Raw genomic sequence first — 57,671 nt, 5'->3', positions numbered from 1 at the left:
GATTTTCTTTTGTTTTTTTACTAGTCGACTAAACGAAAAGAAGAGCGTTCGCCGCGAAGATATTTTTTAGTTATTTTAATCAAACTTAGGAGGTCATATATGAAAAAGAAAATGTTAGTGAAATTTATTGCTGGTCTATCGATAGTATCAATTGCTCTCACAGGGTTTCCTTTAAATCTTTTAATCGATAATTTAGATGGTAGTCAAGTATTAGCAGCAGAAAATACATTAGAATTATCTGATATTTCTGATGATATTGTTATTCCTGAAGTAGATAATGAACGTTTAAATAAACTTGAGGAAACTATCGAAGAAGGTGATTATGATAATATTCAAGATTTAAATCAGGAAGAACTAACCAATTTTTTAGAAGCTGTTGATGTAGAAGTGGCATTAGCAGATTTGCCTACAGAAGAAGATGCAGAAGCATATAAACAGGGATTGTTAGATTTATTTGATCCAAAATCTGATGTTTATAATAATGTAGAAGGTGCTACTGAACAAATTATTGAAGAAATAGATAGTAACCATTCTAGTGTTTTTGATAAAATTGATGGAGAAGATGCTTTAGCTGCTAGAGCTAGATATAGGATAAGAATATCTACTAAAGTTGTTGCTGCTGGTATTAATCTATTAGTTAGTTTAATTTGTGGAGGCATAGGTAGTGGTGCTGTTAGAGCGGTTATAAGGAAGTTTGGTACTAAAAGAGCTATAGATCTTATTAACAGAAGAATAGTTGGTAAATTAACAGTTTGGGGAATAAAACAATTTGTAGGTATTAATTTTATAACACAATTAGTATCTACAACTATAAGAAACGTACTTGATCCAGGGAGCTATATTGCTAGAAGAATTGATGCGATTGATAGATGTGGAACTACAGGCTATATAGAATATTGAATATTTTTCGAACAGGATAGGTGATTTAATGGAATTATATTTTTGGCTTCTAGTTATTGTTATCTTAGCTATTTTAGGGCTAGGGTTATATTTTAGAGAATGGTTTTACATTTACCCTAAAGAACGAGAAAAACACACTGGTAAAAAAACTACATTTCTAGAATATATTGTACTGATTTTGGTTAGTTTAATTATTTTAGTTATCATGTTTTGGTGGCAGTATATTCATCAAAATTGATGAAGAAAACAAATTTTAGTGTTATTAAAAAAATCAGTAACAATGAGTCTTGCTTGTACAAATGTAGATAATAATATTACTGTTTTATTGGAAGAAAAAGAAATTCCTGATGTTTGAAGTTGTATATACCTGCCTTAAGCTACTCTCTTTTTATAACTATTAATTTTTTTGAAAGTAGAAACAAGAGTAAGCATTGGATGATTGTCACGTTACTATAGTAATTTGTGTTAGTTACTTTATATTCCGAAACGGTTTTAGCTAAATGATCAGACTTAATAAATAAAAAAAACTAGGAAGAATTGGATTGAGTTGTGGTGAAAACAAAGTCAAAAAAGAAATGGATATTCTTATTGATATTTTGGATACTAGTAGATATTGCTATTAATTATTTTTTTAGTGATTATTTTAAAATACATCGTGGTATTTCGTTTGTTGTCTTTCTTCTTAGAGTGTCACTATGTTTTTATATTTTGTGCAAATTGTTTATTGAAGATCTCATTAAAAATAAGCAAGGGGTAAATAAAGATGAAAAATAAAAGAAGGGTCAAGCGATTTTTTATTAGCGGAATAACTCTTGTAACTACGTACTTTTTGATGAAATTTTGTATAGAAACAAGATCAATAGCATGGCTGATTTTAGGATTTTTGTTGTGTGATGGTGTTTTTTATCTGAAAGATGTCGTGATTTGTCTGTTAGACTTGGATTAATTTTGTTTAAGAAACAATAGATAATAATTATGCACAATAAATGTTTTATTTTAAGTTGAAACAAGTTATTTTAAGAATTAAATGATAAAAAAGACTAGAAAAAAAGAACTCCTTTGTGTATAGTTTGAATCACCATAAACCAAACTAAACCACAGAAAGGAGTTCTCTTTTTGAACTATAAACAGTTTAACATAGATGAACGGGCGTGTATAGCGTCTTTTTTAAGGGAAGGTAAAAGTTATTCAGCGATTGCAGAGCTTTTGGGACGCTCTGTTTCTTCAGTTTCTCGTGAGATAAAAAGAAACGCGAATGAACAAGGTGTATATAACCCTTCGTTAGCACAAATCAAAGCCGATACGAGAAAAACACAAAAGAAAAATCGTTCGAAATATTCACTAACGTTGAAACAAAAAATTGAAGCTGATTTATTAAAGGGTTGGTCACCTGAACAAATTGTTGGAACTTATCGAACTCCCGAGGATTCCTTCGTTTGTCATAAAACTATTTATCGTTGGCTTAGAAAAGGTGATTTAGTCAACGGAAATGTGATAGTGTTACGCAGAAAAGGGGAAAAGTATAAGCGCCGGACCGATGTTAATAGAATGAGGGGCGGGAAAAACATTCGTGATCGCCCTAAAGAAGCGCGGGATAGAAAACGTATTGGAGACTTTGAATTAGATACCGTTGTGGGTTGTAAAGGAACCAAGAGTTGCTTGCTTACCATAGTTGATCGAAAAAGTCGCTTTTTATTTGCAAGATTAATTCCTGATAGAACCGCTGCTCGTGTGGCAAACGAAATTTCACGTGTACTATCTGATGAAGTCGTTCATACGCTTACGGCAGATAACGGTAAAGAATTTAGCAATTTTTCTGAGATCGAACAAAACTTGCAGACAGAAGTTTATTTTGCTGATCCTTACGCTTCCTGGCAACGAGGAACAAACGAAAACACGAATGGTTTATTACGTGAGTATGTTCCTAAAGGTGTAGATATTGGTACGTATACACAAGAACAAATTCAAGAATATGTGTATATGCTTAATACTCGACCACGAAAAGTTTTGAATTATCAAACACCAGAACAAGTTTATTATTCTGATGCTTGAGTTACATAATTGAATAGTTTCATAAATTGGGGGTGAAAAAAATTATCAAACAGGCACCCTCTATTTTGTCATGTTTAAAAAGTGTAAAAATCCCTAAGATCTTGTCATTTAACAAGAAAAACTCTGTAACATATTTGTAATAAAAAAGTTTAGCATTTCTATTGACAATCTGCGATGCTTTTTTGATGAAAGCGTTTTATACTATGTATGTAAACAAAATATAGGAGGCTATCAACATGAGAAAAGCATTGATTTTACCAACGAAATATGTTCAAGGGGAAGATGAATTACTAAACTTAGGTTACTTCGTTTCAACTTTTGGAAAAAAAGCGTTACTAATTGCAAATCCTGCTGACGTTGATCGTGTACGTCCACAATTGGAAGAAACAGCGAAAAAGTTTGACATTACCTTCGTAGAGGGTGGCTTTAGTGGAGAAGTAACGCGTGAAGAAACAAAGCGCTTGCAAAACGTTGGACAAAAAGAACAAGCAGACTGTATCATTGGTTTAGGTGGCGGTAAAGCAATCGATGCTTCAAAAGTCGTAGCAGAAGGTGAAAACTTAATTATTGTACCAACGATTGCGGCTCAAGATGCACCAACTTCGCATTCAGCTGTACTATATCATGAAGATGGCTCATTTGATGATTATGCTTACTTTAAACAAAGTCCAAGCGTCGTTATGGTTGATACAAAAGTGGTTGCCAAAGCGCCAACTAGATTTTTAGTTGCTGGAATGGGGGATGCCTTATCCACATATTTTGAAGCACGCGCAACACACAATTCATATTCTCGGGTTAATGCTAGTTTGCCAATGGGTTCAAGAGAAGGCTTAACGCCTGCTGCTAGCGGCACATATGCAGCTTTGGCCATGGCAAAACTTTGCTGGGAAAACCTCCAGGAAGATGGGTTAAAAGCGAAATTAGCTTGTGATGCAAATGTGGTTACTGAATCATTGAATAAGATTATCGAAACAAATATCTTACTTTCAGGCTTAGGTTTTGAAAGTGGCGGTTTAGCTGCAGCGCATGCGATTCATAACGGTATGACAGTCTTACCTGGTGCGCACAGTTATTTACATGGTGAAAAAGTAGCTTTTGCAACGATTGCACAACTTGTATTAGAAGATGCAGCAAAAGACGAATTAGAAGCTGTTTTAGACTTTAGCGCTTCTGTAGGTTTACCATTAACGCTTTCAGACATTGGTGTCGATGAAATCACTTATGAAGAAGCATTGGAAGTAGCCAAAATTGCTTGCATTCCAGAAGAATCAATTCATTCAATGCCATTCCCAATTGTCGTTGAAGAAGTAGCGAATGCAATCATTGTTGCAGATAAAGTCGGACAAGAATATAAAACAAGACATAAATTAGATTAAGGAAGTGTCCACATGAAAGCAGATATTTTACTCGTTTCACATAGCAAAATGATTACAGATGGTATTAAAGAGATGATTGAACAGATGAACGCCAGTGAAGAAATTACAATTCATTCACTTGGTGGTACATCAGATGGTTCATTAGGTTCAGATCCAATGAAAATCATTGACACGATTAACGAAGCGGACTCTGACCGAGAATTTTTAATTTTTGCCGATTTAGGCAGTGCCGTTTTAAGTTCAGAATTAGCTTTTGATATGCTAGAAGAAGACCAACAGAAACATTATCATTTAGTCGATGCACCATTGGTTGAAGGTGCCTTTGCGGCAGCAATTACTGCAGGTGTCTCAGATGATTTGACGCAAATTTTAGCAGAAGCTCAAAATGCTGGTAAGAAAGGGTGGAACTAAATGAAAAAAATTATTAATGAACCTGGTAAAATTGTCGAAGAAATGCTCCAAGGAATTGTGAAAAGCTATGGAGACCTTGTTCATCAAGTCGAAGATTCTCGCGTGATTGCTCGCAACGACTCAAACAAACAAGTTGGGTTAGTATCTGGTGGTGGAAGTGGTCATGAGCCTGCACATGCTGGGTTTGTTGGTGATGGAATGTTAAATGCCGCAGTTTTAGGTGATGTCTTTACTTCACCAACACCAGATCAAATTTTAACAGGGATCCAAGCGGCAGACCAAGGGGCCGGTGTTCTGTTAATCGTAAAAAATTATACAGGCGATATTTTGAACTTTGAAATGGCCAAAGATATGGCTGATATGGAAGACATTCATGTAGAAATGGTCGTTGTCGATGACGATATTGCTGTCGAAGATAGCACCTATACCGCTGGAAAACGCGGCGTTGCCGGGACTGTTCTTGTCCATAAAATTTTAGGACATCATGCCCGCCAAGGTGCTTCTTTAGAAGAGCTCGTTTCTTTAGGAGAAAAGATTGTAGCAGCCACGAAAACAATTGGAGTGGCTTTAAAAGCAGCCACTGTGCCTGAAGTTGGCAAACCAGGTTTTACTTTACCAGAAGATGAAATTGAATTTGGCGTAGGGATTCACGGAGAACCAGGCTATCGTCGTGAAAAAATCCAACCATCGAAAGAGTTAGCGAAAGAATTAGTTGAAAAAACATTAAGTAGCTATGAGCAACAACCACAAACTGTGGGAGTACTTGTCAATGGTATGGGCGGCACGCCATTAATGGAACAATTTGTATTTATGAACGACGTGCTAACATTATTAGAAGATAAAGGTGTTCAAGTGACCTTCCATAAAGTGGGTAACTATATGACGTCTATTGACATGCAAGGATTATCTTTAACGATGATTGACTTGGCGACAAAAGACTGGCAAACAGCGCTAGAAAGCAATGTAACAACAATTTCTTGGTAAGGGTGATAAAAGATGGAATTAACAGTAAAAGACATTCAAACATGGTTAGACAATTATTCAAAAGTTATTGAAGAAAAAAAAGACTATCTAAGTGAATTAGACACGCCGATTGGTGATGGGGATCACGGTAACAACATGGCTCGTGGTATGGCTGAATACAAAATTGCGTTTGACAAAAAAGTACCAACAACAATCACGGAGACATTTAAAGTCCTATCCATGGCTTTGATTTCAAAAGTTGGCGGAGCTTCTGGTCCTTTATATGGTACTGCGTTTATGAATATGACTAAAGCGACAAAAGATTTGGAAACCATCAGTTCGCCAGAGCAATTAAAAGAAATTGTTCAGCAAGGTCTAGCTGGGATTCAGATGCGTGGCAAAGCTGAACCAGGAGATAAAACGATGGTTGATGTCTGGGCACCTGTTGCTGAAGTAATTGGAACGGAACAATTTAATGAAGAAAAAATTGAACAATTTGCTGAAGCAACAAAAGATTGGGTGGCGAAAAAAGGACGTGCCTCTTATTTAGGGGAACGAGCAATTGGTCATATTGATCCAGGAGCAGCATCTAGTGCATTATTATTTGAAGAACTAGTCAAAGTAATCAATCAATAACAGTGAGAAAAAAGTTTAGCAAGTGCCTCTCTTGAAGCGCTTGCTAAACTTTTTTATAAATAATGGTTTCTTTTGTTCATCTATGGGATAATTTAAGTAACAAAAAATAACAAAGATAGACAAATGGGGGATTTAAAGATGAAAAAGCATGTGATTGTGGGATGTTTATTAATCGTTAGCTCAATGTTTGTAAGTGCTTGTGGAAATTCGTCAGACGTGACCACGGAAAAAACCAGTGTCACAAAACAAGTCGAAGCTACGGGACAAAGCACATCCTCTTCTGTAGACCAAACCAAGTATGATGCCATTATTACAGAAGCTAAAAAGTTAACGGCAGAGGGGCAATATAAAGAATCAGAAGAAAAATTAGCTACGATCCCTGTTAGCGATTTAGGGAAACCACACTATTCGATCGTTAAAGAAACGGTTGAGAAACTAAATAATCAAAATAATGAAGGCTTAAAAAGACAAGAAGAAGTCGCGGTTGAAAAGCAAACGAAGTCGAGTCCGGCACCAACGGAATCACTTAAACCAATTCCAGATGAATTTGCTAAATGGGCAACCACGTATCTTTTTTATTATCCACGAGGAGATCAAAAGCAAGCGGGTTTAATCATTGAAGCGAATGGAGCGGTCACGCAGACGAATACGAATGGCGAAATTTACACAGGAAAAGCCGAAATAAGTGGAGCTTCGGGCACTATTTTAAGTTATGATACGACTAGTTATCGCCCGACGACCCAACCAGCTACAAAATCGATTACTCCAAATGTTAAAATCACTGTTACTTGGAACAATGGCGGCGGTGTTGATGTTTATTATGGCTACGTTTCTTATTCACAACGTTTAGCTTTGACAGATGGTATCGCCGTGACAGACGGGGTCAAAGAAGTTTGGCTTTCATAAAAAGAGCTAGACATTCAAGTTTTTGCTTGAATGTCTAGCTCTTTTGTTGATTGAATCGGGGGATTTAAATACTTAGTTTCGATAAGAACGAACGGTATTATTAATAGCAGAAATACTATATTTTAATTCATCTTCTAACGTTTGATCAATGTCTGTGTCTAAAGTTTCTGCAAACATGGCTTCATATTCAGCGATAGAAAGTTCTGTCCGATTATCCAGCAGTGCTAAATGAGTTTCTTTTTGTAAATGATTTTGATAACCAGCTACTAATTCGCCAGTGAAAAATTCAGCGACAGCACCAGAACCATAACTGAATAAACCAATTTGATTGCCTGCGGTTAAAGTCGTTGCATTTTCTAAAAGGGAAATGAGTCCCAGATAAAGTGAACCCGTATACAAGTTTCCTACGCGACGACTATAGACGATGCTTTCTTCATAACGGGCTAAAATTCGTTCCTGTTCTGCTTCAGTTTGGTCGGAGATTTTTGCTAATAAGGCTTTTTTGCCCATTTTTGTGTAAGGAATATGGAACGCTAAAGCATCATAATCTGCAAAATCAAGACCGGTTCGTTTTTTATGTTCATCCCAGACTTGGGCAAAAGATTGGATGTAGGTTTCGTTTGACAAAGGACCATCGACCATAGGATACGGGTGGCCTGTTGGACGCCAAAAGTCATAGATATCTTGTGTCAGCATCACATTATCCTCTTTTAAAGCCAAGATGCGCGGTTCACTAGCAACTAACATTGCAACCGCCCCAGCTCCTTGTGTAGGCTCACCGCCAGAATTTAAGCCATATTTTGCAATATCTGCTGCTACAACCAAGACTTTTTTATCTGGATGTAAGGCTACGTGATTCTTAGCTAACTGTAAGCCTGCTGTTGCTCCGTAACAAGCTTCCTTGATTTCGAAAGAGCGAGCGAAAGGTTGAATCCCCATTAAACGATGTAAGACAACTGCGGCCGCTTTTGACTCATCGATACTGGACTCAGTCCCGACAATCACCATATCAATGGCCTCTTTATCTTCTTTGGTCAAGATCGCTTCTGCGGCATTGGCTGCAAATGTCACAATATCTTGGCTGATTGGGTTCACCGCCATTTGGTCTTGCCCAATACCAATATGAAATTTTCCAGGGTCTACATTTCTGGCTTCAGCCAGTGCCGTCATATCAATATAATAAGGGGGCACAAAAAAACTAATTTTATCAATCCCAATTGTCATTTCTTTAACTCCTTTACGATAAATAGATTCATTATATAAAATAGCACGAAATGAACCAAAATGGGGAATTTTTGTATTAACTTCATAGATTATTAAAAAATATCTTATAAGTCTGTTAACATTCAGTAATTGGCACTTGTGATTCTGGGATTTTATGATATATTTCAAGATGGAGGTGCATTTAGTTGAAAACAGTAGTTATTATTGATGCATTACGAACACCAATTGGAAAATATAAAGGCAGCTTAAGTCAAGTAAGTGCCGTAGACTTAGGAACACATGTTACAACACAACTTTTAAAAAGACATTCCACTATTTCTGAAGAAATTGATCAAGTAATCTTTGGAAATGTTTTACAAGCTGGAAATGGCCAAAATCCCGCACGACAAATAGCAATAAACAGCGGTTTGTCTCATGAAATTCCCGCAATGACGGTTAATGAGGTCTGCGGATCAGGAATGAAGGCCGTTATTTTGGCGAAACAATTGATTCAATTAGGAGAAGCGGAAGTTTTAATTGCTGGCGGGATTGAGAATATGTCCCAAGCACCTAAATTACAACGATTTAATTACGAAACAGAAAGCTATGATGCGCCTTTTTCTAGTATGATGTACGATGGGTTAACGGATGCCTTTAGTGGTCAGGCAATGGGCTTAACTGCTGAAAATGTGGCCGAAAAGTATCATGTAACTAGAGAAGAGCAAGATCAATTTTCTGTACATTCACAATTAAAAGCAGCTCAAGCACAAGCAGAAGGGATATTCGCTGACGAAATAGCCCCATTAGAAGTATCAGGAACGCTTGTGGAGAAAGATGAAGGGATTCGCCCTAATTCGAGCGTTGAGAAGCTAGGAACGCTTAAAACAGTTTTTAAAGAAGACGGTACTGTAACAGCAGGGAATGCATCAACCATTAATGATGGGGCTTCTGCTTTGATTATTGCTTCACAAGAATATGCCGAAGCACACGGTCTTCCTTATTTAGCTATTATTCGAGACAGTGTGGAAGTCGGTATTGATCCAGCCTATATGGGAATTTCGCCGATTAAAGCCATTCAAAAACTGTTAGCGCGCAATCAACTTACTACGGAAGAAATTGATCTGTATGAAATCAACGAAGCATTTGCAGCAACTTCAATCGTGGTCCAAAGAGAACTGGCTTTACCAGAGGAAAAGGTCAACATTTATGGTGGCGGTATTTCATTAGGTCATGCGATTGGTGCCACAGGTGCTCGTTTATTAACGAGTTTAAGTTATCAATTAAATCAAAAAGAAAAGAAATATGGAGTGGCTTCTTTATGTATCGGCGGTGGCTTAGGACTCGCTATGCTACTAGAGAGACCTCAGCAAAAAAAAAACAGCCGATTTTATCAAATGAGTCCTGAGGAACGCCTGGCTTCTCTTCTTAATGAAGGCCAGATTTCTGCTGATACAAAAAAAGAATTTGAAAATACGGCTTTATCTTCGCAGATTGCCAATCATATGATTGAAAATCAAATCAGTGAAACAGAAGTGCCGATGGGCGTTGGCTTACATTTAACAGTGGACGAAACTGATTATTTGGTACCAATGGCGACAGAAGAGCCCTCAGTTATTGCGGCTTTGAGTAATGGTGCAAAAATAGCACAAGGATTTAAAACAGTGAATCAACAACGCTTAATGCGTGGACAAATCGTTTTTTACGATGTTGCAGATCCCGAGTCATTGATTGATAAACTACAAGTAAGAGAAGCGGAAGTTTTTCAACAAGCAGAGTTAAGTTATCCATCTATCGTTAAACGGGGCGGCGGCTTAAGAGATTTGCAATATCGTGCTTTTGATGAATCATTTGTATCTGTCGACTTTTTAGTAGATGTTAAGGATGCAATGGGGGCAAATATCGTTAACGCTATGTTGGAAGGTGTGGCCGAGTTGTTCCGTGAATGGTTTGCGGAGCAAAAGATTTTATTCAGTATTTTAAGTAATTATGCCACGGAGTCGGTTGTTACGATGAAAACGGCTATTCCAGTTTCACGTTTAAGTAAGGGGAGCAATGGCCGGGAAATTGCTGAAAAAATTGTTTTAGCTTCACGCTATGCTTCATTAGATCCTTATCGGGCAGTCACGCATAACAAAGGGATCATGAATGGCATTGAAGCTGTAGTTTTAGCTACAGGAAATGATACACGCGCTGTTAGCGCTTCTTGTCATGCTTTTGCGGTGAAGGAAGGTCGCTACCAAGGCTTGACTAGTTGGACGCTGGATGGCGAACAACTAATTGGTGAAATTTCAGTTCCGCTTGCTTTAGCCACGGTTGGCGGTGCCACAAAAGTCTTACCTAAATCTCAAGCAGCTGCTGATTTGTTAGCAGTGACGGATGCAAAAGAACTAAGTCGAGTAGTAGCGGCTGTTGGTTTGGCACAAAATTTAGCGGCGTTACGGGCCTTAGTCTCTGAAGGAATTCAAAAAGGACACATGGCTCTACAAGCACGTTCTTTAGCGATGACGGTCGGAGCTACTGGTAAAGAAGTTGAGGCAGTCGCTCAACAATTAAAACGTCAAAAAACGATGAACCAAGACCGAGCCATGGCTATTTTAAATGATTTAAGAAAACAATAAAAAAACAGTTCAGCAGAAATTATTCTGCTGAACTATTTTTTTTCACATTAGGTAGCCGTTTCAGGCCACGAATTGGTTTTACTTTTAAGACATCTAAGAAGAAAGTGAAAACAGGGATTCCTACAATAAGTCCCCATACACCAAAAAGACGCTCACTAACTAATAAAATGACAAACGTATAAAAGATTGGTAACTCTGTTTTACTAGACATGAATTTAGGATTTAGCACGTAAGATTCAAATAAATGGACGATTGTAATTAAAGCTAAGATATAAATCACATCGTTCAAGCCACCTTGGGAATAAGCGATGAAACTTAGCGGAATGCAGGAAATAATCACACCAGCAACTGGGACTAAGCTCAAAATGAAGATCATAATGGCTAAACTAGGTAGCTGAGTAAAGCCGATTATCGCCAAGGCCAAGGTAGTAATGACTGTATTCACCACAGCAATGAAAAACTGAGCTTCCATTACGACACCAAATGTGTTGACGAACTTGTTGGCAAAATAATAGATATCCTGAAAAAAACAATCAAAATCACTTTTTAAAAATAACTTAGAAAAATCAGCCATTTGCTTCTTCTCAATCATAAAGAAGAAACTTAAAATAAAGGACATGACAAATGATAAGCCGACAGCGCCAATATCTTGAATGTAGCGTAAAATCATTGAAGCGCCATTCTGGAGTTGAGAGAGTAAGTTAGATTTTTCCAAGTATTGATCAATAAATTGCAATACTTGATTTGTATCTGTATGTGGGCTTTGATAAAAATCAACTACAGAATTAATCATTTGAGTCGTTTGGTTAACTAGAACGGGAACATATTTAGTAATCGCTAAATAGATTAGAAAAACAACCAATGCATAGGTTAAGAGAACGATGACAATCGTCGGGATTTTCATATAGCGTTGAACAAAATGAACCAAACGAACAGCTAAATAGGTAAAGATAAATGTTAAAAGAATTGTTGTAATCATGCTTCTGGATAAATAAAGCACAAAAATAATCAAAGCAAGGACGCAAAAACGTCGCAAACGTTCATTTTGAATAAATTTTTGATACAAACTCATAGGGGAAACTCCTTCTTTACTGAATAATCAATCCTGTTAAGAATAACATAACCATACCGATGGCAGCTAGGCCGCAAACAATAATATGGCGGCGTTTGTACATCACTACAATGGCGATGAACTCTCGAATAAACGCGTTAGGTAAAAAATAAAAAGCGGTTTTTGCACCAATGCCATCAGCTTTTAAGCCAGCCATTCGAGCGAAAAGACCCGCTCGGAAAAGGTGATAATTGTTTGTAGTAAAAATGGCTTGGAAATTAGCATTTCCAAAATCCTCAATCATTGTTTCTTTGGAAAAACGCATATTTTCTAGTGTGTTTTTTGAATGAGCTTCTACTAAAATATCATCATCAGGAATACCTTGTGTCAAAGCATACATTTTCATCGCGACACTTTCAGGAAGTAATTCATCAGGGCCTTGGCCACCAGACATGACGATTTTTGGTGGGTTTAACGTTGCGCGATTTTGAGCCTTGTAAAATTGAATGGCTTTGTTGATGCGGGCTTGCAATAACGGCGGCACAATCTCACCATTGATTAACCCCGAACCTAACACAACAATATAATCCTGTGTATATTTTGGCTGATTAAATTGATACAACGTAGAAACAGTTAAAAAATTATAAAAAACAAACGCGAAATAAGTCAAAATAAATGGCGCGATAGTTAATGGTAAGGAGAGCCACGTTGGTAACAACGATTGAAAAAAGAAATTATAAATTAATAGTAATGTTAAGCCAATTGCCAGCAACAACGTCAACAAGTTCCCTAGAGACCGACCTTCTTTTCTCATAACAACGACCGCATTCCAATAGAGGAAAATAATTAAGGCATAGAGTCCTAAAGCCAAAGCGATAAAAATCGCCAGCAGGGCAATAATTGCTAAGGTGATTAGAAAGTAGTTGTTTGTACGAATCGCAGTAATCCCTAAATAAGTCGCTAGAACCACAAGAAAAATATTAAATAATGTTCCATTCAGTAAACGCCTTTTTTCTTTGAAGTAGAAGAGCGCAAACAAGCCAAAAAAAGCAATGGGAATTAAAAAGAAGGCTGTGCCACGAATGATTTCTAAATATAAAACATATGAGAAGAACATAAAGACAGTCCAGCCAAACATCCACGGCAACCAATCGTGTTCTTTTTTCTTTTTCCGCCACGAGGGAATGAAAAAGAGACCCAATAAATAAACACCTAAAAAGGTTAAATCACCATAAAATTGCATAAATAAACTCCTTTAAAACATTTTTCCTCTTCAGTATAACGAAAACTCTTCAAAAAAAATAGAGGAAGCACTTAGTTTCAGAAAGTTTTCTTGTTCTTTTTTTTATAAAAAAAACCTGACGATTAACGTCAGGTTTTTGAGTCAGTATTGTTTAATTAAGCTTTAGTAACGTTAGTTGCTTGAGGGCCACGTTGACCTTCTTCGATTTCGAAAGTTACTGCTTGACCTTCTTCTAAAGTTTTGAAGCCGTCACCTTGGATAGCTGAGAAATGTACGAATACATCGTTTCCGTTTTCTGCAGTGATGAAGCCAAAGCCTTTGTCTGAGTTAAACCATTTTACTGTACCTGTTTCCATAATAAATATCCTCCTAGATGTGTGTTATAACACATTCATATTTTGCAATTACTTGAAAGGTGAAAAATGTGGAAGATGTTTATTTGAAACAGCTACCCATATTACCGAACAAAAACTACATCTATTACTATAGCATACTAACTGGTTTTTGTATAGCGATAACCTTATTTTCTTTTTTATCGGATGTTTTTTAAAAACTAGAAAGTGAAGATAAGGCTGTTATAGTGCTGTTTCAATAAGTCTCAGAAAAAAAGCCCATTGTAAGGCGCTTTCTTACAATGGGCTTTTTGCCTGTTTTTAATAACGGAGGATAGCCGTTAAAGACTTTTCATCTGGTGCAGCTTTTTGGTCTAAAACAAAAACTTGACCGCCGTTTTGAATGACTTGGTAAGCAATGGTGTTTAAAAGTTTGCGGCGATCGTACTCTTCAGATGACATTTCATTGTTTTCAGTAACAAAGAGTGACGTTGCAATAAAAAGATGGGAAATTTTACCGTCAGCTGCCGCTGGCGAAATATCTGTAAATTGATCTAAGAATTTACGATCTAGTAATTTGTTATAAGAAGCTGTTTCTTTTTCTGTTAACTCTGCAGCTATTTTTTCACTAGCGCTGCGGATATCTTGAATGGTTGCTTGTGCAGGTGAAGCAGCAACTGAAATTGAGCAATCATAATAAGGATTTTTAGCAATCTTTTTAAAGAGTGTTTGGTTTTCTGGTAAAGCATAAAGATAAAGCGGTAATTTTTCAGGATTATCCAGTTGATCTTTTAAGAAAGTATCGACTGCTTGATAGTAGTTCACCCAATCAATTTCAACTTCTTTATCTTTAGTATTGATGCTATGATAAGCGACACCTTCTTTAGAACCGTTAGAACTACCTTGAGTTGAAAAGTTTAAATTACCACCCGTTAATTCATCACCTAAAGCTGTGACCACGTCTGTTGGCGCGTCTTTAGGCAATTCAACAGGAGTCACAGTCGTATGATCGACTTTGTAAAGTTTCATTGAATCGCGATTTAGAGCAAGTAGGTAATAATGGTAGTTAAATTGTTTGTCTTTGACTAGTCCAAGTAAATAAGGGATCGTGTCCACGTAATATTGATCGTCAACGGGCACATCTAATCGTTGAACAAAGGTGTTTTCTGGAGATAAGATGATTGAAACACTTGCTGTGCCGTTGCGCCAGAAGGAAGCATCAGCTAGAAGTGCGTCAATTTTTTCTTGGAAAACAGCCCATTTTTCCTCAGGAAATTTTTTTTCAAAGCGTGTTTTTGCCGCTTTTGCAAAATTTTTCAAAACAAGCGAATCTTTTTCTACGTTTTGATGAGCGACATGGGTGTTAAACAAGAAAGTAACAAACGGTCCATGAACTTCTTCAGAAAATAATGTTGATAAGCTATCTTTTTTTTGATTTGCCATAATAAAATCCCCCTTCTAAAAGTAAGTGTAGCACAGGAAATCGAATGTTTAAAACAATATGTTCAATAAAAGAAAACGCTTTAAAGAATCTAAATAAAGGACTGTTAATGGTGTTCTAATAAAAGTTTTATAAAAAATATAGCTGAAACTCATGATAAAAAAGGCACAAACTACTATACTTACGTTATGCCAATTATCCCGAATTGGTTTTTTCATACTTACTCCTACCAAGAGTAAATAACAACCTTCATTTCCACCACAGACGACGGTCGTGGTGGTTTTTTTTGTTTAGGTGCTAGTTTTTTTGCTATCAATTGACTAGGAGAAGTGAACGTTCTTTAAGAATTTGTCATTTCAAATTTACGGAACCGCAAGAAACGATTTGCTTCTTCCTCTAACTGAGTAATTTCTTCTTCTGTTAACTCTTCCGTAGTAATGTGAATATGTAACTCTTTTTGTGTGCTTGTCATAGGTGCCTGATGATTGATCTCTGTTTGTTGGGTGCGGCCCATTAAATAGTCCAAGGAAACAGAAAAATAGTCTGCTATTTTTAAAAGATTCTCTACTTTAGGCGAAGAGGTATCCCAACGACGAATTTGTCCATTGGAAATGCCGACGTTTCTTTCTAATTGGGCGAGGGTTAATTGCTTTGACTGAGCTAGTTGTTTAATGCGAGAAATTAAGGTCATTTCAAGTCCTCCTTGCGTTTTCCGTTTGCTAATTTTAAATTAGCGTAAAAGCGAATGGTTGTCAATTGTGAGCGTGTAATAAGAAGGTGAACATCTCATGAGTGATTTTTTAGAAAATTTCCGATGAAAAAAAGAAGAAATAGAGTTATTATTAGTAAGTAAACTGTTTTGGAGCGAGAGGGGATGAATCAATGGAGAAAATTAAAAGTTACCAAGAGGATTCTGAAGTGCAGAAAAATCGTTGGTGGATCTTAGTTTCTGTGGCTATGTTTACCTTCATGTCTACATTAGATTCCAGCATTGTAAATATTGCTTTACCGACTATTTCAAAAGAAATGTCCGTACCCATGAATCAAGCGGAATGGGTCGTATCTATTTATTTAATGGTTGTCTGTGCTTGTTTATTATTATTTGGAAAAATTGGCGACAGTTTTGGAAAAATAAAAGTTTATCGAATTGGCACGGTTATTTTTACGATTGGTTCGTTACTTTGTGGCTTTAATCAATCGCTGAGCTTTCTATTATTTGCGCGAGTCGTTCAAAGTATTGGTGCTAGCATGACCATGGCGACCAATTCAGGAATTATTACGGAAGTATTCCCTTTAAATGAAAGAGGGCGGGCGCTTGGTGCAGTAGGAGCCTTTGTCTCTTTAGGCGCGATTGCTGGTCCTGGGATTGGTGGATTGATCTTATCAAACTTTTCTTGGTCGTATATTTTTTGGATTAATGTTCCTGTGGGGCTAGTTACAATTTTAATTGGTGAAAAGTTTCTACCAAAAGATATTACAAAAACAAAAGAAAAAATCGATTTTTCAGGATTTGCTTGTATTGCCATTGCGATTATGACGTTCTTCGGCGGGATTTTCCTCGGACAAGAGAGCGGGTTTGGCTCGTTACAATCCTATTTATTGTTCATTATTGCAGTAATCGCATTAGGATTATTTATAATGGTTGAACGAAAAAGAAAAAGCCCACTTATTAAGTTCGCAATTTTTAAAAACAAAATTTTTACTTTAAGTTTATTGTCCGCCGTTTTAATTTTTGCCTCAAACTTTTTTGTAAATGTTGTCATTCCATTTTATTTGCAGGATGCACGCAAACTAAGTGCTAGTTATGCTGGTCTATTAATGATGGTATTTCCGTTATTAATGGTGGTTGGGGCTCCTCTGAGTGGCTATTTGACGGATAAAATTGGCCCAGGTATTTTAACATTTGGCGGATTGTTGCTCTTGTGCTGTACGTCGTTAATGTATATGTTTTTAGATATGAATTCGCCTATCTGGTATTATGTGATTGCAACAGCCATTATGGGCTTGGGAAATGCACTTTTCCAGTCTCCAAACAATACAATGGTTATGAGCAGTGTTGAAAAGCAAGATTTAGGTGTAGCAGGAAGTATGAATTCTTTTGCTAGAAACTTAGGAATGGTCATTGGGATTGCGTTGTCAACGACCATTTTATATCGTGGTATGAGCGAAGCCTATGGTGAACGAGTAACCACGTATCTGGCTAATCGCCCAGATATATTTATTGTGGGAATGCGTGAAACCTTTTTTGTCGCCTTTCTATTATGTGTGGCGGCCTTTATATTAACGATTTTACGTTTTCGGAAAACAACCAAATAAGTAAAAAGAAGCAGACGAGAAAGATTCATGATTTTTCTCGTCTGTTTCTTTACTAGCTAAGAAAATAAGCAAATGCGATTGTATATTTCTAATTCTCTGTTACAATAAAGAAAGTAAACTGTACTAAACTGTACTACTTTTAAGAATGAATTTGACGATTAATTATCATAAGAGTGTGTAGAAAATACCGTAGGAGGAATACAAATGGAACTGATAGGACATGGACATTCATGTATTGAAATTCGTCTAAACGACGGCACGAACCTTTTATTTGATCCTTTTATTAATGGCAACCCTTTAGCGGACGTTTCACTTGAAGATTTACACCCTGATTACATCTTAATCACCCACGGACACAGCGATCATATTGGCGATATGCTAGCAATTGCTCAAGCCAACAAGGCAACGATTATTGCGATAGCTGAAGTGGCTACGTATGCACAGTCGCAAGGGGTAAAAGCGCATGGAATGAATCTAGGTGGGCGTTATGTCTTTCCTTTTGGTTCGGTTAAATTTGTGCCAGCTTTGCATAGTTCCGGTTATGAAATAGACGGCGTAATGACCTACATGGGCGAAGCAAGTGGGATTATTTTAGAAGCAGAAGATAAAAAAATTTATCACGCTGGTGATACGGCGTTGTTTTCAGATATGCGCCTTTTTGCAAAAGACAAATCCATTGATGTAGCGTTCTTACCAATTGGCGATAATTATACGATGGGACCAGAGGATGCGCTAGAAGCAGTCTCTTACTTAAATCCTGAAATAACCATTCCAATTCATTACAATACCTTTCCTGTTATCCAACAAAATCCAGCAATATTCGTAGAGCAAGTAGTTGGCGGGAAAGTATTAAACCCAGGAGAGACGATCCTAGTTTAGGAGGAAATTATGGCGACGAAACATGATCAAATTTTAAAACATATTGAAGAATTACCAATTGGCGATCGAATCTCTGTTCGAAGCATTGCCAAAAGTTTAAGTGTTAGTGAAGGAACAGCGTATCGGGCCATCAAAGATGCAGAAAATATTGGGCTTGTTTCCACCATTCAACGTGTTGGTACGATACGAATTGAGCGGAAGTTAAAAAAACATATTGAAAAATTAACATTTGGTGAAGTGGTCCGGATTATTGAAGGGGATGTGTTAGGCGGTAGCTCTGGTCTAGACAAAGTCCTTAATAAATTTGTAATTGGTGCGATGACAGAAACCGCAATGACGCGATATATTACTCCAGGCTCTTTAATGATTGTTGGTAACCGCCAAGGTGTGCAAAAGCTTGCTTTAGAAAATGGGGCAGCCGTTTTAATTACAGGTGGATTTGAAACATCTGAAGAGATTGCGCAGTTAGCAGATCGTCTGGGTATGCCTGTCTTGAGAACCACATATGATACATTTACTGTGGCTACTATGATTAACCGTGCTTTAAGTGATCAGCTGATTAAAAAAGACATTTTACTCGTCAGTGATATTTATACAGCGCTTGAAAAAACCAATTATTTGTTGACAACTCAAACGATTGCAGATTATCAGGCATTATCTGAAAGTACCCATCATTCTCGTTTCCCAGTAGTAAATAAGAAATTACGTTTAGTGGGGATTGTCACAGCCAAAGATGTCATTGGTAAAAGTGAACATTTAACCGTGGATAAAGTCATGACAAAGGATCCCAATGTTGTGAAAAAGATGATGAGTGTAGCGAGTGTCAGTCATCAAATGATTTGGGATGGTCTAGAAGTCATGCCGGTGGTGGAAGATGATTTAGCGCTTGTTGGGATTGTTTCTCGCCAAGATGTGATGAAAGCTATGCAATTGGTGCAACGACAACCACAAATTGCAGATACAATTTCAGATCAAATTTCCGGGGAAGTGATGCCTGTTGAAGAAAATGGCAAAGAAACAACCCGTTTTCGTTTTTCGGTTGCGCCCCAAATGGTTAACAGTGTTGGTACCATCTCGTTCGGTGTCCTAAGTGAAATTATTTCTAACGTGACACAACGAACAATGTTGATGAATCAAAAAAGAAATGTACTAATTGAACAAGTGAATCTACATTATTTGCGGCTAATCCAGTTGGAAAGTGAATTGGACATTCGTCCACGGATTTTAGAAATTGGTCGTCGCTCTGCAAAATTAGATATTGAAGTTTATTTAGAAAATGTCATTGTGGCAAAAGCAATTGTTGTTTGCCAAGTGATGGAGAGAACGTAGGAGGCTACAAAGAATGGACGTAGTAAAAGAAATTATGGCAGCAATTAAACAATATGAAACAATTATTATTCATAGACATCAAAGGCCCGACCCAGATGCAATTGGCTCACAGGTTGGGTTAGCAGAACTCTTAAGAGCGAGCTTTCCTGAAAAAAATATTTATCAAGTAGGCGGACCAGTGGAAGGCTTAGAGTTTTTAGCTGAAATGGACGTTATTACTGACGATGTCTATCGAGGTGCATTAGTCATTGTAACAGATACTGCAAATGCTCCAAGAATTAGTGATGCGCGTTTTTCTTTAGGCGATCAATTAATTAAAATCGATCATCATCCGAATGATGAACCCTATGGAGATTTAGTTTGGGTGAATACAAATGCAAGTAGTTGTAGTGAAATTATTGTTGATTTTTGGCAACAGCATTTAGCAGAATTAACGATGACAGATAATGCAGCTCGTTTATTGTATGCTGGGATTGTGGGGGATACAGGACGTTTTCTTTATCCTTCCACTTCGGCGCATACACTCGCTGTCGCTGCGCAATTGCGTACGTTTAACTTTAATGCCGCAGACTTAAATCGTGAGTTAGACCAAATGCCTTTAAAGGTTGCTAAATTAGCGGGTTATATTTATCAAAATTTAGAAATCGACGCAAATGGCGCTGCTCGTGTCGTTTTACCACAAAGTATTTTAAACAGTTATGATATTGTCGATTCTGAAACGGCAGCCATTGTTTCAATGCCAGGAAAAATTGAAGATGTTCTCTCATGGGCAATCTTTGTTGAACAGCCGGAAGGTTATTATCGCGTTCGGTTACGTTCCAAAGGACCAATCATTAATACAATTGCTAAAAAACATCATGGCGGCGGCCATCCTTTGGCAAGTGGCGCTAATGCCCGTGATGCAGCTGAAATTGAAGTGATTTACCAAGAAATCCAAGCAGCTTGCCAAGAGTGGGCTCAAAAATAAATAAGTAATTAGAAAGTAGTTATCGGACGTTGATAAATCATTAGGACTACTTTTCATTCACTAGAAAATAAGGTAAAATGAAAAAGAATTATTTTTTACAAAGGAGAACGTTAATGACAGAGCAATTACCAAACTGCCCTGAATGTGGGTCGGCATATGCCTATGAAGATCGCGGATTATTTATTTGTCCAGAATGCGGTCATGAATGGTCACCAACAGAAGAAGTTGCAGAAGAAGGCTTAGTAGTCAAGGACTCAAATGGCAATCTTTTAGCGGATGGTGACAGTGTTACTGTAATCAAAGATTTGAAAGTTAAAGGTGCCAGTGGCGCAATTAAACAAGGCACAAAAGTGAAAAACATTCGTTTAGTGGAAGGTGATCATAACATCGATTGTAAGGTAGATGGCTTTGGTCCAATGAAGTTAAAATCAGAGTTTGTTAAGAAAAATTAAATTTCATTTGAATGATGAGACAGTAAGAGTCTAGGACACAACCATCGTCCTAGACTCTTACTAATGTTTATCGGTCTTGTATTTTATCATTGTACGAAGGCCGTGCCAAGCGTTGTAAAGTGTGAGGATTAACCCGATACCTAAAGGAATCCATAACCATTGCGGAGAATAAGCGGCATCTTTTAACGTTTCAGGGTTGATGGTCCATGATTCTTGCAATACTTGGAAACTAAAAACCATGAGAAATGTTGAAATAAGTAACAAAATAAACCGTAAATAATGAATCGTTGTTTGACGGTGAATCAGTGCAAAGAGTAAGTAGAGCACAAGTAAAAATAGCGGCACTCCAAACGCGAAATATGGCTGTAACATGAGAACGTCCTCCTTTTTCTTAATGATACTGCAAAGGAGAGGATTTGCAAAATAAAATTTATTGTTGGTACATTTTTTTAGAAACAAGTATAGTGTTATTGAGGCATTCATACTTGAAATTGTTTATCTTGGAGGGATTTTTATGGCAGTATATAGCGAACCAATTAAATGGGCAATCATTATTTTCCCGTTTCTAGCATTTTTTATTTCTGGGGCATTATTAATCTATGAATACCGCAAATATGGTTCATTTGTTTGGACACGAGCAATGATTTTGTATTCATTTGTTTTTTATTTATTATGTGCCTATTTCTTGGTAATTTTACCGTTGCCATCTCGAGCAGAAGTGGCTCAATACACAGGACCAACAATGGAACTGCGGCCTTTTCATTTTATTTCAGGGATTTTAAACGAAACTGTTTTTTCGATCAAAGATCCTAGTACGTATTTGCCAGCATTAAAACAACATGCCGTTTTAGAACCACTGTTTAATGTTTTATTAGTTTTACCTTTTGGTGTGTATTTACGGTATTATTTCAAATGTTCATTTTTAAAAACAGTTCTTGCGAGTTTTTTATTGTCATTATTTTTTGAATTAACACAGTTATCTGGCCTTTATTTTATTTATCCACGTTCGTATCGCTTGGCGGATGTCAATGATTTAATTAATAATACCGTCGGAGGCATGGTCGGTTATTGGTTGACGCCACTCTTTACCTTTTTATTGCCAACACGAGAAGAAATTGATGCCACCTCTTATGAAAAAGGGCAGACAGTTAGCCTGTTGAGACGTTTCTTTGCATGGGGGATTGATTGGTTGGTGATTGGCTTTGTGCAAGGCCTGCTCGTTTTTGGACTAAATTTCATTCCAGCTTATAAAAATTGGGCAACCAATTATCCGATTTTTTCAGATCGGATGTGGTTCTTTATCATGGTGTTTGCGGTCTTTATCGTCATGATGAAACTGACAAATGGTCAAACGTTAGGGAAAAAAGTTGTTCGCATTCGGGTGGTTGAAACAGGACATGAAAAAATTCGTTTAAAAGCCTTGTTTGTTCGCTACGGTTATTTGTATTTTGTGTATGGTTTAATTAGTATTTATCTAGCCAATGCCACTGATTTATTGAATTCTTCTAATCGGATGTTGCAAATGGTGTCACTGCTTCTGTATTTGTTCTGTTTAATTTTATATTTACTGTTTTTGATCAACGTTTTGTTAACCTTGATTCGTAAAAAACGGCGTTTGTTTTATGAAAAAGCCAGCCATACTTATACAGTCAGTACATTAGAAGTTGCGAAAACAAAGGAATCAGCAGGTGAGTAAAAGTTGTTTTTGTGTTATAATGCCAAAGTGCATAAAGAATTTAACGAGAAGAGGTGAGGCAAGTGCCTTCATTTAAACAATTTCAATTTCAACCTTTTATCAACGAAGCACTCGCAGAAAAAGGGTTTGAAGAACCAACAGAAGTCCAAGAAAAATTAATCCCAATCATTAAGAAAGGGAAAAGTGTCATTGGACAATCGCAAACAGGAAGTGGAAAGACGCATACTTTTTTACTTCCATTAATGGATAAAGTTAAGCCAACTATCGACGAAGTACAAATTGTGATTACTGCGCCTAGTCGTGAATTAGCCAATCAAATTTATCAAGAAGCGCAGCAACTGGCTCGTTTCAGTCAACCAGAAATTCGAGTGTCAAATTTTGTTGGCGGAACAGATAAACAACGTCAATTAAATAAATTAAAGCATCAGCAACCTCATGTGGTGATTGGTACACCAGGGCGTATTTTAGATATGATGAATGAACAAGCCTTGAAAGTGCATACGGCTTTTGCCTTTGTTGTCGATGAAGCAGACATGACATTAGATATGGGCTTTTTAGCAGAAGTCGATCAAATTGCTGGTCGTTTGCCAGAAAAATTACAAATGCTCGTTTTTTCTGCAACCATTCCAGAAAAATTACGACCATTTTTAAAAAAATATTTAGAAAATCCAGTGATTGAACATATCAAACCAAAAGCAGTTATTTCAGAAACAATTGACAATTGGTTGATTTCCACCAAAGGAAAAAACAGCAATCAAATAATTTATCAATTATTGACTATCGGGCATCCTTATTTAGCGATTGTTTTTGCAAATACTAAACAAAGAGTTGATGAAATCACCGATTACTTAAAAGATCAGGGCCTAAAAGTTGCCAAAATTCATGGAGACATTACACCACGCGAAAGAAAACGTGTGATGCGTCAAGTTCAAAATCTTGACTACCAATATGTAGTAGCTACTGATTTAGCCGCACGTGGGATTGATATTGAAGGGGTTTCACATGTCATCAATGCAGAAGTTCCACATGAATTGGACTTCTTTATCCATCGGGTTGGCCGCACAGGACGTAATGGATTGAATGGGACTGCCATAACATTATATTCACCAGCAGATGATGAAGCGATTACTCAGATTGAGCAGTTAGGTGTTTCTTTCAAACCAAAAGAAATTAAAAATGGTGAGATTGTAGAGACGTATGATCGTAATCGTCGAACAAAACGAGAAAAATCTCGAGAAGAATTAGACCCAACGTTAATTGGTTTAGTGAAAAAGAAAAAGAAAAAAATTAAACCAGGATACAAGAAAAAAATTAATTGGGCAATTGAAGACAGCAATAAGAAAAAACGTAAAATTGAACGTCGTCAAAAAGATCGTTCTGCTAGAAAAGCAAAAAAGAATTCTTCTAACTAAAAACGTTGTGGATTATAAAAAGTAAGGGACTAGAATCGTAAAGATTTTAGTCCCTTACTTTTTATATGATAAATATTTAAGTCACTTTTAAAATAACTCTTTTTTAAAAGTAGTTATCGTTAAAAGTAGAGAAAATTACCGATTAATTGTAAAGATTTTTGTCGAAAACATCAAAATGTTAGTGTTAAACATCAACATTTTGATGTTTTCTCGAGAAAAAAATAATAAAATTACAGAATTTTTGGCGTGTTTTAGCAAAAAGTAGGAAGTTTCGGCACTTTTTTTGTTAAAAAATCAGCTTTATTAGTTGATATTAAAGGAAATTCATTTTTTTTTACGGAGGATAAAAAAATTTTACACACAAAAAAAATCATTTTCTAATATAATATAAATAACCACCAAAATAAAGAATAAAGGAGCGAAGAGAGATGAAGATAAAAAGGTGTTTATTAACCAATCGATGGAGAAAACACGCGATTTGGTAACGTATTTTGATTGGTGCGTTTAGTTATTGGTAGCAGAAAGAGTTCTAGGAGGAAAGAAGAAATGAGAAGGATTTTGGTATTAACAAAGAACATTTTAGTTGAGCAAACATTTCAGCAGCAATTACAACATTTAAATTATGAAGTCTTTTGTACGAACTGCTGTGAAGAAACTATAGAACATGAGTTAACTTTTTTTAATTATTTTGATGCAATTGTATTAAGCGAAACACTATCTCAGAACGATTGCTTGAGATTATTAGGAAGTCTTTCATCGTTAGAGAAGCCGATTTATCGACGTTCACAATCGATGTGTAATAAACGTGAAGCGGAGATTTGGCAGGAAAGAGGTATTATCCGGTGGTTAGGCCTCAAAGATTCATTGGAAGATATTCGTGAAAAAATTGACACTGTCGATCAAAGTTTTGCCGAAGTCACAGCCGAGCTACTTGATGACCAAGTAAAAAAGATTCGCTTTACAAAAAACGAACAACGCTTTTTAAAAATCTTGTATCAGCATGCCCACGAAGGGTTGGATCGTGATCAAATTTGTCGCTTGCTTTGGCAGAAAGAACCAGATGCTTCTACAAAATCGCAGCTGTCTTTCGTATGTAAACGAGTGAAACAAAAATTTAGTGATGCAGGTATGAACGAAGAGATTATTACAACCTCTTGGGGAAAAGGGTATCAAATAAATGAACAAATTTTGCCTTATTTAGAGCAAACGTTATTTGAAACAGCTCAGTAAGGAAAGATTCCTACGAAAACAATTGACTTTTTAGCAGATCTTTCTTATACTTTTGACTATAAGCTAAAGGATATGAGGAATCTTATTTTGATCACAGAAAGCCGTTCATTGCTGAGAGAAGGGCATCAGATAAATTTACTTGCTCCCTTTAGATGGACTTGATAGAAATATCAACGCGACTCTGCGTTATAGAGCTTAAGAGGTAATGATCCAACATCATTGCAATCAAGGTGGTACCGCGAGCAATCGTCCTTGACTGCAATGGTGTTTTTTGTGTTCACAATCTGCCACTTAAGAGGGTACAAAATATAAATAGTTAATTATTAATAGAAAGTAGGAAAATCAATGAAAGAATTAACAAGTAGTCAAGTTCGCCAAATGTATTTAGACTTCTTTAAGTCTAAAGGACATTCAGTAGAACCAAGCGCTTCTTTAGTACCAGTAAACGATCCAACATTATTATGGATTAACTCTGGTGTTGCAACCTTGAAAAAATATTTTGATGGCTCTGTTGTGCCAGAAAATCCAAGAATTACGAATGCTCAAAAATCTATTCGTACAAATGATATTGAGAATGTTGGGAAAACGGCTCGTCATCATACAATGTTTGAAATGTTAGGGAACTTCTCAATTGGAGATTATTTTAAAAATGAAGCGATTCACTGGGCCTGGGAATTTTTAACTGGTGCTGAATGGCTTGCTTTTGACCCAGAAAAATTATATGTGACTGTTTATCCGAAAGATACAGAAGCAAAACGCATTTGGCGTGATGAAGTTGGTTTATCTGAAGACCATATTATTGATGTAGAAGATAACTTCTGGGATATCGGTGCTGGTCCAAGTGGTCCGGATACGGAAATCTTTTATGATCGCGGCGAAGAATTTTTAGATATTCCAGAAGATGATCCAGAAAATTATCCTGGTGGCGAAAATGAACGCTATTTAGAAATTTGGAACTTAGTGTTCTCTGAATTTAACCATACACCAGAAGATACGTATGAACCATTACCACATAAAAACATTGATACGGGCATGGGCTTGGAACGTGTTGTATCTATCATTCAAGATGCACCAACAAATTTTGAAACTGATTTATTTATGCCAATCATTCATGCGGTAGAAGCTTTAGGAACCAACGTGAAATATGGAGATGCACCACAAACGGATGTTTCCTTTAAAGTGATTGCTGACCATATTCGTGCCTTATCCTTTGCAATTGGTGATGGTGCGCTTCCTTCAAATGAAGGTCGTGGCTATGTGTTACGTCGTTTATTACGTCGTGCGGTAATGCACGGGAAAAAATTAGGCATTAATGAAGCCTTTTTATACAAATTAGTGCCTGTTGTTGGCGAAATCATGGTAAGCTACTATCCAGAAGTATTACAACAAAAAGACTTCATCGAAAAAGTGGTTCGGACAGAGGAAGAACGTTTCCATGAAACCATCAATGAAGGTTTAAGCATGTTAAATGAGGTTATTAAAGAAGTTAAAGATGCAAAAGGCGATACATTAGATGGAAAAATTATCTTCAAACTTTATGATACTTTTGGCTTCCCAGTAGAATTAACGGAAGAAGTTGCAGAAGATGAAGGCTTGAAAGTCGACCATGCTGGGTTTGAAACAGAAATGGAAGCACAGCGTGAACGCGCTCGTTCTGCCCGCAGTAAAGAAACTTCAATGGGTGTTCAATCTGCTTTATTAACAGATATTAAAGTAGAAAGTAAATTTGTTGGCTATACAGAATTAACACATGATAGTGAATTATTTGTTATTATTCAAGGTGACGCACTAGTAAATGAAGCATCTGCAGGAACAGCCGAATTAATTTTTGCTGAAACACCATTTTATGCTGAAATGGGTGGACAAATTGCTGACCGCGGCTATGTAAAAAATACCGCAGGGGAAGTCGTTGCCAACGTGGTGGATGTGAAAAAAGCACCAAATGGTCAATTTTTACACAAAGTAGAAGTTTTGGCGCCATTAGCTGAAGGCCAAATTTATCAATTGCAAGTGGACGAACGGATGCGGACACGTATTTTGAAAAACCATACGGCAACCCATTTATTGCATCGTGCTTTAAAAGATGTGTTAGGGGAGCATGCCAACCAAGCAGGCTCATTAGTTGCACCAGGACATCTACGTTTTGACTTTACTCATTTTGGGCAAGTTACATCAGAAGAACTAGCGCGGATGGAAGCCATCGTTAACGAAAAAATCTGGGAAGCTATTCCTGTTGTCACAATTGAAACAGATATTGATACAGCGAAAAACATGGGCGCAATGGCGTTATTTGGCGAAAAATATGGCAAAGAAGTCCGTGTAGTTAATATTGGGGATTACTCTATCGAATTATGTGGTGGAACACATGTTGCTAATACAGAAGATATCGGGATTTTCAAAATTGTTTCTGAATCTGGGATTGGTGCAGGAGTACGCCGTATTGAAGCAGTGACGAGTAAAGAAGCGTATCAACTTTTACAAGAAGAAGAACGTCAATTGAAAGAGATTGCTACATTAGTTAAATCACCTCAATTAAAAGAAGTGGTTACGAAAACAGAGCAATTGCAACAACAATTACGTGATCTACAAAAAGAAAACGAACAATTGGCAGGCAAATTAGCGAACCAACAAGCTGGTGACATTTTTAAAGATGTCAAAGACGTCAACGGTGTTCGTTATATTGCCGCTCAAGTCAATGTTAAAGACATGAATCAATTACGCCAATTGGCTGACCAATGGAAACAAAAAGAATTGTCTGATGTACTAGTTCTGGCAACTGCACAAGATGAAAAAGTAAGCTTGTTAGCGGCTATGACAAAAGACATGAACGGAAAAGGCTTAAAAGCCGGTGACTTAATCAAAGCAATTGCGCCAAAAGTTGGCGGTGGCGGCGGTGGTCGTCCTGATATGGCTCAAGCTGGTGGGAAAAATCCAGCAGGGATTGCGGATGCCTTAGCAGAAGTTGAAAACTGGTTGGCAAATGCCTAATTAAAAATGTTTTCCCTATTATTAATATAAGGAGAATGCTCTTTATAGCAATAATGACAGCCCTCTTCAAAGTTATGAAATTGATTTTGAAGGGGGTTCTTTTTTATAAGTGATTAAGGAGAGAAAACAGTAGATTGCACGAATGTGTAAGTTTTCATCTTCAATTGACAATGGTATAATAAGCAACGGAGGAATCAAAAATATGAATGAAAATCAATTATCAAAACGTCTCGCAACGGTTGGTGATTTAATCCCTAGAGGAAGTCGCTTAGCAGACATTGGTTCAGACCATGCTTATTTACCAGTTGCTTTAATGTTAGAAAATAAACTGTCTTTTGCTGTGGCTGGGGAAGTGGTAGAAGGACCTTATCAATCTGCCAAAACCCAAGTCAGTAAATCCAATTTGACGGATAAAATTATCGTACGTTTAGCGAACGGGCTAGATGCAATTGAACCTGAAGATCAAATAGACGTCATTAGTATTTGTGGAATGGGCGGCACATTAATCCGAGATATTTTAGAAGCTGGACGCAAAAAAAATCGTTTAACAGGGAAGGAACGCCTTGTTTTACAACCGAATATTGGTGAACCAACTTTACGCCGCTGGTTAATGGCAAACGACTACAGTATTATTGATGAAACAATCGTGGAAGAAAACCGTAAGTTGTATGAAATTATCGTAGCCGAAAAAACAGAGCAATCCGTTTCTTATACGGACCAAGAATTACTATTTGGGCCAGTTTTAATTAAAAAACAAGGACCGGTTTTTACTAAAAAATGGCAACGAGAATTAAAACAGCGCAAAACTGTTCTTGCACAACTAGCAAAAGCAAGTGGAGAACATATTGAAAAACAAGCGAAACTACAGCAAGACCAACAATTAATTGAGGAGGTGCTGGCCAATGGCTGTGAACGGTAAGACATTGATTCGACGTTTCAATGACTATTGTCCCGAGTGGCTAGCTGAAACGGGAGATCCTGTGGGCTTGCACATTGGTACGTTAGATAAACCAATTGAAAATGTGATGGTTACCTTAGATGTTCGTCCTGAGGTCGTTGCAGAAGCAATTGAGAAGCAGGTTGATTTAATTATTGCGAAACACCCACCTATTTTCCGCCCAGTTAAGCGATTAACCACAGATAATTTTCAAGAAAAAATGTACGCTGATTTATTAAAACACGATATTGCTGTTTACGCAGCGCATACTAATATGGATATTATTGACAATGGGCTAAATGATTGGTTTTGTGAATTATTGGGAATTAAACAGACCACCTTTTTAACTAAAACACATACTGTTCCTTATAAAAAATTAGCCGTTTTTGTGCCAATTGATGAAGCTCCGCAAATGAGAGAAGCTTTAGGTCTAGCTGGCGCTGGAGCTCAAGGTGATTATTCTAAAACAAGTTACTCTTTAATTGGAACAGGACGTTTTACACCAACACAAGGAGCAAATCCCACGATTGGCGAAATTGGTCAAGAAAGTGTCGTCCAAGAAGCAAAAATCGAAGTGATTTTCCCCGAAACTAAGCAAGAACAAGTTCTTTCAGCTATGTTACAGGCGCATCCTTATGAAGAACCGGCGTATGATGTTTATACCATTGAAAATCAATCAAAAGAATTTGGTTTAGGTCGGGTTGGAGTATTAGACAAGCCTGTGAGGCTCTCTGATTTTGTACAGCAAGTCAAGGAAGCTTTCCAATTGGACGGCTTGCGGGTCATTGCAAAAGATGATACTAAAATGATTCAACGGGTAGCCATTTGTGGTGGAAGTGGTGAAAAGTTCTATCATGATGCATTACGTAAACAAGCCGATGTCTATATTACTGGTGATGTGTATTATCATACGGCACATGACATGATTGCTGAAGATTTACCAGTTATCGATCCTGGTCATTACATTGAAGCGCTTTGTAAGCCAAAACTTGTGGAATTAATGAATCAATGGAAACAAGAAAATGAGTGGGCTGTATCCATTTTTGAATCAGAAGCGAATACCAACCCATTTCGTTTTAAATAAAAAATGAAGATTAAAGGAGTGTTCTTTTATGTATGAAAATTTATTACCTCGTTTTTTACGCTATGTGAAAACAGAAACACGCTCAGATGCAACAAGCACAACGACACCATCAACACAAACACAAGTAGCCTTTGCACAAACCTTAAAAAAAGAATTAGAAGAATTAGGAATGAGCGATGTTATTTATAACGAAACAAATGGTTTTGTGATTGCTACGTTACCTAGTAACGTGGAGAAAGACGTTCGTTCAATCGGCTTTATTGCCCATATGGATACCGCTGATTTTAATGCAGTGAATGTTTCTCCGCAAATTGTTGAGAACTATGACGGAGAATCAACGATTCCTTTAGATAAAGAAGGCAAATTCACTTTAAATACGAAAGACTTTCCTAACTTAAAAAATTATCGTGGTGAAACACTTATCACAACAGATGGTACCACTTTATTAGGGGCTGATGATAAATCAGGTATTGCGGAAATAATGACAGCCATGGAATATTTAATTAATCACCCAGAAATTAAACATGGCACCATTCGTGTGGCTTTCGGTCCTGACGAAGAAATTGGTGTAGGTGCCGACAAATTTGATGTCGCTCAATTTAACGTGGATTTTGCTTATACAATGGATGGCGGACCAGTAGGTGAATTACAATTTGAAACGTTTAATGCGGCGCAAGCAGAAATTACAATTCAAGGGAAAAACGTTCATCCAGGAACAGCAAAAAATACAATGATTAATGCGTTACAATTAGGAATTGATTTCCATAATGCCTTACCTGCTGACGAAGTTCCAGAAAAAACAGCAGGTGAAGAAGGCTTTTATCATTTAGCAGCGTTTGCTGGAACGCCAGAAGAAGCTACAATGACGTATATTATTCGCGATCACAATCGCGAGATTTTTGAAGCACGTAAAGCTAAAATTAAAGAAATTCAGCAAACATTGAATGCACCATTTGATGAAGAACGAATCAAAGTTGATTTATTTGATCAATACTATAATATGCGAGAAGTGATTGAAAAAGATATGTCCATTGTCGAAATTGCTAAACAAGCAATGGAAGAATTGTCAATTCAACCAATTATTGAACCTGTTCGCGGTGGAACGGATGGCTCAAAAATTTCTTATTTAGGGATTCCCACACCAAATATCTTTGCTGGTGGCGAAAATATGCATGGCCGTTTTGAATTTGTTTCATTACAAGCCATGGAAAAAGCGACCAATGTGATTATTAAAATTGCTGAATTAAATGCAAAATAAATGAGGCACTCAATAGGAAAGTAAGAAAACGGGCAACCGAGAACTTACTTTCCTGTTGTAGTTTCATGAGTCATTGAAAAATTTTTTGCAATTAGAATCAGAACAAGGTATCCTAGTACAGTAACTAGTTAGGAGGCCAGAAAGAATGCTTCAGTGGATAGTAATCATTTATTTCCTCGTCATTAATTTAGTATTGTTTAGTATGATGGGTTATGATAAAAAACAAGCAAAACGTGGGGACTGGCGTATTCCAGAACGCCGCTTATTGACGATAGGACTTGTCGGTGGCGGTCTAGGTGGGCTAATGGGACAAAAGAAATTTCATCATAAAACCCAAAAACCAGTTTTTGCATTGTGTTATTCAATTGGCGTAATCGCGATGATTAGTTGCATCTATCTAACGTTTAAGTAAGAACAAAAAAGGAGAAGCGATGAAAGGAAAAGTAAAAATTGGCTTAAATATGTTGTTAATGATTATCGTTTTAGGCGTAATCTTTTATGTCATGGATAATTCATTAAGTGATATTTTTGCTCAACTGATGGAAACGAGTTGGCTGGTGCTGATTGCTGTTATTTTTTTTGGAGTAGTTTATCAATTTGCAGAAGGGCGCTCAATCAAGGAAATAGCTCGTTATTTTAACAAAGACTTTACAACAGTGGATGGTTTTTTTACTTCTTGTTATGTAGCATTTTATCGGATTATTTCATTTGGCACGGGAACCTTGCTTTCAGAAATTTATTTTTATAAGAAAAAGGGAATTCCTGTTTCTAAAAGTGTGGGGATAACGGCATTACATATGATTATGTACAAAGCAGCCGTGATTTTTTTAGCAATTATTGGTTTGATTATTCAATTTTCCCTGTTTTATGAAAATGCGCCTAAGATGATTCCATTCATTTTAGCAGGTGTTATTTTAACATTAGTAATAATTGCAGCATTACTTATTTTATCTAGTAGCTTAAAGTTGCAAGTTTTATTGGTTAAGTTTGCCAATCGTTGGTTTAAACGACCAAAACTAAGAGATTGGGTGGATAATTGTAATTTACAAATCTATTCCTTGCGGGCAGCTGTCCAAACAATTACACAAGATCGCTCAGCGTTGCTTCGAATCTTTTCATGGAATGTATTTAAATTATTATTTTGGTACATTATTCCTTACATTGTTTTAGTAGAAAATCACCCGAATATTGATTTATTATTAGTGATGTCCTTTACCAGTTTTGCTGTTATTCTTTCAGGAGTTATTCCGACACCTGCTGGCATTGGTCCATTTGAATTTGTTTACTTATTGTTGTTTAAACCATTGGTCGGCAATGTTGATGCTGTAGCATCTGTTTTACTGTATCGATTTGGTAGCTTTGTGTTACCCTTTTTGATTGGCTTGGTTTATGTCGCCATTGAGAAACGAAAATCATTACGCATTGAGATTGAAGAAATAAAACGTCAAACAGATGAATAAGATAGAACGAGAAAAAGAGTCGCTCTTTTTCTCGTTCTTTTTTTTTAAAAGGAATTGACTTGTACGAGGGATGTCTTATAATAGACTTAATACATGACTAAAAAATATTTTTTTGAACTAATAAAAATTATGGTAAAGGGGTGGCGAAAATTATTGCTGATTGTACAGCAGTGCTGTTATGCGGCGGGAAAAGTTCACGGATGGGATTTGATAAAGCATTATTGAAAATTCAAGGGCAATACGTGATCTTGCAAACAGCTGAAAAGTTAATGGAACTGTTCGAAGAGGTTATTTTAGTAACGAATGATAGTCAAAAATTTCCTAAGGCGTTTAGAAAATGCACAATCATTCAAGATATGTATCTTGGAAAGGGGCCATTAGGTGGGATTGTGACAGCAATGAACTATACTCAGAAAGCTGAAGTGTTTGTAATTGCCTGTGATATACCAACTTTTTCTCCTAAACTTGTGTATCAGTTAGCCTCTAAGCGTGGACAAAATCAAGTAACAATCTTTGACTTTGAAGGTCGTCAAGAACCATTATTTGGCTTTTATCGATGTTCTTGTTTACCAACATTTCAAAAACAGCTTGCGCAAAATAACTATCAGGTTCGCCAAGAATTTGAGCGTCTATCTGTAAAAACGGTGCAACTATCAAAAGAGAATCAACTTAAAAATGTCAATCGAAAAGAAGAATTGTCTCAGTGGTATCGATAAAAAGGAGGAATCGTAATGGATTTTTTCAGTAGTGAAGAAATAGTTGCAAGCTTAGGTGATAAGGCAGAAATGAAAGGTAAATTATCGTTTGTTCGACTCTGTATTTTAGGCATCATGGCTGGTTTTTGTATTGCACTGGGTTACTTGGCGTTTATTCGTATCACTGGAACTGCCCCCACAGAATGGGGAAGTTTTAACAACTTTCTGGGTGGAGCTTTATTTCCAGTTGGATTGATAGCGCTTACTTTTGTTGGTGGTGAGTTAGCAACAGGCAATATGATGGTAATGACATTAGGCGTATTACAGAAAAAGGTTAGAGTGGGCGCTCTTTGTTATAACTGGCTAGTTGTTTTATTGACCAATTGTCTAGGCGGATTTCTTGTGGCGTATTTATTTGGCCATATTGTTGGGTTAACTGAAGGTGCGTTTCTGGATAAAACAGTCGCAGTTGCTCAGGCGAAAATTGCTGATCCACCGCTAGTTGCTTTTGTTTCAGGGATTGGCTGTAATATTTTTGTTTGTTTAGCGGTTTATCTCGGAGCGTTGGCAAAATCATATTTAGGTAAAATGTTTGGCTTATGGTTTCCTGTCATGGTTTTCGTTGTTTGTGGGTTTCAACACGTGGTCGCCAATGCGTTTATTATTCCAGCGGCAATTTTTTCACAAAGTACCACAATCAGTTGGTGGGATTATTTGCAGAATACATTATGGGTATTTTTAGGCAATGCAGTAGGTGGCAGTCTTTTTATGGCCGTACCATTGATCTTTATGACAAAACCAGCAACTGTCAAACCAAGAGTTGAGAAAACGATTCAGACGGAGGAGCTCTATGGCAATTGAGATACCAAACATGATTCAAATTGGTTCTACTGGTCGGAATAGTGGCAAAACGACATTAGCCGAAGCCCTTATTAAACAGTACCAAGAAGTCTATCCAATTTATGGCTTGAAGATTATTACGATTAGTGGTCAACGAGGGGTGTGTCAACGAGGCACAAAAGGATGCGGAATTTGTACCAGTATTACAGCTGGTTATGAATTAGTAGAAGAGCAAGAGACGATTGGCAATAAAGATACCATGAAATTATTAGCTGCAGGTTGTCAAAAAGTTTTTCTATTGAAAGTTTTTCAAGAAAATTTGGCGGAAGCCATTCAGCAATTTCTGAAAGCTGTGCCGGCCCAAGCATTAATCATTTGTGAATCAAATTCATTACGTAATGTTGTGCAGCCAGGACTATTTCTTATGATGAATAACCAGAATCGCCAAAAAGAATCAGCAAAAAAAGTTATAGATAAAGCCGATTTTTGTTTACTATCTGCTGAAATACCAAAAGAATTGCGTATCTATTATCAAGGAGAACAACTTCAAGTTTCACTAAAAAGGGGGAATAAAAAGGAATGTGTGCATTAAGCTTAATTGAAAAAGAAGCGATTATTCTAGAAAACGATGCTGATCCACAACGAATTTTAAATATTTTAATTGAATTACAATTTGCTTCAGAAGAAGGGTATATCGATCAGGAGACAGCTCAATTAGTTGCAGAGCATCTACATTTAACGGAAGCGCGAGTCTATGAAATCGTCAGTTTTTATGCCATTTTAAAGACGGAACCGCAAGCGAAGTATGTCTTGAAGATTTGTAACAGCACACCGTGTCATTATACTGGTGGGGCGATGGTTGCCGAAGTTTTAGAAACTATTTTAGAAGTGCCAGAGAATCAGCCGACCCCAGATGGCTTATTTATGTATCACAGTATTCCTTGTATCGGGGCTTGTGATTTGGGTCCAGTAATTAAAATTAAGGACACCGTTTTTAGTCAACTAACAGAAGAGAAAATTTATCAATTAATTCAACATTTACAAAATGATTGCTATGAAGGATTGTAGGAGGTGAGTCAATGCTTAAGAGAAACCAACCAATGTTATTAGAGAGAATGGGAAAAATGCAATCTGCGACCGATGTTGCTGAATATTGTAAATACGATGGATTTGATGGTTTAAAAAGAGCAATTTCACTATCGGATGAAGAAATTTTAAACGAACTGGATGTTGCTCACTTAAGAGGTCGCGGTGGAGCAGCCTATCCTTTAGGAAAAAAATGGCGCCATCTTTATCATGCAAAAGGAACCACAAAGTACATTGTTTGTAATGCTGATGAAGGCGAACCAGGGACCTTTAAGGATAAAGTACTTTTATCTGAAGATCCATTGAGTGTGATTGAAGGAATGATCATTGCTGGCTATTTATTTTCAGCAAAAGCAGGTTATATTTATATGCGAGGAGAATATCGCAGAATCCAAAAAACATTTCAAGAAGCACTGGATAATGCACGACAAGCTGGCTTTTTAGGGGAAAACATTTTAGGAATTGAAGGATTCAATTATGATATTACGATTATTTCTGGTGCTGGCGCCTATATTTGTGGGGAAAATTCAGCACTTTTAAATTCAATTGAAGGAAAAACGGGGCGGCCGCGTGTTAAACCACCACACTTAGCAGATGTTGGTTTATATTTGCAACCAACATTAGTAAATAATGTTGAATCATTTGCAAGTGTTCCTGTAATTTTACGAGAAGGTGGACAAGCCTTTTTAGAGATGGGTACTGCCGATGGTGGCGGAACAAAGCTAATTTGTTTGTCTGGACATATTAAAAATCGGGGCTTATACGAGGTCAACCTTGGAACACCATTAGAAGAAATAATTTATGGCGAGCAATACGGCGGAGGCTCTGCAACTGGTCGAGCATTAAAATTTATTCATTTCGGTGGACAATCCGGTCCAATTGGTGCTGTTGCAACGTTAAGGGATTGTTTGTATTCCTACGAAGATTTATGGGCCCATGACTTATCTGTCGGCTCTGGCGCAATTGTAGTAATGGATGATTCAGTCAATGTTGTGGACTATTTAGTACACGTGGCGGCCTTTTTTGCTCATGAGTCCTGTGGTAAATGCACCCCTTGTCGATTGGGAACAACTAGGATTTTGGAATTATTGAGTAAATTCAATCGGAACGAGGCAACAGCTAGTGATTTGCCACGATTGGAAAAGATGCTCACACATGTCACGCGATTATCAGCTTGTGGTTTGGGCCAATCCGTCGCAAATCCAATGAAGAGTGCATTGGCTTTGTTTCCAGAAGAATTTGAAACGACTGCTGAAACAGAAATCTATGCCACCAGCAAAGGAGGTTGGTAAAAATGAAAACAAAGTTGCATACGCAAACAGTTACGTTGTCTATTGATAACCAAGAAGTAACTGTGCCTAAAGGGACTACTATTCTCGAAGCAGCGAAAGGGCTAGGTGTTGAAATTCCAACGCTCTGTCATTTAAAGGAATTAGCACCTGATGGTTCTTGTCGGATGTGCGTGGTTGAGGTGGAAGGCGGCCGACGTGGTGGCTTAACAACTGCTTGTACGGCACATTGTCAAGAGGACATGGTTGTGTCAACACATTCTGAAAAAGTTGCTGATTCCAGACGTTTTATTCTTGATTTATTATTGAGTAATCATAAATTAGAATGTTTTTCTTGTGGAAAAAACGGGGATTGTCAATTACAACAGTATGCGCTAGATTATGGGATTGATGCCACTAGCTTTACCGAGGGAAAAAGAATGCCTTGCCATCAAGAAGATACCAGTAATCCATTTTTCTCTTATGATCCAGAAAAGTGTATCATGTGTCGTCGTTGTGCCCGTGTCTGTCAATTGCGGCAGGGAAGAGATGTACTTAGTATTGCTAATCGTGGCTTTGAAACAAAAATGATGCCGAGTTATGGGCAGGCGTTTGATCAATCTATCTGTGAATCATGTGGCAATTGTGTCTCTTCCTGTCCTACAGGTGCGTTAACAGCAAAAGATACAAAAGAGTACCGCAAATGGGAAACCCAGAAAATTCCTACAACTTGTCCGCATTGTGGGACAGGCTGTCAGATGAATTTACTCGTTAAAAACAATCGTTTGGTGGGTGTTGAACCCATAGATGGACCAGCTAATAAAAATTTACTTTGTGTGAAAGGAAAATTTGCTTCATATAAATTTGTTGGGTCAGGAGATCTCTTAACGGAGCCATTAATTAAACGGAATGGCATTTTTGAACCTGCTTCTTGGGAAGAAGCCTTAACGCTTGTTTCGTCAAAATTTAACGAAATTAAAGCAGAAAACGGTCCGGATGCTCTTGCTGGTTTTTCGTGCTCTAGAGCGACAAATGAAGATAATTATGTCTTTCAAAAAATGGTGCGTGCTGCTTTTGGTACCAATAATGTTGATAACTGTGCCCGTGTTTGTCATTCGGCTTCGGTCCATGGTTTAGCCCAAACCTTAGGCTCTGGTGCGATGACTAATCCTATTGCTGATATCACTGAAGATGTCGACATGATTTTATTAGTAGGTTCCAATCCAGAAGAAGCTCATCCAGTTATTGGTGCGCAAATTCGCCAAGCCATCCAAAGAGGAACGCAAGTTGTTGTTGTTGATCCGCGGAAAATTAACTTAGTGAAGGATAGTGCGTTGCATTTACAAGTTCAGGCGGGAACGAATGTCGCATTTGCTAATGGCATGATGCATGTGATTTTGAAAGAAGGTTTAGCAGATCGCCATTTTATTGAAGAACGGACAGAAGGATTTTTAGATTTAGAAAAAATGGTGGCTGATTATACGCCGGAAAAAGTCGCAGAAATTTGTCATATTCATCCAGAAGATTTAATTCAAGCAGCACGCATGTATGCAAAAGCAGAGAAAGCACCAATCATTTATTGTTTAGGCGTAACGGAACATTCGACAGGAACTGAGGGTGTTATGAGTATGTCTAATTTGGCAATGTTGGTTGGTAAAGTTGGAAAACCAGGCTGTGGTGTCAATCCTTTGCGAGGTCAAAATAATGTTCAAGGTGCTTGCGATATGGGCTGTATGCCTTATGATTTCCCAGGCTATCAAAAAGTCAATAATCCAGAAGTGATCGACAAATTTGAAAAAGCTTGGCATGTGCCGTTAAATCGAAACACAGGTTTAACTTCTACTAAAGTCTTACCAGCAGCAACGGCAGGAAGCGTCAAAGGCCTTTATATTTTTGGAGAAGATCCAATTGTTACGGATCCAGACACAGGACATGTTCGTCAAGCTTTAGAAAGTTTAGACTTTTTAGTTGTTCAAGAATTATTTATGACCGAAACGGCTGCTTATGCAGATGTCGTTTTACCAGGCATCAGTTATGCAGAAAAAGACGGGACATTTACAAATACAGAACGGCGCGTGCAAAGAGTCCGTAAAGCTGTTGAACCAAGAGGACAAGCGCGAGAAGACTATGAAATTTTTTGTGAAGTCATGACACGAATGGGCTATCCTTGTGCGTATGAATCTGCAAAAGAAATTATGGAAGAAATTTCAGCTGTGACGCCTTCGTTTGGTGGAATTAATTATGAACGATTAGAGAAGGAGAGCTTACAATGGCCTTGTCGTAGCTTGACAGATCCAGGTACGCCGATTATGCATGTGGGCAGTTTTGCTCGTGGGAAAGGTTTATTTAAAGCAATTCCGTATAAGCAAGCACAAGAATTACCAGATGAAGAGTACCCGTATTTAATGTCGACAGGCCGAATGCTTTACCATTACAATACCCGAGCAATGACAGGACGAACGGAAGGGATTAACCAAATAGCGAATCACTCTTATATTGAGATAAATGCAGTCGATGCACAAGCTCTGGGAATCCAAGAAGGTGACAAAGTGGAAGTTCATTCTCGACGTGGCAAAATTGAAACCTATGCGGCTGTCGGAAATCGAGTATTTCCGCAAGAAGTCTTTATGACATTCCACTTTCCAGATGGGAATGTTAACGAAATCACCAATGCTGTATTTGATGATATCGCCACAATTCCTGAATATAAAGTTTGTGCCGTTGCGATTAAACCAGTGAATAAATAAAAAAGGATGGTTAAAACATGATCGAGTTGGAAGAAGCACGAGAGAAAATGACCCAACATATGAAGAGTCAATGTGAAACAGAAGAAGTGGCGCTGCTTGATTCCTTGGGGCGGATTAGCGGAGAAACCATTTTTGCAGAGACAGCGATTCCTCATTTTCCTCGTGCCGGAATGGATGGGTATGCCGTTCGTGCAGTAGAAACACGAGGTGCGACTGCTGAAAGCCCAAGTTGTTTAAAAGTCGTCGGTTCTTTAGTGGCAGGGGATTCCATGTTTTATTGTAATCAGACGAATAACTGTGCGATTAAAATAACAACAGGTGCTTTTATTCCAACCGATTTTGATGCTGTAGTGCCACAAGAATGGACGGATTTTGGGCAAGACCATGTTAAAATTTTTCGCTCTGTCACTGCGGGCCAAAACTATGCGGAAATTGGAGAAGATATTGCTTTTCAGCAAAAAATTTTAGCAAAACATCAACAGATTAATAGTCGCATGATTGGTTTGTTGGCAATGCAAGGGATTGATAAAGTTGTTGTTTTGAAGCGCATGAAGGTGGGGATTTTAGCGACCGGTAGTGAGTTAGTTTCTTTGGAAGAACCGCTGTCAATTGGGAAAATTTATAATAGTAATCTCTACATGTTAGCAGCTTTTGTCAAAGCAAGTGGCAATGAAGTAATCCACCTAGACCATTGTTCAGATGACCCTGAAGAATTAGCGAAGAGGCTGATTGAGATTTCACCAAAACTTGATGTATTAATTACTTGTGGTGGTGTTTCGGTAGGTGAAAAGGACAATTTACCTTTAGCAATTAAACGTATCGGAGGAACAGAGTTGTTTCATTTTGTAAATATGAAACCTGGAACCCCAGTTATGGGAAGTCAATTTCAAGAAACACTCATTTTAAGCGTTTCAGGCAATCCGTTTGCGGCAATGGTTAATTTACATCTTTTTTACTGGACATTATTAGCTACTTTTTTTAATTGTGTCGAGTTAAATCTCAAGGAACGAACAGTAATTTTAGCGCATGAATTAACCCCTAGTAGACTACGTCGATTTTACCGAGCGAAAGAAATAGATGGCACAGTAAATTTAGTGACAAAAAGTCATCTTTCATCCAATTTATCAAATACTTTAGAAACAAATTGCCTGCTAGAACAACCAGCTGGTGTACTACTCAAAAAAGGCGCGCTTGTAAAAGTCTATTATTGGCAAACTTGATGACAACCTGACCTAAGATTAGTATGAAAGTAAGAGCCTGGAACAAAAATCACTTTGGATTTTTGTTCCAGGCTTAAAAATTGATAAACGGCGGGAACAGAAGCAACACTACGCGTTGCTCCGATCTCAACAACTTCTAAGGTGTTTTCTCGACATGCGTCTCGTCACAGTACAGCCTTCAAAAGAGCTACAGCTCTAAGAGTTGCGATGTTTCACTGTGAAGCATGAACAGATGAAATCATCGTACCTACTTGGTGAAGGTCCTTCGGAAATAAGCCGAAATTGTTGAGAATCACGAAGAACGTAGTGATTCGATGATGAACAATACCTACTTGGTCTCCAAAAATTAAAGAACACCGGGTAGGTATCATGCAACATCAACTCGTTCCTCGTTGTGTTTTATGACAATTTTCGGAAATTTCTTCTTATTGCTGAGAAACACTATTTGCAAAGCAAATAGATGTTGAACAGTACCTACTTGGTTCTCGGAGTTAAGCACTTCTGTCCCGACCTCTTATTGCTTATCAAGTTTTAAGACTTAGACAAAAGTCTGGTCAGGCTAAGCGAAGCACGTAATTTTTGTCGCTTAACTTTTTTAACTTCGATTTCTCGCTAAAAAAAATTATGGATGCCAGATTGTTTTTTTGATGCAAGAGTGATACACTTGAAAAAGAAGTATTGTGTAAACGTTAACAAATGTCAAATGTGAGGTGGAGAAATGGTTCAAAGTAAGGAATTTACGCACTTGAATACACAAGGAGAAGTGCATATGGTTGATATTTCGGAAAAAAATGACACTCAAAGAACAGCCCTCGCTTATGGAGAAATTCACATGTTGGAAGCGACAGCAGAAGCGATTCAGACCCAAATGATTAAAAAAGGTGAAGTATTACAGGTAGCAAGAGTAGCTGGGATTACCGCCGCAAAACGAACGTTTGAATGGATTCCTTTGTGTCATTTGGTTGCTTTGACAAAGTGTGAAATTCAGTTTGATTGGCGCAATCAAACTTGTTTAGAAGTACGTTGCTTTACAAAAACAGTGGGTTCAACTGGCGTTGAAATGGAAGCGCTAACAGGTGTGCAGGCAGCACTCTTAACAATTTATGACATGTGTAAAGCAATTGATCGAGGAATGACAATGACAAACATTGGTTTATTAGAGAAAAATGGTGGACGTAGTGGTCATTTCATTCGTTCTTCAATTAAATCAAAGGAAAGTGATGAGTGAACAGCATGAAAGATGCATTTAACCGTGAAATTGATTATGTTCGTTTGTCTTTAACAGATCGTTGTGACTTACGTTGCACGTATTGCATGCCAGCAACAGGTCTTTGCTTTTTAAAAAAAGAGCAGCTTCTAACAGATGATGAGATTATTTTTTTATTGAGGATACTAGCGAAAGAAGGCATCAAAAAAGTTAAATTAACAGGTGGTGAACCGCTTGTTAGACCGAATTTACTCTCTTTAATTAAAAGGATAAAGCAAATCTCAGGAATCGAAAAAGTAACCTTAACGACTAATGGCATGAAGTTAGCTCGTGAGGCTCAAGGATTAAAAGAGGCGGGCTTGGACGGCATTAATATTAGCTTAGACACTTTGGATCCAGAAGAATTTCGTGAAATAACAAGAGTTGGTCAGTTAAGGAATGTTCTGGCGGGCTTAGAACAAGCGATTGATGTGGGATTACCTAATATCAAAATTAATACTGTAGCTAGGAAAGAGCTAAGTGAAGCAACAATTGTAGAACTGGCTGAAATCGCTAAGAAAGAGACTGTGCATCTTCGTTTCATTGAAATGATGCCAATTGGATTAGGGAAGGAGCATCCAGGTAAGCAACAAGAAGAAGTAGAAGCCATTTTAACCAAATATTATGGAACGTTGCAACCATACCAAAAACCATTGGGCAATGGCCCTGCTAGTTATTACGCCTTAAAAGATTTTAAAGGGAAAATAGGTTTTATTAGTGCATTAGGGCATTGTTTTTGCGAGACGTGCAATCGAATCCGAATTACTGCAGACGGCCATTTAAAAACGTGCCTGCATTCTGCAGACGGCTACTCGTTAAAGGAAGCTTTAGCTAAGGAACAAACAGCAGAATTGTTAGGGATTATCAAGAGTGGCATTGCCTGTAAGCCTGAAAAACATCTTTTCTTGGAACAACAAGGAGAACAACGATTTATGTCACAAATAGGAGGGTAAGTATGAAAACAGGAGAAATTATTGCAATAAATATTAGCCCGCGAAGAGGCACACAGAAAAAGGAAATTCCTGAAGTCAACTTAATTAAAGGTTTCGGATTAGAAAATGATGCGCACGGCGGTAATTGGCATCGACAAGTCAGTTTGTTATCTTTTGAAGAAATAACGGCTTTCAATGAAAAAGGAGCTCGGGTTGGCAATGGTGCTTTCGGGGAAAATATTATCGTCTCAGGGATTGATTTACGTCAATTACCTGTTGGAACGAAAATGAAAATAGGCGATTCCGAATTGGTGGTTACTCAAATTGGGAAAGAGTGCCATAAACACTGTCAGATTTACGCGCGAGTGGGCGATTGCATCATGCCTAGAGAAGGGATTTTTGCAGTTGTTGTGACAGAAGGTCATATTAAAAAAGGAGACCAGTTAGACGTTGTTTAAAGTTGGCATTGTAACATTAAGTGATCGTTGCTTTCAAGGACTTGCTGTCGACCAATCGGGGCCCTTGATTCGTGAACAGTTACCTGCGCTCTACCAGGTAACCAAACAAACCATTTTACCAGATGAAGAAAATCAATTAGTAGAGCTATTGCAAGAGTGGTCTAAGACCTGTGATTTGATTTTAACGACAGGCGGCACAGGGTTGAGTGAACGGGATCGGACCCCAGAAGCTACCTTACGTGTAGCAGAGCGAATCATTCCTGGGATCAGTGAGGGCTTGCGTCAACTTAGCTTGGAAAAAACACCATTTGCTATGTTAAGTCGAGGCGTTTCTGTTCAAAGAGGACGCACGCTCATTGTTAATTTGCCTGGTAGCCCGAAAAGTGTAACAGAACATTTGCATTTTTTGTTGCCTGTTTTGCCCCACGCTTTGGATTTAATCACAAATAAAAAAATCATACATGATGAGGAATAAACCATGAAAACAATTCGAACAGAAGAGGCAGTTGGCCTTCCATTGAGTCATGATATTACGCGAATTGACTATGGGAAGACCAAGGAAGTGTGTTTTAAAAAAGGACATATAGTTGTTCAAGAAGATATTCCAATTCTTTTATCATTAGGGAAAAAACATCTGTTTGTTTCCTTGGATCCAGCAGAAATACATGAAGAAGAGGCAGCGACATTTTTGTATAACCTGTTAACAGATGACTCATGTCAGCCGAGTGAAGTCCATGAAGGAAAAATTGTTGCTAAAGCTAGCACGAGAGGCCTTTTAAAAGTCAATCGAGAAAAATTAATTGCTTTAAATGAAATTGAAGGTCTCGCCTTGTCAACTAAAGTTACCAATATAGAAGTTCAGAAAGATGAAAAAGTTGCAGCCTTTCGAGTGATTCCACTAACAATTTCTAAAAGCCAATTAGAAAAGGCACGCCAGTTCAGCACGTCTGAGCCACTAATCTCTGTGAAACCTTTCAAAAAAATACGGGTCGGGATTGTAACTACTGGCAGTGAAGTTTACACAGGATTGGTTGAGGATGCTTTTTACCCTGTGTTAAAAGCCAAGTTCTCCGCGTATCCTTTAGTTACGATTGTCAAGCAAGAAATTGTCGATGATCAGCCGCAAAAAATTACTGTTGCGATCAAAAAGATGTTAGCACAAGGGCTTGATCTGATTGTTTGTACAGGTGGTATGAGTGTAGATCCTGATGATTTGACACCGTTAGCAATTAAGCAGACAGGTGCTGAAATCGTAACCCATGGGACACCAGTCTTACCAGGCTCAATGTTTTTGCTAGCTTATAAAGGAGAGCAAACGATCATTGGCTTACCAGGTGGTGTTTTATTTTCAGAAAAAACGGTTTTTGATTTGTTATTACCAAGATTAATGGCCAAAGAAGTGATAAAAAAATCTGAAATTATTGACTTGAGTTATGGCGGGTATTTATAAAAGAAAAGAGGCGTTCAAATGTCTAAACAAAAAAAGACTGTGTTCTTGCTTAGTTTATTCAGTTTAGTTGCCCTAATTGCTGCATGTACAAATCAGCCGCAAAAAGAAACAGTTTCAACAAAAAAAGAAGAAATAACCCTTGCGGCAGCAGCTAGCTTAGAATCAGTCATGGAGAAGAAAATTATTCCAGCCTTTGAAAAAGAGCATCCAGATATTCAGGTAACTGGAACCTATGATAGTTCTGGAAAATTACAGATGCAAATTGAAAAAGGCCTAAAAGCCGATGTATTTTTCTCAGCTTCGACAAAACAAATGAATGCATTGGTTGCAGAAAAACTAATTAATAAAAAAAGTGTCGTTCCTTTATTGGAAAACCAGCTCGTTCTTATTGTGCCTAACCAAGATCAAGCAAAGTGGCATGATTTTTCTGATTTAAAAAAAGCCCAAATGATAGCAATTGGTGATCCTGCAAGTGTTCCAGCTGGTCAATATGCCGAAGAAGGCTTAAAAGCTTTAGGCGCTTGGTCTTATGTAGAAAAACACGCAAGCTTTGGCACGAATGTAACAGAAGTCCTTGAATGGGTAGCTAATGCAAGTGCAGAAGCTGGCTTAGTTTATGCGACAGATGCAGCAACCAATTCAAAAGTAGCGATTGTTGCGGCCATGCCTGAAGCTGCTTTGAAAAAGCCAATTATCTATCCAGTTGGTAAAGTTGCCGCCTCTAAGAAACAAAAATCAGCAGATGCTTTTTTAAATTTTTTACAGAGTCAACAATGCAGAAAATATTTTGAAAATATTGGCTTTAAGTTAACAAAGTAGGTGGGAAAATGGATGTTCGACCAATTCTTTTATCTTTTCAGACAGCAATAATCGCCATTTTATTTACTTTTATTTTAGGAACAGGCGTTGCGTATATTGTTTTTCGTTTGAAAAATCGTAAATTAAAAATTCTTTTGAATAGTTTATTTACGTTGCCATTAGTTTTACCGCCGACTGTTTTTGGTTTTTTTCTCTTAACTATTTTTGGTGTTCAGCAACCAGTGGGCCAGTTTTTACTTGATTTTTTTGCCATTCAAGTTGTTTTTTCGTGGCCAGCTACGGTTATTGCTGCCGTTGCTGTTTCATTTCCTTTAATGTATCGTTCAGCCTTAACGGCGTTTGAACAAATGGATAGTGAATTGTTGGCTGTGGCCCAGACACTCGGATTTTCGGAAAGTCGATATTTTAGAAAAATTGCGTTACCTTTGTCGATGAACGGTCTCTTGGCCGGTGGCGTGTTAGCCTTTGCCCGTGGGTTAGGCGAATTTGGAGCGACGACAATGTTAGCAGGGAATATTGCTGGTAAAACAAGAACGCTTCCTTTAGCTATCTACTCTGCTGTAGCAAGTGGGGATTGGCGTTTAGCCAATCAATATGTTGTAATTATGTTATTACTTTGCCTGATTATTTTATTTTTTACGGAATTTTTTAGTCAGCGCGCTTGGAGAAGATCGGAATGAGATTAATTGTTGATATTCAAAAAGAATTGAAAAGTCATACTTTGCAAATTCAGTTTGAAACAAAGACTCAAACAACAGGAATTTTAGGTGCTTCTGGTTGTGGCAAGAGTATGTTATTAAAATGTATTGCGGGTGTTGAGACTGCGGATAAAGGTCAGATTGTTTTAAATGATCAAGTCTTATTCGATGCTGAACAAAAGATCAATTTGTCGCCGCAACAACGAAAAATTGGTCTTTTGTTTCAACAGTATGCGTTGTTTCCTCATTTGTCGGTAGTAGAAAATCTGACGTGCGTGACAAAAGATTTACAATTGGTCACTCAATTGCTTGCATCTTTTCACTTAACTAAAGTCCAAGAACAATATCCTAGTCAACTTTCTGGAGGACAAAGACAGCGAGTGGCTTTTGCGCGAATGCTAGCGGCTCAGCCGGCTTACCTGTTATTAGATGAGCCATTTTCCGCATTAGATGCACCCTTAAAGGAAGAGCTGCAAATTGAACTTCAACAGCGATTAAGTAATTTAAATCAACATGCCTTAATTGTGAGTCATAGTTTAGATGAACTGTATAAGTTATGTCAGAGTTTAGTGATAATCACAAAAAACCAAACACTTTTTGGTGCAACAAATCAATTATTTAACCAACCTCAAACGATTGAAGCAGCTAAACTCACTGGTTGTAAAAATATTTGGCCTGTCAAACGCATAGATGCGCACAGAGTCCAAGTGATTGGCTGGCAACAAACACTAACGGTTACACAAGAAGTTCCTATTTCTTGTCATTCTATAGGTATTCGGGCCCATGATTTCACAACAGAACCGCAGGCAACCAATCAAATCGAAGTGCATCACTTACAAACATTGTCAGCACCTTTTGAACAAAGTGCTTGGTTTCAACACCAACAAACCAAAATTTGGTGGAAAGGGAGCAATAGACTCAATCCGAAAGTTATTACTCAGTTATCCATTCCACCTACAGCAATTATGCCATTATGTCTATAAAATAGAAAAAGATTACGTGAAGCGGTTGACATATGATTGCATCTTCATTTATAATAGATTCATGAAAGGTTATTCATGTAAACGGAATAAACGCTATTATATAGGGAGTGAAGGTGTTTAAATGCAAAAGAGTTATAAACTAGAAGGACTTGATTGTGCAAGTTGCGCAGACAAAATTGAAAAATCTGTCCAAAAAATTCACGGAGTAGAAAAAGCGCGTGTGGACTTCATGGCTGAAAAGATGACACTGGAAGTTGAATCAGGACATGATTTAGAAGTCGAAAATGAAGCGCGTGCAGTGATTGGTAAGTTAGAACCAGATGTCAAAGTTATTTCTTTAAAAGATGTCAAAGAAGAAGAGGGACGTAATCCAAATAAGAATCGCTTAATTCGTATCATTATTGCATTTGTTTTATTTTTAGCACTTATTATCATTAAACCAAGTAATAATTGGGTTGCTTTGGCATCTTATTTAGTCGTTTATGTCTTAATTGGTGGCGACATTGTCAAACGAGCGGTAACGAATATTTTTCGTGGGGAAGTGTTTGATGAAAATTTCTTAATGTCTGTGGCAACGATTGGGGCATTCTTTATTGGGGAATATCCCGAAGCTGTGGCAGTAATGTTATTCTACCAAGTCGGCGAATGGTTCCAAAGTGCTGCGGTTGATCAATCCAGAAAATCAATTGCCAAATTAATGGATATTCGTCCAGATTCAGCAAATCTTTTAGTAAATGGACAAATAAAAGCGGTCGCTCCAGATACAATTGAAATTGGGCAACAAATATTAGTGAAACCAGGTGAAAAAGTTCCGTTAGATGGCCACATTATTGATGGATCAAGCATGGTAGATACCTCTGCGTTAACTGGTGAATCCGTTCCAAGAACGGTCAAAGTCGGCGATGAAATCTTAGGTGGTTTTATCAATAAAAATGGGGCCTTGACCATTAATGTTACGAAAAAATTTGGGGATTCAACAGTTAGCAAAATTTTAGATTTAGTTGAAAATGCTAGCAGTAAAAAAGCCCCTGCAGAAAACTTTATTTCTAAATTTGCTCGTTACTATACACCAGTTGTCGTTGTTTTAGCTGTCTTATTGGCAGTGATTCCACCATTTATTTTCCCTGATACTTCTATTAATGAATGGGTTTATCGGGCATTAACGTTCTTGGTTATTTCTTGTCCATGTGCCTTAGTCATTTCTGTTCCTTTAAGTTTCTTCGGTGGAATTGGCGGAGCCAGCAAACTAGGTGTTTTAATTAAAGGAAGCAACTATTTAGAAATTTTAGCGAATACGGAAACGGTTGTTTTTGATAAAACTGGTACGCTAACAAAAGGAAATTTTGTGGTTCAAAACATAACTAGTGTTGTTTTACCTGAAGAAGAGTTGTTACGTTTAACAGCAACAGCAGAACAATTATCCACTCATCCTATTGCTATTTCTATTAAAGAAAGCTATGGCAAAGAAACAGTTCCAGCAACAGCAATTGAAGAGGTTGCCGGACACGGTATCAAAGCCACAATTGAAGGCAAAACAGTTTTAGTCGGTAATGCGAAGTTAATGAAACAATTTGGTATCGAAGCACCAGAAGTGAAGGAAGCGGGAACTTTAATTTTTGTCGCTATTGATAATCAATTTGCAGGCTATTTAGTGATTGCGGATCAATTGAAACCAGACGCCATTTCAGCAATAAAAGAATTAAAGGCTGAAGGGGTCAAACAAACTGTTATGCTGACTGGAGACAATCAACAAGTTGCAGAAGCTATTGCAAAAGAAGTTGGTGTTGACAAAGTTTATGCAGAACTTTTACCAGATGGCAAAGTGGATCGTTTAGAAGAGTTGTTAAAAGCATCCTCACCTAAAAACAAAGTTGCCTTTGTTGGTGACGGCATGAATGATGCACCTGTTTTAGCCCGGGCTGATGTTGGGATTGCCATGGGTGGTTTAGGAAGTGACGCGGCAATTGAAGCTGCTGATGTGGTGATTATGAATGATGAACCAAGTCGTATCGCCTCTGCGATTAAATTATCAAGAAAAACATTGAGAATTGTTAAACAAAACATTATCTTTGCGATTGCTGTTAAAATCATTGTTTTGGTACTAGGTGCATTAGGCTTGGCTTCAATGCAAGCAGCAGTGTTTGCTGATGTTGGTGTAACTATTATCGCTGTATTAAATGCTATGCGTTGTTTACGTGTAGAAAAGATGAAAGATAATAACTAAGCCTTAAAAAGTACAGCTGAAACAAACATTTTTAGCTGATTATCAGAGTTTGAGCGTGGGACAAAAATCACTTTGACTTTTTGTTCCACGCTTTTTCTCCTACACAATTTCTATTCGTTCTTAAATTGCCAGAGTTCTTGTAAAGAAATCTTTAAATTTTTTGCTTTGTGGCATATAATAAGAGAGAATTTGTACGAAAATTGCGCTTCGCTTTTTTTTCATGGTACAATAAGCAAGAATGGATTGATTTACAGGAGGGAACCTCAACATGGCATCAAATGAAAAAACACGATATAAAGCAATCATTGCAGACCATACGTATACAATTATTGGCCAAGAGTCAAAACAACATATGGATTTAGTCACAAAAATTGTCAACGAACAACTGGCGGAAATTAAACATCTTTCTCCGCAAACTGATACGGAACAAGCTTCTGTTTTATTAGCAATTAATGCAATTTCAGATCAACTAAAAAAACAAGAATATGCTTTAAAATTGGAAAAACAAGTAGCAGATTTAAAACAGAAAACCATTCGTTTGGCTGAATTAGAGAATCGTGTGCGCCGAATGGAAATTATCGAAGAAGAAGCACGAGATGTTTTGAAAAAGAATGGACAAGAAGATGTAGAAATTCATAATCATGTGGAAGCCCAACAAATTTTGAATGAAAATCGAAAACAGCAGATTCAAAATAAAGGTGTTTCGGAGTAGTTCCTGAAAGGATGACAAGATGTTAACAATACTTATTTTATTACTTTTAGCCTTTGGATTTTATACAGGAGCTAAACGAGGCTTGATTTTACAAGTGCTCTATTCAGTGGGTTACTTAATTTCATATTTTGTTGCTCGAACCTATTACAAAGAGGTCGCTTCTCATTTAGAATTGTATATTCCATATCCATCGGTTACGCCAACGTCAAAGCTTGTCTTTTTTAATCAAGAGATTTCTTTAGACTTGGACAAAGCCTTTTATTCAGCGGTTGCGTTTTTATTATTGCTGTTTGCAGGCTGGTTGGTCGTTCGTTTTTTAGCTATCTTTTTACATGGATTAACATTTATTCCAGTTTTGAAACAGGTAAATGGACTATTAGGTGGCGTATTAAGTGTTCTTGTGTTATACGTGGGTCTTTTTCTAGTGTTAGCTACGGCGTCAATGATTCCGTCAGATATTGTCCAAAATCAGTTTCGATCAAGTGGCTTGGCACGAGGCATTGTAAAAAATACCCCAATTCTAACAAAACAAGCATATGAATTATGGGTTGAACCAATTACGAAATAAAGCTGAATGGGACTGAGATAGAGATAAGAAGTAAGTGAGCAAAGCGAAACTTCTTATGTTATGTCTCAGTCTTTTCAACAAATGAAAAAGTTAGAAAAGTAGGTGGAAAAATGAATCAGCGTATTCTATCAACATTAGGGTTTGATAAAGTAAAACAACAGTTGTTGCAATTTATTGTGACAGCTCAGGGGACAAACGAAGTTTCGGAATTATTACCGATTGCTGATGAAAATAAAATTCAAGCATGGCTAAATGAAACACAGGATGGTTTAAAAGTTCAACGATTACGTGGTGGAATCCCCATTCCTAAATTAGAAAATATCCAACCACACATGAAACGGATTGAAATTGGTGCGGATTTAAATGGTGTAGAATTAGCACAAGTAGGTCGTGTCTTATCGACTACTTCAGAACTGACTCGTTTTTTTGATGAGTTAAGTGAAAATGAAGTGGATTTTGAACGTTTATATATGTGGCGAGAGCAACTAGAAGTTTTGCCTGAATTAAATCGCCAACTCAAACAAGCCATTGATGATGATGGCTACGTCACAGATGAAGCTTCGCCAGCCTTAAAGGCAATTCGACAAAATATTCGTCGTAGTGAGCAGACCATTCGAGAAGAACTAGATAGTATTATTCGTGGGAAAAACGCACGTTATCTGAGTGATGCCCTTGTTACTATGCGAAATGAACGCTACGTGATTCCAGTCAAACAAGAATATAAAAATATTTTTGGTGGCGTGGTTCACGACCAAAGTGCTTCAGGTCAAACCTTATTTATTGAACCTAAACAAATTTTAGAAATGAATAATCGTTTGCGACAACAACAAATTGCCGAAAGAAATGAGATTACTCGCATCTTGGCAGAACTGTCGGCTGAGTTGGTCCCTTATCGCCGAGAAATTACGCATAATGCTTATGTCATCGGTAAACTTGATTTTATTAATGCTAAGGCGCGACTAGGAAAAGAACTAAAAGCAGTTGTTCCAGAAATTAGTCAAGCAAATCATGTAGTTTTTAAACAAGCCCGGCACCCACTATTGGATCCAGAAAAAGCTGTAGCCAATGACATTGTGATTGGAGAAGAATATCAAGCAATTGTGATTACAGGGCCTAATACCGGCGGGAAAACCATTACTCTGAAAACGTTAGGTCTTTTACAATTAATGGGTCAAGCTGGATTACCTATTCCGGTTGAAGAAGAGAGTAAAATGGGGATTTTTACAGAAGTATTTGCGGATATCGGGGATGAACAATCGATTGAACAAAGTTTAAGTACTTTCTCTTCACATATGACGAATATCGTGTCTGTCTTAAAGAAAGTCGATCATCAAAGTTTAGTACTATTTGATGAATTAGGTGCTGGGACAGATCCGCAAGAAGGGGCCGCTTTAGCGATTGCCATTTTAGATTCATTGGGCGCTAAAGGAGCCTATGTGATGGCAACAACCCATTATCCTGAATTAAAAGTGTATGGCTATAATCGAGCTGGAACAATCAATGCCAGTATGGAATTTGATGTAGATACCTTGAGTCCAACCTATCGTTTATTAATTGGCGTGCCTGGCCGAAGTAATGCTTTTGAAATTTCGAAACGTCTTGGATTAGACAACAGTATTATTGAAGCTGCAAAACAAATAATGGACGGTGAAAGTCAAGATTTAAACGAAATGATTGAAGACCTGGAAAACCGTCGCAAAATGGCCGAAACTGAATATTTAGAAGCTCGCCACTATGTCGATGAATCGGCGGCTTTGCATAAAGAACTGAAAGAAGCCTATCAAGTGTTTTTTGAAGAACGAGAAAAAGAATTACAAAAAGCGCGGAAAGAAGCGAATAAAATTATTGCAGAAGCGGAAGAAAATGCGGAAACTATTATTTCTGATATTCGCAAAATGCAATTGGAAAGTGGCCAACAAGGTGGTGTCAAAGAACATCAGTTAATTGATGCGAAAACACAACTTTCTCAATTACACCACGAAGAAACCAAGCTTGCTAAAAACAAAGTGCTGAAGAAGGCGAAAGAACAGAAAAAATTAAAAGCTGGCGATGAAGTAATTGTCAATACTTACGGCCAACGAGGGACATTATTAAAAGACAACGGCAAAGGACAATGGCAAGTCCAATTAGGCATTTTAAAAATGAACGTATCTGAAGAGGATATGACGCCTGTCGCTCCACAAAAAGAAGCAAAACCAAGAGTTACAACGGTTCGTTCTGCAGAAAGCAGTCATGTTGGCACACAACTAGACTTACGTGGCAAACGCTACGAAGAAGCATTGGCAGAAGTTGACCAATACATTGATGCTGCGATTCTAGCGGGCTATCCACAAGTAACCATTGTTCACGGCAAAGGAACAGGTGCATTAAGAACTGGAATAACGGAATTTTTAAAAAATCACCGCAGTGTGAAAAGCTATGAATTTGCGCCACAAAACCAAGGTGGTAATGGTGCGACTGTCGTAAAATTCCAATAAACAAGGACTTACAATAAGTAAGCAGAACACTCGCTATCTTAGAGATGACGTGTTATACTAAGCATGTAATAAGAGTAAAGAGTAGGAGGTTTGTGAAATGACACAAGCAATTACCGATAAAGATTTTGCAACAGAAACAGATGAAGGATTAGTCTTAATCGACTTTTGGGCAACTTGGTGTGGCCCTTGTCGTATGCAAGCACCCATCTTAGAACAATTATCTGAAGAATATGATGAAGACGAAGTGAAAATCGTCAAAATGGATGTGGATGAAAATCCTGCAACACCAGCAAGTTTTGGAATCATGAGCATCCCAACATTGCTATTGAAAAAAGATGGCGAAGTTGTTGAAAAAGCAGTCGGTGTTCATACAAAAGACCAATTGCAAGCAATGATTGCCAAACACTTATAAACGTTGATTAGTCATTACGAATAGTCTGATTCAGTCTGAAGGGAAATCTTTAACGATTGTCTTTTCAGGCTGTTTCTTTCGTACATAAAGTAGCGGCTTTTTTTGTTTAATTACAAAAAGAGGTGTATAATAGATGAAGCATTTTGTTAGAAAGGAAGTATCGTATGAACGAACGAATAAAAAATAAATTAGCACTGCTTCCTGATCAACCTGGTTGTTATTTAATGAAAGATAAAAACGGCACGATTATCTATGTTGGGAAAGCCAAAATTTTGAAAAACCGTGTCCGGTCTTATTTTCGTGGTAGCCATGATACTAAGACAGAACGATTAGTCAGTGAAATCGATGATTTTGAATATATTGTGACAGAATCGAATATTGAAGCACTTTTATTAGAAATTAATTTAATCCATAAAAATAATCCCAAATATAACATCATGTTAAAAGACGATAAAACCTATCCTTTTATCAAAATCACAAACGAAAAATATCCTCGTTTAATGATTACTCGAAAGGTTTTAAAAGATAAAGCGTTATATTTCGGGCCATATCCAGATGTAAATGCAGCGAATGAAACAAAGAAACTGTTAGATCGGCTTTTTCCTTTGCGAAAATGTAATCCATCGCAAAAAACACCTTGTTTGTATTATCATTTAGGACAATGTCTGTGTCCCTATGCTTTTGATGTGGATCCGCAAGTCTACAAAGATATGGTGGAAGAGATTAAAGGGTTTCTCTCTGGTGGACATACAGAAATTCAGGACCGCTTACAAGAAAAAATGGCTTATGCAGCTGCACATATGGAATTTGAAAAAGCTGCAGAATTTCGCGATCAAATTAAAGCGATTGAAACAGTTATGACCCGCCAAAAAATGACGAATGTGGATTTAATTGATCGTGATGTGTTTGGTTATGCTGTTGATAAAGGCTGGATGTGTGTCCAAGTATTCTTTGTCAGACAAGGAAAATTAATCGAACGTGATGTATCGATTTTTCCATTTTATGATGATGCCAGTGAAGCATTTTTAACTTTTATTGGACAATTTTATCAAGAGAATGAGCATTTTGTGCCAAAAGAAGTCTTGATTCCTGATGACATTGATAAAGAAAGCGTCGAAGCTTTATTAGCTACGAAAATCTTGCAGCCGCAACGGGGAGAAAAGAAAAAACTGGTTAAATTAGCCAGTAAAAATGCTGCAGTTGCTTTAAATGAAAAATTTGATTTGATTGTACGGAAACAAGAACGAACAATTGGCGCAGTTGAAAAATTAGGCAATGCGATGAACATACCTGCGCCCATTCGAATTGAAGCATTTGATAATTCAAATATTATGGGAACAAACCCTGTTTCTGCGATGGTTGTGTTTATTGACGGACGGCCAGCTAAAAATGAGTATCGAAAATATAAAATAAAAACCGTCCAAGGTCCTGATGATTACGCTTCTATGAGAGAAGTCATTTATCGCAGATATTCACGAGTTTTAAAAGAAGGCTTGCCTTTTCCTGATTTAATTTTAATCGATGGTGGTAAAGGTCAAGTCGATGTTGCCAAAGATGTGTTAGCCAATCAACTAGGAGTCGATATTCCTGTAGCTGGATTAGCCAAGAACGACAAGCACAAAACGAGTGAACTTTTATTTGGTCCAAACTTAGAAGTTGTACCATTGGAAAGAAACTCACAAGAATTTTTCTTGTTGCAACGAATCCAAGATGAAGTCCATCGTTTTGCCATCACATTTCATCGTCAATTACGTAGTAAAAATAGTTTTGCTTCCAAATTAGATAACATTGAAGGCTTGGGACCGAAACGCAAAAAAAATCTTTTAAAAGAATTTAAATCGCTTAAAAATATTACGGCAGCCAGTGTTGAAGAATTAAGAAAAGCTGGGTTACCTGAAACTGTCGCGAAGAATGTGTATCGTCATTTGCACCAAGAAACAACCTCTGAGATAGAAAAATAAATGAAAACAAGCCAGAGGTCGGGACAGAAACGTTTAGCTCCGAGAACCAAGTAGGTACTGTTCAACATCTATTTGCTTTGCAAATAGTGTTTCTCAGCAATAAGAAGGAATTTCCGAAAATTGTCATAAAACACAACGAGGAACGAGTTGATGTTGCATGATACCTACCCAGTGCTCTTTAATTTTTGGAGACCAAGTAGGTATTGTTCATCATCGAATCACTACGTTCTTCGTGATTCTCAACAATTTCGGCTTATTTCCGAAGGACCTTCACCAAGTAGGTACGATGATTTCATCTGTTCATGCTTCACAGTGAAACATCGCAACTCTTAGAGCTGTAGCTCTTTTGAAGGCTGTACTGTGACGAGACGCATGTCGAGAAAACACCTTAGAAGTTGTTGAGATCGGAGCAACGCGTAGTGTTGGTTCTGTTCCCGCCGTTTGTAAGGTTTTAAGCCTGGGACAAAAATCCAAAGTGATTTTTGTCCCAGGCTCTGTTTTTTTTATTCAATTTTTTCATGAAAAGTTGAACTCTCAAGAAAATATGATAACGATTTCTTTCGTGATATACTAATACTAACTTAAAAGAGAGGACGTCTGATCATGAAAATACTAACACCCGTTTATCAAATAAAATTTAAAAAAGTACCAAATCAATTACTGATTGATGAGCGTTTAATGAATGAATTGGGTACGTGGTTGAATCGTACAGGTCGAATTTGGGCCTGTCAATCATCAAAATCGGCAAAGGAATTTAAAAATACATTTTATGAAAGCACAGGCTTGACCGCAAATGAAGTGCATATTTCTGCCGAGACGGATGGTCTTTTTCGCTTAGCAGAAAATAAAGCGTCTGATTAAAGTGCAGCATCTTTCCATAACAATTGTCATTGACAAGCCAACACAGGAAAGATACGATATGAGTAACTAAACAGCGGTTTAGAAAAAGTGAAGGGGGCGTTTATGTGTTAGAGGTAAAAGAGTTAGTCAAAACCTTTGGGGATTTTAAAGCAGTTGATCATGTATCCTTTACGATACCGGACGGGAAAATTTTAGGATTAATTGGCCAAAATGGTGCCGGGAAAACAACTACATTTCGCTTGATTTTAAATTTTTTAACACAAGATAGCGGGTCGGTTTTATGGAATGGTCAACCATTAAACGAAAAAGAATACAATATTATTGGTTATTTACCAGAAGAACGGGGTTTATATCCTAAAATTACGATTGAAGACCAACTAATTTATTTCGCTTCATTGCGGGGAAAAACTAAAAAAGAAATTGAACCTAAAATTGACTTTTGGATGGAAAAATTTCAAGTTAAAGGCAAAAAAACAGATAAAGTTAAATCTTTATCAAAAGGAAATCAACAAAAAGTTCAATTGATTGCGACACTTATTCATGAACCGAAGTTAATTATTTTAGACGAACCATTCAGTGGCTTGGATCCAGTTAATGCAGAATTATTAAAAGACGGCATTATTGAATTGAAAAATCAAGGTTCTTGTGTCATTTTTTCCAGTCATAATATGGACAATGTGGAGAAAATCTGTGACCATTTAGTCATGTTAAAAAATGGACGCATGGTTTTAGATGGTCAGGTTCATGAAATTCGACAACAATTTGGTCGAACAAAATTATTTTTAGAATCACCGTTATCTGTTGAGGAAGTTGCTGCTACAGCAGGTGTGAAAGAAGCACACTTACGACAAGATGGCGTCTTAGAAGCGACATT

Annotated in this window: 52 protein-coding genes (1 of these 52 running past the window's edge); 45 read left to right on the top strand and 7 right to left on the bottom strand. The window is 37.4% G+C overall.

Annotation, left to right across the window (positions count from 1 at the left end; all coding sequences use genetic code 11):
- The first annotated feature begins 99 nt into the window (after nucleotides 1–99).
- The 7 genes from IGI80_RS18225 (at nucleotide 100) to IGI80_RS18195 (ending at nucleotide 7,244) form a co-directional block, all read left to right on the top strand.
- A complete protein-coding gene (locus IGI80_RS18225; RefSeq protein WP_438724092.1) occupies nucleotides 100–900 on the top strand; it encodes a hypothetical protein in 801 nt (266 codons plus the stop codon).
- A gap of 1,116 nt (nucleotides 901–2,016) precedes the next feature.
- Complete coding sequence (locus IGI80_RS18220) at nucleotides 2,017–2,952, top strand: IS30 family transposase (protein WP_438724093.1); 936 nt, start codon at nucleotides 2,017–2,019, stop codon at nucleotides 2,950–2,952.
- A 236-nt stretch (nucleotides 2,953–3,188) separates the two neighbouring features.
- The gene (locus tag IGI80_RS18215) at nucleotides 3,189–4,328 is read left to right on the top strand and encodes a glycerol dehydrogenase (protein WP_002363858.1); all 1,140 of its coding nucleotides are present in this window, start codon (nucleotides 3,189–3,191) and stop codon (nucleotides 4,326–4,328) included.
- Nucleotides 4,329–4,340: 12 nt separating this feature from the next.
- Nucleotides 4,341–4,739: a dihydroxyacetone kinase phosphoryl donor subunit DhaM gene (dhaM, locus tag IGI80_RS18210; RefSeq protein WP_002357762.1), complete on the top strand. Its 399-nt coding sequence runs from the start codon at nucleotides 4,341–4,343 to the stop codon at nucleotides 4,737–4,739.
- Nucleotides 4,740–5,723: a dihydroxyacetone kinase subunit DhaK gene (gene dhaK, locus IGI80_RS18205; protein WP_016615772.1), complete on the top strand. Its 984-nt coding sequence runs from the start codon at nucleotides 4,740–4,742 to the stop codon at nucleotides 5,721–5,723.
- 12 nt (nucleotides 5,724–5,735) lie between these two features.
- Nucleotides 5,736–6,338, top strand: a complete 603-nt coding sequence (gene dhaL, locus IGI80_RS18200) for a dihydroxyacetone kinase subunit DhaL (protein ID WP_002360441.1) — start codon at nucleotides 5,736–5,738, stop codon at nucleotides 6,336–6,338.
- Between the two features lie 123 nt (nucleotides 6,339–6,461).
- Nucleotides 6,462–7,244 carry a hypothetical protein gene (locus IGI80_RS18195; RefSeq protein ID WP_002394413.1) on the top strand — a complete coding sequence of 261 codons (783 nt, stop codon included), beginning with the start codon at nucleotides 6,462–6,464 and terminating at the stop codon, nucleotides 7,242–7,244.
- Between the two features lie 72 nt (nucleotides 7,245–7,316).
- Here IGI80_RS18195 and IGI80_RS18190 read toward each other — a convergent pair whose 3' ends face one another.
- Complete coding sequence (locus IGI80_RS18190) at nucleotides 7,317–8,468, bottom strand: hydroxymethylglutaryl-CoA synthase (protein ID WP_002361740.1); 1,152 nt, start codon at nucleotides 8,466–8,468, stop codon at nucleotides 7,317–7,319.
- A gap of 185 nt (nucleotides 8,469–8,653) precedes the next feature.
- On the opposite strand from IGI80_RS18190, the gene IGI80_RS18185 reads away from it, so the two are divergent.
- Complete coding sequence (locus IGI80_RS18185; RefSeq protein ID WP_438724233.1) at nucleotides 8,654–11,065, top strand: hydroxymethylglutaryl-CoA reductase, degradative; 2,412 nt, start codon at nucleotides 8,654–8,656, stop codon at nucleotides 11,063–11,065.
- A 19-nt stretch (nucleotides 11,066–11,084) separates the two neighbouring features.
- Here IGI80_RS18185 and IGI80_RS18180 read toward each other — a convergent pair whose 3' ends face one another.
- The 5 genes from IGI80_RS18180 to IGI80_RS18160 all read right to left on the bottom strand — a co-directional run bounded on the left by IGI80_RS18180 (nucleotide 11,085) and on the right by IGI80_RS18160 (nucleotide 15,823).
- The gene (locus tag IGI80_RS18180) at nucleotides 11,085–12,137 is read right to left on the bottom strand and encodes an AI-2E family transporter (protein WP_010783022.1); all 1,053 of its coding nucleotides are present in this window, start codon (nucleotides 12,135–12,137) and stop codon (nucleotides 11,085–11,087) included.
- A 16-nt stretch (nucleotides 12,138–12,153) separates the two neighbouring features.
- Nucleotides 12,154–13,359, bottom strand: coding sequence for a YdcF family protein (locus tag IGI80_RS18175; protein WP_002382277.1), 1,206 nt, complete (start codon nucleotides 13,357–13,359; stop codon nucleotides 12,154–12,156).
- 155 nt (nucleotides 13,360–13,514) lie between these two features.
- Nucleotides 13,515–13,715 (bottom strand): cold-shock protein, encoded by a 201-nt coding sequence (locus IGI80_RS18170; RefSeq protein ID WP_002357750.1) that lies wholly within the window; start codon nucleotides 13,713–13,715, stop codon nucleotides 13,515–13,517.
- Between the two features lie 297 nt (nucleotides 13,716–14,012).
- Nucleotides 14,013–15,134 (bottom strand): baeRF6 domain-containing protein, encoded by a 1,122-nt coding sequence (locus IGI80_RS18165; RefSeq protein ID WP_002360437.1) that lies wholly within the window; start codon nucleotides 15,132–15,134, stop codon nucleotides 14,013–14,015.
- Nucleotides 15,135–15,472: 338 nt separating this feature from the next.
- A complete protein-coding gene (locus tag IGI80_RS18160; protein WP_002357747.1) occupies nucleotides 15,473–15,823 on the bottom strand; it encodes a helix-turn-helix domain-containing protein in 351 nt (116 codons plus the stop codon).
- Nucleotides 15,824–16,014: 191 nt separating this feature from the next.
- Between IGI80_RS18160 and IGI80_RS18155 the strand changes: the two genes are divergently transcribed.
- The 5 genes from IGI80_RS18155 to IGI80_RS18135 all read left to right on the top strand — a co-directional run bounded on the left by IGI80_RS18155 (nucleotide 16,015) and on the right by IGI80_RS18135 (nucleotide 21,075).
- Nucleotides 16,015–17,448 (top strand): MFS transporter, encoded by a 1,434-nt coding sequence (locus IGI80_RS18155; protein WP_002357746.1) that lies wholly within the window; start codon nucleotides 16,015–16,017, stop codon nucleotides 17,446–17,448.
- 204 nt (nucleotides 17,449–17,652) lie between these two features.
- Nucleotides 17,653–18,327, top strand: a complete 675-nt coding sequence (locus IGI80_RS18150) for a metal-dependent hydrolase (RefSeq protein ID WP_002361745.1) — start codon at nucleotides 17,653–17,655, stop codon at nucleotides 18,325–18,327.
- Nucleotides 18,328–18,336: 9 nt separating this feature from the next.
- Nucleotides 18,337–19,656, top strand: coding sequence for a DRTGG domain-containing protein (locus tag IGI80_RS18145; RefSeq protein ID WP_002357743.1), 1,320 nt, complete (start codon nucleotides 18,337–18,339; stop codon nucleotides 19,654–19,656).
- A gap of 13 nt (nucleotides 19,657–19,669) precedes the next feature.
- Entirely contained in the window at nucleotides 19,670–20,623 is a 954-nt protein-coding gene (locus tag IGI80_RS18140; protein WP_002357742.1) for a DHH family phosphoesterase, read from the top strand.
- Between the two features lie 113 nt (nucleotides 20,624–20,736).
- A complete protein-coding gene (locus IGI80_RS18135; RefSeq protein WP_002357741.1) occupies nucleotides 20,737–21,075 on the top strand; it encodes a zinc ribbon domain-containing protein YjdM in 339 nt (112 codons plus the stop codon).
- Nucleotides 21,076–21,135: 60 nt separating this feature from the next.
- Here IGI80_RS18135 and IGI80_RS18130 read toward each other — a convergent pair whose 3' ends face one another.
- Nucleotides 21,136–21,534, bottom strand: a complete 399-nt coding sequence (locus IGI80_RS18130; RefSeq protein WP_002382283.1) for a hypothetical protein — start codon at nucleotides 21,532–21,534, stop codon at nucleotides 21,136–21,138.
- Between the two features lie 55 nt (nucleotides 21,535–21,589).
- Here IGI80_RS18130 and IGI80_RS18125 point away from each other — a divergent pair, with 55 nt between their 5' ends.
- From IGI80_RS18125 to IGI80_RS17970, 32 genes are all read left to right on the top strand, one after another.
- Nucleotides 21,590–22,771, top strand: a complete 1,182-nt coding sequence (locus IGI80_RS18125; protein WP_010707619.1) for a VanZ family protein — start codon at nucleotides 21,590–21,592, stop codon at nucleotides 22,769–22,771.
- A 53-nt stretch (nucleotides 22,772–22,824) separates the two neighbouring features.
- Complete coding sequence (locus IGI80_RS18120) at nucleotides 22,825–24,183, top strand: DEAD/DEAH box helicase (protein ID WP_002385937.1); 1,359 nt, start codon at nucleotides 22,825–22,827, stop codon at nucleotides 24,181–24,183.
- A 546-nt stretch (nucleotides 24,184–24,729) separates the two neighbouring features.
- Nucleotides 24,730–25,413, top strand: coding sequence for a helix-turn-helix domain-containing protein (locus IGI80_RS18115; RefSeq protein WP_002381934.1), 684 nt, complete (start codon nucleotides 24,730–24,732; stop codon nucleotides 25,411–25,413).
- 345 nt (nucleotides 25,414–25,758) lie between these two features.
- Nucleotides 25,759–28,401 (top strand): alanine--tRNA ligase, encoded by a 2,643-nt coding sequence (gene alaS / locus IGI80_RS18110; protein ID WP_002366615.1) that lies wholly within the window; start codon nucleotides 25,759–25,761, stop codon nucleotides 28,399–28,401.
- A 202-nt stretch (nucleotides 28,402–28,603) separates the two neighbouring features.
- A complete protein-coding gene (locus tag IGI80_RS18105) occupies nucleotides 28,604–29,320 on the top strand; it encodes a tRNA (adenine(22)-N(1))-methyltransferase (protein ID WP_002357733.1) in 717 nt (238 codons plus the stop codon).
- Nucleotides 29,304–30,422 carry a Nif3-like dinuclear metal center hexameric protein gene (locus IGI80_RS18100; protein WP_002361747.1) on the top strand — a complete coding sequence of 373 codons (1,119 nt, stop codon included), beginning with the start codon at nucleotides 29,304–29,306 and terminating at the stop codon, nucleotides 30,420–30,422. The genes IGI80_RS18105 and IGI80_RS18100 overlap by 17 nt, the downstream gene beginning before the upstream one ends.
- 28 nt (nucleotides 30,423–30,450) lie before the next feature.
- The gene (gene pepT, locus IGI80_RS18095; RefSeq protein WP_002360428.1) at nucleotides 30,451–31,680 is read left to right on the top strand and encodes a peptidase T; all 1,230 of its coding nucleotides are present in this window, start codon (nucleotides 30,451–30,453) and stop codon (nucleotides 31,678–31,680) included.
- A gap of 145 nt (nucleotides 31,681–31,825) precedes the next feature.
- A complete protein-coding gene (locus tag IGI80_RS18090; RefSeq protein ID WP_002357729.1) occupies nucleotides 31,826–32,092 on the top strand; it encodes a DUF1294 domain-containing protein in 267 nt (88 codons plus the stop codon).
- 19 nt (nucleotides 32,093–32,111) lie between these two features.
- Nucleotides 32,112–33,140 (top strand): lysylphosphatidylglycerol synthase transmembrane domain-containing protein, encoded by a 1,029-nt coding sequence (locus IGI80_RS18085; protein WP_002360426.1) that lies wholly within the window; start codon nucleotides 32,112–32,114, stop codon nucleotides 33,138–33,140.
- 140 nt (nucleotides 33,141–33,280) lie between these two features.
- Nucleotides 33,281–33,856, top strand: a complete 576-nt coding sequence (gene mobA, locus IGI80_RS18080) for a molybdenum cofactor guanylyltransferase (RefSeq protein WP_002357726.1) — start codon at nucleotides 33,281–33,283, stop codon at nucleotides 33,854–33,856.
- A 15-nt stretch (nucleotides 33,857–33,871) separates the two neighbouring features.
- Entirely contained in the window at nucleotides 33,872–34,696 is an 825-nt protein-coding gene (locus IGI80_RS18075; RefSeq protein ID WP_002361749.1) for a formate/nitrite transporter family protein, read from the top strand.
- On the top strand, nucleotides 34,686–35,267 hold the full coding sequence (locus tag IGI80_RS18070) for a hypothetical protein (protein ID WP_002357724.1): 582 nt from the start codon (nucleotides 34,686–34,688) through the stop codon (nucleotides 35,265–35,267). The genes IGI80_RS18075 and IGI80_RS18070 overlap by 11 nt, the downstream gene beginning before the upstream one ends.
- On the top strand, nucleotides 35,255–35,743 hold the full coding sequence (locus IGI80_RS18065) for an NADH-quinone oxidoreductase subunit NuoE family protein (RefSeq protein ID WP_002357722.1): 489 nt from the start codon (nucleotides 35,255–35,257) through the stop codon (nucleotides 35,741–35,743). Before IGI80_RS18070 ends, IGI80_RS18065 begins: the two co-directional genes overlap by 13 nt.
- A gap of 11 nt (nucleotides 35,744–35,754) precedes the next feature.
- Nucleotides 35,755–37,053 carry a complex I 51 kDa subunit family protein gene (locus IGI80_RS18060; RefSeq protein WP_002363880.1) on the top strand — a complete coding sequence of 433 codons (1,299 nt, stop codon included), beginning with the start codon at nucleotides 35,755–35,757 and terminating at the stop codon, nucleotides 37,051–37,053.
- A gap of 2 nt (nucleotides 37,054–37,055) precedes the next feature.
- Nucleotides 37,056–39,776 carry a formate dehydrogenase subunit alpha gene (fdhF, locus tag IGI80_RS18055; protein ID WP_438724232.1) on the top strand — a complete coding sequence of 907 codons (2,721 nt, stop codon included), beginning with the start codon at nucleotides 37,056–37,058 and terminating at the stop codon, nucleotides 39,774–39,776.
- Nucleotides 39,777–39,793: 17 nt separating this feature from the next.
- The gene (locus IGI80_RS18050; protein ID WP_002357718.1) at nucleotides 39,794–40,996 is read left to right on the top strand and encodes a molybdopterin molybdotransferase MoeA; all 1,203 of its coding nucleotides are present in this window, start codon (nucleotides 39,794–39,796) and stop codon (nucleotides 40,994–40,996) included.
- A 718-nt stretch (nucleotides 40,997–41,714) separates the two neighbouring features.
- Nucleotides 41,715–42,224, top strand: a complete 510-nt coding sequence (moaC, locus tag IGI80_RS18045) for a cyclic pyranopterin monophosphate synthase MoaC (RefSeq protein WP_002369470.1) — start codon at nucleotides 41,715–41,717, stop codon at nucleotides 42,222–42,224.
- Entirely contained in the window at nucleotides 42,221–43,195 is a 975-nt protein-coding gene (moaA, locus tag IGI80_RS18040) for a GTP 3',8-cyclase MoaA (protein ID WP_002357715.1), read from the top strand. Before moaC ends, moaA begins: the two co-directional genes overlap by 4 nt.
- A gap of 2 nt (nucleotides 43,196–43,197) precedes the next feature.
- Nucleotides 43,198–43,632 (top strand): MOSC domain-containing protein, encoded by a 435-nt coding sequence (locus tag IGI80_RS18035; RefSeq protein WP_002357714.1) that lies wholly within the window; start codon nucleotides 43,198–43,200, stop codon nucleotides 43,630–43,632.
- The gene (locus tag IGI80_RS18030) at nucleotides 43,625–44,107 is read left to right on the top strand and encodes a MogA/MoaB family molybdenum cofactor biosynthesis protein (protein WP_002361756.1); all 483 of its coding nucleotides are present in this window, start codon (nucleotides 43,625–43,627) and stop codon (nucleotides 44,105–44,107) included. Before IGI80_RS18035 ends, IGI80_RS18030 begins: the two co-directional genes overlap by 8 nt.
- Nucleotides 44,108–44,110: 3 nt before the next feature.
- A complete protein-coding gene (locus IGI80_RS18025; protein WP_002357712.1) occupies nucleotides 44,111–45,082 on the top strand; it encodes a molybdopterin-binding protein in 972 nt (323 codons plus the stop codon).
- A gap of 18 nt (nucleotides 45,083–45,100) precedes the next feature.
- Nucleotides 45,101–45,901 carry a molybdate ABC transporter substrate-binding protein gene (modA, locus tag IGI80_RS18020; RefSeq protein WP_002357711.1) on the top strand — a complete coding sequence of 267 codons (801 nt, stop codon included), beginning with the start codon at nucleotides 45,101–45,103 and terminating at the stop codon, nucleotides 45,899–45,901.
- 8 nt (nucleotides 45,902–45,909) lie between these two features.
- The gene (modB, locus tag IGI80_RS18015) at nucleotides 45,910–46,581 is read left to right on the top strand and encodes a molybdate ABC transporter permease subunit (RefSeq protein WP_002360415.1); all 672 of its coding nucleotides are present in this window, start codon (nucleotides 45,910–45,912) and stop codon (nucleotides 46,579–46,581) included.
- Nucleotides 46,578–47,582, top strand: coding sequence for an ATP-binding cassette domain-containing protein (locus tag IGI80_RS18010; protein ID WP_002360411.1), 1,005 nt, complete (start codon nucleotides 46,578–46,580; stop codon nucleotides 47,580–47,582). The genes modB and IGI80_RS18010 overlap by 4 nt, the downstream gene beginning before the upstream one ends.
- Before the next feature lie 121 nt (nucleotides 47,583–47,703).
- On the top strand, nucleotides 47,704–49,806 hold the full coding sequence (locus IGI80_RS18005) for a heavy metal translocating P-type ATPase (protein WP_438724231.1): 2,103 nt from the start codon (nucleotides 47,704–47,706) through the stop codon (nucleotides 49,804–49,806).
- Nucleotides 49,807–50,074: 268 nt separating this feature from the next.
- A complete protein-coding gene (gene zapA, locus IGI80_RS18000; protein WP_002357706.1) occupies nucleotides 50,075–50,518 on the top strand; it encodes a cell division protein ZapA in 444 nt (147 codons plus the stop codon).
- 19 nt (nucleotides 50,519–50,537) lie between these two features.
- Nucleotides 50,538–51,086: a CvpA family protein gene (locus IGI80_RS17995; RefSeq protein ID WP_002357705.1), complete on the top strand. Its 549-nt coding sequence runs from the start codon at nucleotides 50,538–50,540 to the stop codon at nucleotides 51,084–51,086.
- A 110-nt stretch (nucleotides 51,087–51,196) separates the two neighbouring features.
- On the top strand, nucleotides 51,197–53,563 hold the full coding sequence (locus IGI80_RS17990; protein WP_002361764.1) for an endonuclease MutS2: 2,367 nt from the start codon (nucleotides 51,197–51,199) through the stop codon (nucleotides 53,561–53,563).
- Nucleotides 53,564–53,660: 97 nt separating this feature from the next.
- Entirely contained in the window at nucleotides 53,661–53,975 is a 315-nt protein-coding gene (gene trxA / locus IGI80_RS17985; protein WP_002357703.1) for a thioredoxin, read from the top strand.
- Between the two features lie 164 nt (nucleotides 53,976–54,139).
- Nucleotides 54,140–55,936, top strand: coding sequence for an excinuclease ABC subunit UvrC (gene uvrC / locus IGI80_RS17980; RefSeq protein ID WP_002366633.1), 1,797 nt, complete (start codon nucleotides 54,140–54,142; stop codon nucleotides 55,934–55,936).
- Between the two features lie 603 nt (nucleotides 55,937–56,539).
- Complete coding sequence (locus tag IGI80_RS17975) at nucleotides 56,540–56,797, top strand: DUF3884 family protein (protein ID WP_002369461.1); 258 nt, start codon at nucleotides 56,540–56,542, stop codon at nucleotides 56,795–56,797.
- A gap of 104 nt (nucleotides 56,798–56,901) precedes the next feature.
- A protein-coding gene (locus tag IGI80_RS17970) for an ABC transporter ATP-binding protein (RefSeq protein WP_002357699.1) crosses the window boundary here: on the top strand, nucleotides 56,902–57,671 show its 5' portion. 130 nt of this gene lie beyond the right edge of the window; 770 of the gene's 900 nt are visible here — the first part of the coding sequence; its start codon is at nucleotides 56,902–56,904; its stop codon lies off the right edge, out of view.

It is taken from the genome of Enterococcus sp. DIV1420a, assembly GCF_051712165.1.
In the GTDB taxonomy this organism is placed as follows: domain Bacteria; phylum Bacillota; class Bacilli; order Lactobacillales; family Enterococcaceae; genus Enterococcus; species Enterococcus faecalis.
Note: the sequence above shows the minus strand (reverse complement) of the source record. Positions and strands in the feature narration are given on the sequence as shown.

What these genes read in the sequence shown, in the direction of transcription:
- IGI80_RS18225 (WP_438724092.1), top strand. Translation starts at nt 100, where the DNA reads ATGAAAAAGAAAATGTTAGTGAAATTTATTGCTGGTCTATCGATAGTA.
- IGI80_RS18115 (WP_002381934.1), top strand. Translation starts at nt 24,730, where the DNA reads ATGAGAAGGATTTTGGTATTAACAAAGAACATTTTAGTTGAGCAAACA.
- zapA (WP_002357706.1), top strand. Translation starts at nt 50,075, where the DNA reads ATGGCATCAAATGAAAAAACACGATATAAAGCAATCATTGCAGACCAT.
- IGI80_RS18010 (WP_002360411.1), top strand. Translation starts at nt 46,578, where the DNA reads ATGAGATTAATTGTTGATATTCAAAAAGAATTGAAAAGTCATACTTTG.
- dhaK (WP_016615772.1), top strand. Translation starts at nt 4,740, where the DNA reads ATGAAAAAAATTATTAATGAACCTGGTAAAATTGTCGAAGAAATGCTC.
- IGI80_RS18145 (WP_002357743.1), top strand. Translation starts at nt 18,337, where the DNA reads ATGGCGACGAAACATGATCAAATTTTAAAACATATTGAAGAATTACCA.
- IGI80_RS18180 (WP_010783022.1), bottom strand. Translation starts at nt 12,137, where the DNA reads ATGAGTTTGTATCAAAAATTTATTCAAAATGAACGTTTGCGACGTTTT.
- moaC (WP_002369470.1), top strand. Translation starts at nt 41,715, where the DNA reads ATGGTTCAAAGTAAGGAATTTACGCACTTGAATACACAAGGAGAAGTG.
- uvrC (WP_002366633.1), top strand. Translation starts at nt 54,140, where the DNA reads ATGAACGAACGAATAAAAAATAAATTAGCACTGCTTCCTGATCAACCT.
- IGI80_RS18195 (WP_002394413.1), top strand. Translation starts at nt 6,462, where the DNA reads ATGGGGGATTTAAAGATGAAAAAGCATGTGATTGTGGGATGTTTATTA.
- IGI80_RS18105 (WP_002357733.1), top strand. Translation starts at nt 28,604, where the DNA reads ATGAATGAAAATCAATTATCAAAACGTCTCGCAACGGTTGGTGATTTA.
- IGI80_RS17990 (WP_002361764.1), top strand. Translation starts at nt 51,197, where the DNA reads ATGAATCAGCGTATTCTATCAACATTAGGGTTTGATAAAGTAAAACAA.
- modB (WP_002360415.1), top strand. Translation starts at nt 45,910, where the DNA reads ATGGATGTTCGACCAATTCTTTTATCTTTTCAGACAGCAATAATCGCC.
- dhaL (WP_002360441.1), top strand. Translation starts at nt 5,736, where the DNA reads ATGGAATTAACAGTAAAAGACATTCAAACATGGTTAGACAATTATTCA.
- IGI80_RS18165 (WP_002360437.1), bottom strand. Translation starts at nt 15,134, where the DNA reads ATGGCAAATCAAAAAAAAGATAGCTTATCAACATTATTTTCTGAAGAA.
- IGI80_RS18190 (WP_002361740.1), bottom strand. Translation starts at nt 8,468, where the DNA reads ATGACAATTGGGATTGATAAAATTAGTTTTTTTGTGCCCCCTTATTAT.
- fdhF (WP_438724232.1), top strand. Translation starts at nt 37,056, where the DNA reads ATGAAAACAAAGTTGCATACGCAAACAGTTACGTTGTCTATTGATAAC.
- alaS (WP_002366615.1), top strand. Translation starts at nt 25,759, where the DNA reads ATGAAAGAATTAACAAGTAGTCAAGTTCGCCAAATGTATTTAGACTTC.
- IGI80_RS18035 (WP_002357714.1), top strand. Translation starts at nt 43,198, where the DNA reads ATGAAAACAGGAGAAATTATTGCAATAAATATTAGCCCGCGAAGAGGC.
- IGI80_RS17995 (WP_002357705.1), top strand. Translation starts at nt 50,538, where the DNA reads ATGTTAACAATACTTATTTTATTACTTTTAGCCTTTGGATTTTATACA.
- IGI80_RS18025 (WP_002357712.1), top strand. Translation starts at nt 44,111, where the DNA reads ATGAAAACAATTCGAACAGAAGAGGCAGTTGGCCTTCCATTGAGTCAT.
- trxA (WP_002357703.1), top strand. Translation starts at nt 53,661, where the DNA reads ATGACACAAGCAATTACCGATAAAGATTTTGCAACAGAAACAGATGAA.
- IGI80_RS18005 (WP_438724231.1), top strand. Translation starts at nt 47,704, where the DNA reads ATGCAAAAGAGTTATAAACTAGAAGGACTTGATTGTGCAAGTTGCGCA.
- IGI80_RS18060 (WP_002363880.1), top strand. Translation starts at nt 35,755, where the DNA reads ATGCTTAAGAGAAACCAACCAATGTTATTAGAGAGAATGGGAAAAATG.
- modA (WP_002357711.1), top strand. Translation starts at nt 45,101, where the DNA reads ATGTCTAAACAAAAAAAGACTGTGTTCTTGCTTAGTTTATTCAGTTTA.
- IGI80_RS18100 (WP_002361747.1), top strand. Translation starts at nt 29,304, where the DNA reads ATGGCTGTGAACGGTAAGACATTGATTCGACGTTTCAATGACTATTGT.
- IGI80_RS18215 (WP_002363858.1), top strand. Translation starts at nt 3,189, where the DNA reads ATGAGAAAAGCATTGATTTTACCAACGAAATATGTTCAAGGGGAAGAT.
- pepT (WP_002360428.1), top strand. Translation starts at nt 30,451, where the DNA reads ATGTATGAAAATTTATTACCTCGTTTTTTACGCTATGTGAAAACAGAA.
- IGI80_RS18070 (WP_002357724.1), top strand. Translation starts at nt 34,686, where the DNA reads ATGGCAATTGAGATACCAAACATGATTCAAATTGGTTCTACTGGTCGG.
- IGI80_RS18050 (WP_002357718.1), top strand. Translation starts at nt 39,794, where the DNA reads ATGATCGAGTTGGAAGAAGCACGAGAGAAAATGACCCAACATATGAAG.
- IGI80_RS18170 (WP_002357750.1), bottom strand. Translation starts at nt 13,715, where the DNA reads ATGGAAACAGGTACAGTAAAATGGTTTAACTCAGACAAAGGCTTTGGC.
- IGI80_RS18075 (WP_002361749.1), top strand. Translation starts at nt 33,872, where the DNA reads ATGGATTTTTTCAGTAGTGAAGAAATAGTTGCAAGCTTAGGTGATAAG.
- IGI80_RS18125 (WP_010707619.1), top strand. Translation starts at nt 21,590, where the DNA reads ATGGCAGTATATAGCGAACCAATTAAATGGGCAATCATTATTTTCCCG.
- dhaM (WP_002357762.1), top strand. Translation starts at nt 4,341, where the DNA reads ATGAAAGCAGATATTTTACTCGTTTCACATAGCAAAATGATTACAGAT.
- IGI80_RS18150 (WP_002361745.1), top strand. Translation starts at nt 17,653, where the DNA reads ATGGAACTGATAGGACATGGACATTCATGTATTGAAATTCGTCTAAAC.
- IGI80_RS18155 (WP_002357746.1), top strand. Translation starts at nt 16,015, where the DNA reads ATGGAGAAAATTAAAAGTTACCAAGAGGATTCTGAAGTGCAGAAAAAT.
- IGI80_RS18160 (WP_002357747.1), bottom strand. Translation starts at nt 15,823, where the DNA reads ATGACCTTAATTTCTCGCATTAAACAACTAGCTCAGTCAAAGCAATTA.
- IGI80_RS18085 (WP_002360426.1), top strand. Translation starts at nt 32,112, where the DNA reads ATGAAAGGAAAAGTAAAAATTGGCTTAAATATGTTGTTAATGATTATC.
- IGI80_RS18175 (WP_002382277.1), bottom strand. Translation starts at nt 13,359, where the DNA reads ATGCAATTTTATGGTGATTTAACCTTTTTAGGTGTTTATTTATTGGGT.
- IGI80_RS17975 (WP_002369461.1), top strand. Translation starts at nt 56,540, where the DNA reads ATGAAAATACTAACACCCGTTTATCAAATAAAATTTAAAAAAGTACCA.
- IGI80_RS18090 (WP_002357729.1), top strand. Translation starts at nt 31,826, where the DNA reads ATGCTTCAGTGGATAGTAATCATTTATTTCCTCGTCATTAATTTAGTA.
- IGI80_RS18135 (WP_002357741.1), top strand. Translation starts at nt 20,737, where the DNA reads ATGACAGAGCAATTACCAAACTGCCCTGAATGTGGGTCGGCATATGCC.
- IGI80_RS18065 (WP_002357722.1), top strand. Translation starts at nt 35,255, where the DNA reads ATGTGTGCATTAAGCTTAATTGAAAAAGAAGCGATTATTCTAGAAAAC.
- IGI80_RS18140 (WP_002357742.1), top strand. Translation starts at nt 19,670, where the DNA reads ATGGACGTAGTAAAAGAAATTATGGCAGCAATTAAACAATATGAAACA.